We start from the raw sequence: 57157 nt of genomic DNA on the forward strand, positions 1-57157 counted from the left end.
AATAGGTGATGGGGCTGTCGGTTCATCATTTGCCTTTTCATTATTGCAGTCAACAAATGAGGTCGATGAATTGGTACTGGTGGATCGTACAAGGTCAAAAGCAGTTGGGGATGCGGCTGATCTTGCTGATATTACACCCCTGACAAACCCAGTAAAGATTTATGCGGGAACCTATGAAGATGCCGCTGATGCTGACGTGGTTGTTATTACAGCGGGGATTCCCCGTAAACCTGGTGAAACACGTTTAGACCTAGTTAATAAAAACACTACGATTCTTAAGTCAATTATTGAACCGATTGTCAAAAGTGGATTCACTGGTGTTTTCGTTATCTCAAGCAATCCTGTTGATATCCTTACAACAATTGCGCAGCGAATCAGCGGTTTTCCTAAAGAACGGGTTATCGGGACCGGAACTTCTCTTGATTCAATGCGGCTACGGGTCCTCTTAAGCAAGAAATTACACCTATCCGTCAATGTCATCGATGCCTTAATGCTTGGCGAACATGGTGATACTTCTTTTGCGGCCTTTAATGAAATCACAATCGGTGGAAAGGCCCTCAATACAATTACTGCCCTTTCAAATATTGATAAAAGTGAAATTGAAAAAGCAGTTCACGAAGCTGGCAGTCAAATAATTGCCAATAAAGGGGCTACTTTCTACGGAATTGCTAAATGCCTCTCGTATATTACACGGGCAATCATCGAAAACCGGAACCTTGTCCTACCGATTTCGGCTCCGCTTGATGGACAGTACGGAATTAAGGGCCTGTACTTAGGAACGCCTGCCATCATTAATAGTCAAGGAATCGGCCAGGTCGTTGAATATCCGTTAACATCAGATGAAGTTAAAAAGATGCAACAGTCTGCTGAAGCAATGCATCAAGTTTTAGCTAAGATTGAGATCTAAAAAAGCTGAAGCTAGGAGAAAACTTTCTCTTAGCCTCAGCTTTTTTATAAGAGCGGGTAACGAGAATCGAACTCGCGACGCAACCTTGGGAAGGTTGAGTTTTACCACTAAACTATACCCGCATTAACTAACTAAGTTCAACACTTAGTTAGTATATACCTCTTCTAATTATTTGTCATCTTTTTTTAAGATTTTTTTGAAGATTTAGTATCTTCTGCTGTTTCTTCGTCATCCTTTTCTTCTTCACGAGGAACAGCCTTTACCATCTTAGCTTCTTTTTGGCGAATAACAGCGCGGCCATTTAATTCGTTAACCCCGCTTTTATCAGACGGATCAAAATCTTGGATGGATACCATAATTGAATTAGTATAAACCTTTTCAACAACACCAGAAAATTCATGTTCGAGGGGACCGAATTTCTTTCCTTTTACAATATCGCCAATTTCAAAATCTGCCACTTGATTTCACCTCAAATATTATTTATTTTTACGCAAGCAATATACGTACCATACACTTTTTTTATTATATTTTCAAGTCAAAAGCATATAGTCAGTTTCTCTCATCAATGCTAAAATCAAAGCCGAAAGGAGTTTACCCATATGTTAAAAATAATAGTGGCGGTCTTAATCATTATTTTGATTCTCATCACTACCACTGGTCTACATGCAAAAATTGAACGGAAAGTGACTAACTGGCTTGAACTAAGCCGTTTATTCTTTTTCCTTTTATTGACCGCTTCGATTGTCCATACCTTTCTTCATTTCAAGACTCAGCTTCTGAGCAACCTAGTATGGATCATCTTTTTAATTCTAATCTATATCTTAATGGAAACTGCTTTCCGCCTTAAACGGGAAACATTTGGCAATCCCTATCTAACAGCCTTACTTTTTATTGCCCTTATTATTGCCTTTGGGATTGGCTGCTGGTGGATCTAAACCAATAACTGTTTTCAATAGTGTCAATCATTTTCACTAACTGACTAGTTTCCTCAACATCATGAACTCGTAAAACACGACCGCCTCGCAAATACATTGCTGTCTCAGCAATCAATGTTACGCCGAGACGGTCTTCTTTTGCTAGATTAAATAATTTTTGACCAAAACCTTTTCGGGAGATCGCAACCATAATCGGGCGCTGGAGGTAATTAAGCTGGTCAATGTTGCGCATCATCGCATAATCCTGGTAACCGTCAGCAACCTTTGCATACCCAATTCCTTGATCTAAAATCACTCGTTCAAGATCAATGCCAGCAGCCGCTATTGTCCCAAGATTGTGTTCAAAGAATTTCTGCATCGCTACGGTAAGGTTATCATAGTCATGGGTTCGGCTGCTATGCATCGTTACCATTCCAACATTTTCCTTAGCCATCAAAATTAGTTTTTGTTTTGAATTAAATGCCTGCACATCATTGATAATATCTACTCCGGCCTTAATTGCCGCTGCCATTACTGGGAGTTTATACGTATCAACTGCGATCGCAATCTGGGGATAGTTTTCACGAAGAAGCTGAATAGCCGGCATAATTCGCGCAATTTCTTCTTCCGGATCAACCTCTTTAAAGCCACCCGGTTTCGTAGTTTGCCCACCGACTTCAATTACGTTTGCCCCAGCTGCCACCATCTTAGCAATTTGACTAGCAATAGCGGAATGGGATTGAAATTTACCCCCATCATAAAATGAGTCAGGAGTTACATTTAAAATTCCATAAATCACCGGTTGCTCTGTCAGATCAAAAGTAAACCGGCCTGCACGCCAAATAATCTGGTGACGATGGTAAACCTGTTCAAGAGAAGCAATTAATTCTTGGTCGTTCTCCCACCGCTCTTTCACCCGTGCTATTAGTTCTTTTAGTGAAAGGAGCGGGAAAGAAAATTCTACGCGCTTTTCAACACAAGCGACAGGGGTATCAAAATGACGGATAAATCGCTCTACCATTCCAGCCGTCTCCACATCTGGACACTCCCACGTCAATAAAAGCTGCTGATGGCGATTAACTTGGTCGGCTAAGATCGCGGACACTAACTTCGAATAGTCTTTAGTAACTAAATTTTCAGTAACTTTCATTTCATTCTCCTAATTGATCTAATAAATTTTTAACAGCTCGTGCACGATGTAAATAAGAAATGCGGGTCGGCTGGTCCATTTCGGCGAGCGTTTGTGATTCACCAGCTGGAATAAAAATCCGATCAAACCCCGTCGCATTGACTCCGCGTTCGGCATGAGCAATTGTCCCCTTTAATTGACCATGACCAATTTTAACCACTTGATTATTTATCGCCAGGGCAATTGTTGTTTTCATTATAAATTGTCGGGATTTACCATCAACTAAATGGATCAAGTAATCATTTAAATCACCATTAGGAACTTCTTGTGCCAATTCCCGCGCTGTCTGCACCCCGTATCTTCCAGGAAAAGCCGGGAGTTCTAAGCCAGAATCATCGGCAATTATTTTTGCTGCCGGTAGTTGTTGACTGATAAAGAGGGCCTTTGCCTTTGCGTTTTCTTCATAGCTCACTGTTGATTCAGGAGGAAAGGTTTGTTGCGGTAACTTTTTTCGATACCCCTCACCGTGTTGGTGGTAAAAATTTAGAATGGTTTCAATTTCTTTAATTTTATGAATATTATGGGTTGCAATAATAAAATTATTTTTCATCTAAACTGGCCTCGATATCTTTAATCGTATAAAAAGAACCCGTTACAATAATTAAATCATTCGGCTCCGCAATCTTTTTTGCCACCACTAACCCTTTTCGGGGATTATCGGCAATAATCGCTTGAGGCAGAGCTGATTTCAACTCACTTACATCAAGGGCGCGAGTTGGATGGTCAGGAGTAGTAATTATTATCTTATCTGCCATTTGCTGATAAATTTTAACCATCTGACTAATATTTTTATCAGCAAGAAAACCAAGAACCATAATTACTTTATTACGGGGAAACTTAGAGATAGTTTCGGTAAGTTGTTTGGCTGCATCTGGATTATGAGCCCCGTCCAAAATAATAGAAGGATGATCAGCGATTTTCTGCATTCGACCAGCAATCTTCACTGTCGCAAGCGTTGATAGTAAAGGCTGCCAAGAAGTAACCAGTCTTCGTTGAAAAAGAAAATTAAATACACTGACAACGGTGCCCAAATTTTCACTTTGAAATGTCCCTAATAAATTAAAAGGAACTTTATAAATTTTATGATTAACTTTCAGGATTGCCTTTCCATCAACAATTGACTGGGCATCTGCTTGCGTTAATCCCACTCTTTGCTGATGAGCCTTTGCCTTAATAATTGTGAGAGTGTCTTTTTCTTGGTGCGGCGCTAAAAACACTTGCTTAGTCCCATTCTTGATAATCCCTGCTTTAGCTTGGGCAATTTGGGTAATCGTTGGGCCTAAGATCCGCGTATGGTCAAGGGCAACATGTGTTATCACACTAATAAAAGGCGCATTGATAATATTGGTTGCATCATCTTGACCGCCTAAACCGCATTCAATGACTGCCCAATCCACTTTTTGATCCGCAAAATATTGCAGCATTATTAAGGCCCACCACTCAAAAATGGTAATATCATCAGGCGAAAGATCAATTGGTAAGCGTTCGGTGATCTTTTGGTAAGTCATCGCAAAATCTTTTTTACTAATCAAATGGTCATTAACCTTAATTTGCTCCCGATCATCTACCAAAGCAGGACTGCTAAAATAACCGACCCGATATCCAGCATTTTGCAAACCCTGTTCTAACATTGTCCCAGTCGAGCCTTTTCCGTTTGTCCCCGCAATATGGATAATCTTAAATCGCTGGTCAGGATTTTTTAAACGAGTAAGAATTCGTCGTAAAAATTTTACCCGATCCTGTTGTCCTCCCAACATTTGGCGGTTAAAGCCCGCGTTAATTTGTTCATAGGTCTGCACGATAATTCCTCGTTTGATTTAGAAATTCTTGTTTCAAATTACTGTCAGTCTTAAATTGACCTGTAAACTTATCAGTATACGTAAATTGACCGGCCTTATTAACACCTCGCATTTCCATACAAAGGTGGCGGGCCGCAATGGTTACTGCAATCCCGGCTGGATCAAGGATTCGTTGCAACTCGGCTACTAAATCTGTTGTAACGCGTTCTTGCATCCCCGGTTTTTTCGTTACAAAATCTAACAACCGGGGAATCTTACTTAGGCCAATAACTTTCTTATCTTTAGGAACATAAGCCACATTCGCGTATCCGAAGAATGGCAGCAAATGGTGTTCACACATTGAATAAAAAGGAATGTGCTGCACTAATACCATTTCTGGCACATCATCAACATGAAAGACCTTATAGTTCGCCACTTCTTCTGGTTGATGGTTAAGAGAAGAAAAAACTTCTTGGTACATTTTGGCAACGCGCTGGGGTGTCTCTGCCAATCCTTCTCGTTCCGGATCTTCACCGATTGCAATTAATAAATCTTTAACAGCCTTTGCTATTTTTTGTTGGTCCATGAAAATACCTCTCGTCCATATATCTTTTTAAGCCAATTATGGTCTGGAGTCTTATTTAATAAATGATCCAATTGCTGATAATAAGGATCATTTTGATTAGTAATTTCGCGCATTGGTAATAAAACAAACTGCCGGTTAGCCATTTCTGGATGAGGAATTGTTAACGTTGAGGTTTTAATATGTTGATGACCAAAATCAATAATATCAAGGTCAATTGTCCGTGGTCCCCAATGAATGAGCCGGCGTCGATGTAACTCCTGTTCGATATTGTGAAGATGGTCAAGGAGTTGCTGAGCTGTTAACCCAGTTGCAACTTTAACCGCAATATTGTAAAAAGAATCTTGTTTGACACCTCCCACCGGTTCTGTTTCATACACTGAGGAGATCGCCGTAATATCAATTTTAGGCGGCACATTCAGCATCTGAATAGCTTTTTGAAGGTTTGCTAACCGGTTGCCCATATTACTGCCAATGCTTAGATAAACTTCAGTCATAATTACTTGCTCCCTGCTACTTCAATTTCGACATTATCAAAAATTCCGGCAATTGGCACACTATACTTACGAATACGAAGGCGAATACCATTAAGCATTGGGTATGTTTTGAAAAGCTCATGCAATAAATTATTAGCAAGGCTCTCAATCAAATTGTAATTATGGTGGGCAACAAACTCCGCAATTGTTTCATAAACATCAGCGTAACTGACAGTTTCCTCTAATTCATCGGTTTTAACCATCGTTTCAATTGGGTAGTCCATTTCACAGTCAATTTCAATTTTTTGACCAAGCTTTTTCTCTTCCGCAAATACACCATTGTAAGTATTAAATGCCATGTTGTTAATTCTAATCTTTCCGATAAGCTATTGCCCCTTCATTTTTTATTTTCTATCATAACGCATAAGTTAGTTGGTGAAAATATCTTAATAGATTAAGGGCGCAATCTTTTCCTGGTACCATTGTTCCCCAGCTTTTGAGAAAGGATTAGTAAACGGCGCAGGTTTAATCAAGCGGTCATCGACGTTAAACAATTTTAACTGTCCCTTAACTTTTAATGGTTCAATCCAATAAGAACCACCTTCCTCAAAGGGTGCAATCACCCATGCATAATATTTTTGTTCACCGTCATATTGTTCCTCAATTCCAGTAATCTTAGCAACACATAACGCATGACTAGCTACCGCCCCATGTGTCTTCTTCGCACTATTGCAAATTAGGAGGTCACCACGATATTTAGTTGTCCATGTCCGGTATTCCTCTGTTTTTGTATCATTTAAGATTTCCATTCCATATTCGGGATGAATTGATAAAACTTTCATTTTGGTCTTCCTTTGCAGTTTTATTTCAATATAAAGAAAAAAGCCCAGCAAATCAATGTTTACCGAGCTATGATGATGCCTCAGGCAGGAATACTAAACATTGATATAACGGGCTTTGAGCTTTATTTTGTCGTGAGTTTGTCGTGAACTCTATAATTCCGCCAATTTATCAATGATTAAGGTGTCGTTTTTAGCCTTGTACTCATCCACTAAATAAGAATAAGTATTCAAGGTTACAGTGATGTTTGAATGTCCTAAACGTTTGCTAATGGCGTATATATCGACACCTTGACTTAACAAATAGGCAACATGAACATGGCGCAAGGAATGAAAGTGAAACCCTTGCTTTTCAATACCACAGTCATTCATAATAGACCGTAAACACTTATTCAATGCGTTACTTGTTGGAATTGTCCCTAACACGTTTTGAAACACCATAACACTATTATTAGCTTTCAATTCAGCTAAACGATTTAACAGTTGACGGTTAACCTTAATCGTTCGCTTGCTAGATTCTGTTTTAGTTGGTTTGAAAGCTTTTTTCTTTTCGTCCCACGACTTAGAAATGCTAATTGTTGAATGTAAAAAATCTATATCTTTCCACGTGAGCGCCTGTATTTCGCTCTTTCTCATCCCTGTATAGATAGCCGTGAGTATCATGTAACGGCTTGTATTATAGTGATTGAGCTTCTTGTTGACCTCATTTTTCAGTGTCACTAACTCATCATGACTAAGGTATTCAACTTTGCGCTCTCGCTCTTTATTAGCTACCACCTTGACGTTATGCGTGAAGTCTTTGCTGATAATATCATCATCAATCGCATAGCCAACACATGAACGGATAGCATTATTGAGCTTGTTTACGCTGTCCCTAGCATGATTAGCACCGTACCAGTTAATAAATGCTTGATAATCAGAGCGCTTGATGTCCCGTAGTCGTGTATCTTTCCAGTAGTTTTCAATAGTTTTCCGTATGACCTTATAACGGTTTTTCGTAACATCAGTAATACCATTTTCCTCATAGAGTTCATACCACCGCCAATAATACTTAGCTAGTGTCATATCTTTTAAATCAAGGTTCACTTGGTCTAACTCTGCTTCTAGTTTATTGGCTGCTTGCAGTGCTTCACGCTTTAAATTAAAACAGCCGGCTGATTTTTGATGCCACTTCCCCTCGTTATCTTGGTAGCTTGCATAACCGTAGTATCCTTTTTTCGCTTTTCTTACATAACTCATAAAATTACCTCTTTCAATCGCACAGCTTGCCAACGTGGAATATTGGAGGTATGTATTTGAGTTTTCGTGGCGCAATTTTGCGCTGTCAAAAGGGGGATGGGCTGAGCGCAGTTTGCGTTAAACAATCATGCGTCCAATTTTGGACGGATGTACTGAGCCAACTTTTCGGCTGAGTGATATTCACTCCGTAATTTTGCCGGGCTCAATTTTGAGCTGAGTAAAGATGTGCGCAATTATGCGCAGATGTACTCACCTCAAAATTGGGGTGAGTAAGATGTCCTCGATTTTGAGGAGATGTAATCTGCTGAATTTTCAGCAGATTGAACATTGGCTCAATTCTCAGCAGATGTCCCCAAAACTGGGGAGAACTAAACGTTATTGATTTAAAGTACATCTAAAACTACTACATTAAAAGGCTATATATTAGCTATATCCAGCTATCTAACATACGTTTTCTAATGTCTTTTTAAACCGGTCGAATTCGACCGGTTTAAAATTAAGCGCTAATTTTTTCAGCGATCTCTAGCGACTTTCGATATTCCTCAGCTTCAGGGATTTCACGGAATTCAAACGTCCTATTGTAATACTTATCAAGAGCATCGTGAATTTGTTCGATAGTAATGTTAAAGAATTCTTTGCGATTATTAACTTTATTGACACGTTGCTTATCAAAGTAATTATGGAGATTCGCTTCAAGCTTATAGGCATCTTCGCTAAAGATTAAAGCGTGAACATCAAACTTAAATGGAACTGAGGCGCTACTTAATTCTCTGATGCGGTCTAATGGTTCTAATCGCCTTGTTACACCGATTTTGAATACATTTTGGCCAAATGAACCAATGTTAGAAATGATGTATACATATCCAGCTGTTGCATGATTTTCACGATAATCAAGGCTTTCAGACTTCTTGTCAAGCTCGCTAAGCTTAGATTTAAGTTTTGCAACTTCTTCTTGAAGTGACTTGTATTTTTCGTCATCTTCATTAACGTTTTCCATTTTTTCTTTAAGAAGCGCTTGAGCTTGTTCAAAGTGCTTTGCTTGTTTTGTGCGTTCCTTTTCAACGGCTTTTCTTTGTTTAGCTAACTCAGCTTGTACTTTTTTCTCTTCTCGCTCTTTTTCACGTTCTTCACGTAACTTTTCTTTTTCTTCTTCTTTCTTTTGCTCGTATTCAAAGGCTAGGTGAAGCTCATCTAGTTTCAAATTAAGATAATTTTGACTTAATTCCACACTATTTCCAGTGTTAAGCTTATTAAGTTGGTCAAAGGAACGATTAATTCGTTTTTCAATTCTAGGCATATTTGTATAAGTTGCCTTATTGATTGCAGCCTCACATTCAACGTTAAACGTTCTAATGAGTTGTTTTATATTTTTAAGTTGTACTCTGTGACCCTTTGAAGCAGAACCGTCCATTAGCATAGAGCTAATGATTACTCCAGCAGAGCCATTTTTTATTGCTTCTTTTTGCTTTTCTCTAATTTCAGATAATTTATCTTTATATTCAATGGAATTTTCAAATGAGTAGTGAGGGGTGTAAAGCCCGTATTCTTCGATACTAACTTGTTCGTCATATGAAATAATTTCATCTTTCACTTCATCTAATTCTTTTTGTTTTTTATCTAAGTCATTATTTAGATCATTCACTTTAGCGTTTAACTGCTGAATATTTCTTTCAATTTCAAGTTCGTTACTTAAATCAGCTGCTTGTTGATCAAGATTATCGATTTTTTCTTTAGTTTGTTTCAACTTTTCGTTTTGAATATTAAAGTTATTAGTTATTTTGTTTAATTCACTCTGCTTCTCTTTAATTAAATTATTTAATTCTTTCTCTTTGCTTTTGATTAGATTATCTAATTCTTCGGGTTTCATTTGAAGAATCGTCATCTTTTTGTCTAGTTTTTCTTTTTGATCCTTATTTTCAGCTTCTAACTTTGCGATTTGTGCAGCTTGATTTTTAATTTCCCTACGAAATTTATTGGGATTAATTACAGGCCAAAAGAATGATAATCCCCATCCTATTAACAATCCCACCAATGCGGCTAAAGGTGAGCCGTAAGTAAAAGCTGCTCCAATAGCAAATCCTAAAAATGAGACGGCTACAATAGCCGAAATTCTTTTAAATCTTTTCATAAAATCCCTCAAATTATAAATCTAATAGTTGCTTCTTCTTTGCTTCAAATTCTTCTTGCGTAATTATTTTGTCATCAAGCAAAGTTTTAAGTTCTCTTAATTCAGCAAATTCTTTACTAAATTGACTTCTACTTTCATCTTTATTAGAATTTGAAACTTTTTCCTCAGTGTGCATAGTTTCCTTTTCTTCAAGATGAGGTAATATATCATCTTCACTGAGCAATCTATCTAAATAAATATTGAATTTTTCTGCATCAGAGAATCCATCTAAAATCACTCTTTTACCAGCATTACTATATAAAGCAACCCCATCCCTGTATGGAGTAGCTCTTAAAAGTCTAGTAAATGGATAAGCTTTGCTTCCTTCTTTATTCACTAAGATAATCCGTTTGTTTGTTAGAAATAACGCACCAGTAAATAAAGTTACTATGTAGTTTTCTTTTTGAATATCAGTCTTAACACTCCCTAGTCTATAATTAAGACCTTTTGCTATATGGATTGAAGATGTTAAACCGCCGTAATTAACACGTCTTGTTTTAGATCTATCCTCTTTCCAATTAATTAATTCAGAAATTGCTAAGTAACAGTATTCATTCTTTTTAAGGACTAAGCCGTCAACTTTACCAGCACGTTTTGATAGGTCTTCAGTCTGCCATTCTTTTATTTGATCATTTCTTTGGGCTTGTCGTTCTTCTTCTGCTTTCTGCTTAGCCTTCTTTTTAGCTTGCTGCTTTTCAAGCATTGAATTACGGAGTTCTATACGTTTTTTCTTATAAGCAGCTCTTTCTTCAGGACTTTCTTTTATAAGAAAAAGGATTAAGTCAAATAAATATGCAAAGCAAAATCCAAAAAAGGCAAAGAATATTATTCCAATAGGGCCACCTGCTATTCCGATTACGGCAGCAATCCCGGTGATTATCCATATTCCGTGTTTGTACTTATTCCAAGCATCAATATACTCCATAAAATAAATCCCCCTAAATTTTAATGTCGATCATGTTTGCGAATTGGATTACGCATGATTAGTCCTTATATTTTTCTTTCAATTTTTTCAATTCTTGTTCATACTCACCCCAAAATTGAGGTGAGTAAGATGTGTCCGATTTTGGACGGATGTAATCAGCCGAGTTTTCGGCTAGTTAAACATAGGCTCATTTTTGAGCAGATGTCCCCAAAACTGGGGAGATATAGCAGTGGTGCTATTAGTGTGTATATTGGTTTCGCAGGATAGAACCTAGCAAAACCTAACATTAAACGGCTATATTGACGCCATAGCAACTGAAACAATGGTTATTTGTCTTTGCCGTCCTTATTGTCAAGCACCAAATCAGCTATAGAACTTTTTGACACATATTCAGCAAATTTTTCAATGCCTTTTATATAACATTTCATCACTTTTTGACGTTGCTTTTCATTACCAATTTTGACCGAATTTATGCTTGCACTCAAGAAAGAAACTACACCTATCAAACTCTTTAAATACTCTTGGTATGTATCGCTCTTGTAACGATTATCCATTTCCAAAAGTTGTATTATCGTTGACTTGAAAAGAATAACAGCTTCCGAAATTGCCTTACGTTTATCTTCACTTATGTTATTCGCAAATTCCGCATAATTGTCCAGTAGTCCATAATCATAAGCTATCTGTTCAAAGCTATCATTGCTGCCAAACTTGAAACCCTTAAAGGTTATACCTTGTAAATAAGGAACGGGAACATTAAAAAAATCAGCAAGTTTAACCCAAGTTTCTAGTTTTGGTTCTCTAGTTCCCTTTTCATATCTGCTAATCGTTCCGTTGCTAACACCAATTCCATCCGCCACCTGTTGGATTGTTAATCCTCGATCTTTCCTCAGCTCCGCAATTCTATTGTGGGGCTTTTTTTCTTTTTCTGATTCGTTCTTTTTCATAAAATTTCACCCAACTTCTTAATATAAAGATAACACATTTTTTCCTTTTCGGAAGAAAATAATTGACATTTCCAAAATGGAAGAATATTATTGTTTCCAGATTGGAAGAAAAAGAGGTGAACATCATGGATGTTTTTACAGACAATTTACAACGGCAATTATTAATGGCTAAAGGATTAGAGCGATTAACTCGCAATGATTTAGCTAACGAGATTGGCGTTTCGTTGCCTACAATGACACGCTTGATTAACAATAAAACGCCTTTTGCTATCCAAAACAATGTTTATAAGCGTTTGACTAATTGGCTATCTGAACATCGTGTCGTAGCAACACAAGACAAGTAAGGGGATGGATTGAATGAACGATTTAGTTTTCATGCACGGCTTGAATGAGGAGCCGTATACCACAGATAAGATCATTTCAGAATGCAGTAATAATCAATTGGATAATGTTAAGCACCTAATCCGTAATCATAAAAGAGACTTTGAAGAGTTCGGAGTTTTGGGATTTGAAATCCGTAAATTAAATGGACGTGGACGACCACAAAAGACCTACCACCTTAACGAGCAACAAGCTACTTTACTAATTACCTACTTGGATAACACACCAGAGGTCAATCAGTTTAAGAAAAATCTAGTCCGTGAGTTCTACCGTATGAGAAAAGAGCTCAATCAGCGACAGATTAACCGAGCTATTGAAAAGCCACAGCGTAAGTCTTTGATGGACGCTGTCAAGGATTGGCCACACGTTACTCAATGGAGTTATCGCAATATGACACAGCTTTTATTGAAGCGTGCTACTGGTGGACTTACTGCTCAGCAAATTAAGAAACAGCGACACGTCAAAGTTGCGTTAGATGGTCTAACACTCAAAGAGCAAGAACGGTATCAGCAATTAGAGAATATCGCTATTGGCCTTGTTGGCCTCAATAAGACGTGGGACGAAGTAAAAGGCGTTTTGCTATTAGCTTAATAATTGGAGTTGAGAACATGGAAAGTTTACAGGTGCAGTTGCCGAATGATTTACAGGAAGCAACTAAAACGATGATCGTGGAAGCCCTAAATGAAGCTATTAAAGATGTGCAAAACAAAAACAGTTTCCCGCCTTATCTGAACAAGGGGGAAGCTAGCGCATATTGTGGCGTATCACGGGGTGTCTTCAATACTTGGCTTAAAAAGTATGACATTCCCACAATCCAGATTGAGGGTGTTAGTCGTTTCAGACGGAAAGCCCTAGATGAGTTTATGCAACAACACGAAAAATAAATAATATCAGCTTGCCAGCGTGGATATTGGAGGATTTATTATCATGAAGCTTTTAACAACTATTGATAAACACATATTAAGCTACTGGGACACAGCACCAAGTGAACGGCTATGGGCTTACCTTGTTACCTTGCCCGTTGTACTTGTAGCAATGAATTTAATCGCTCAGTTAATCAAGTAAAGGAATAAAGCAGATGAAACAACTAGACAAAGAAGAACAACAACTATTGGACTTGTTGCCTAAAGGGATCGAACGCCCTCGACCACTCAAAGAATTAGTGAAACTTACTGGATGGAGCAATCGCAGAGTTAGAGGAATTATTAATCGTTTAATCGTAATTCACCATCAGCCAATTGGTGCTAAGTATGAACATCCTAACAACGGATATTTCATCATCACCAATGACAAAGAACGACAACAAGCCTTAGCTCCCCTCACCTCACAAATAACAATGATGAGTAAGCGAGCGCAGGCAATCAGTAACGCAGATTTAGAAAGTGAAGAATAATGTTTCGACAAAATAAAAAAGCCGTCAAATGCTACTCACCGACCAAAGTAGTTAGCATTTAACAGCAACAAAAGAATAAGCGCAACGGATAAAGCCCGTTGCTTGCTTATTCTAACATATTTCAGTATTTAAAACGGGGAATATCCCCAACAAATGGAGGAATAATCAATCATGAAGAAATTTAATATCGACCAAGTAGAGGACACTAACGTTACTTTAGATACTGTTAAAGGACTAGCACAAACAATAAACGACCTTTTAGAGGACAATGTTTCCTTATTCACTGAATATCCAAGTACACATAAGGGCGTGAAGTGGCAAGCTGATCGTTTAGTAACCAAACTACTAGCATTAGCAAAAGCAACAATTACAGCAACGACAAACGCTCAAAATCAAATTGAAACCGTTGCTGAAGACTTTTATAAAGGTGGTAACAAGTAATGACTGAAAAAATAGATGAGCTTATAGCAGACCACGAAACCATGAGCGGCTTAATTTCATCCCTAATTGATTATCAAGAAAGGCTTCACGACTATTTAGTTCCCTGCTTGAAAGATGATTACACACATAATGATTTAATTAGCCTAGTCTTAGCGGTCAATTATCAGCAAGATATTATCAGTGCTTTACATGAGTGCTTAGAGCGCCTAAATGATAATGATTTAGAAGCATTGCAACAATTAGCAACTCTTGAACTCAAAGGCGGTGATACAGAATGCAATTAGTTACTCTTACAGCACCAGACGGACACCGTGAACGTTGGGACATGAAAACTACTTACCTCGCCTTGTTGTCGTGGTATTCATATCTCAAAGACACTGACAACGCCAAAGAACCAACGGAACTCGCCACCCGTATTAGTAAGTTCGTTGGGAATGATATTAAGCAAGTTCACACCTTCTTAGTTTACTTAGACGGCTTCAATGGTGACTTATATTCTAAGTTGTCCTTGCTAACGAACAACGATGATAAAAACACCACTCGCCTTTATTTCATCATGAAGTCAATTAACAATCATGACTATTTATCACACAACAAAAAGAAAGAGCGAGAACGCCAAAAGATTGTTGAACGCATTGAACAAGTCACAAATAACGATGTTGAAATGCTTAAACGCCTTATCGCTTTAACAAAGCTATTTGTTGATGGTCAATTAAGCTATAAGAATATGGAGGGATGAGTAATGAAATTGCTTCAAGCAACTAATCAAGATGGAAATTTGATATTAAATGACTTTGCGACAGGAAATGAAATTAGCAAGCGGATATATTGGCGTGATAGTACCCCTTATTATCTAAGTAAAGATGATGACTTGCTAATTCCTTTTAAGGCTATCCGTGTAACTAATGTTTACCAAGAGGAGGATCAAAGTAATGGCACAAAGAAGAATGATTAGTAAGTCAATACACCAAGACGGACGCTTTTTGACTTTATCGCCTGTAAGTAAAATTCTTTACGATGATTTAGTGCTATATGCTGATGATGATGGCTTTTGTTCTGATGTTTCTTTAATTAATTTGATGGATAAAGCAACCGCTGAAAACTATAGCGAATTAGAACATGCGGGTCTTATTGTTAATGTTGAGGGAGTTTACTTGATTGTTGACTGGCTAAATACTCAATTATTAAATCACTATTCTAGAACTTCTTTTCTCGATTTATCCAGTAAGGTATTTATCAGAATTGATTTTAAATACACAATAAACGCAGAAGATAGAAATATTGCCTTGCCATTAGATGATTGGGTAGAGAGAAAAAATCGCAACAGACAGATAAATCTTAAAGCCTTGCAACAACAGCGTTTGAAAGGTGTGGTAACCCAAAAGGTAACGAACGGTAAATCTAACGTAAACAAAAAGATTACTAAAGGGTCACCTAGTATAGATAAGAATAGTATAGATAAGAGTAGACTAGAACAGTACAGTACAGCTCAGAACAGCAAAGAAAAGATCAATAAAGAAAATAACTACAAGTATATAAATAGTTCTTCTAATGGGGGTATGGGGGAAATTCTTCTTAACGACGACAGCTCTACTTCCTCTATAGAGAATAATGCTACTACAGAGAATGGAGGAAACAGTGCAGTAGATAGTGGAGCCAACCAAGATAACATTAACAGTCTATTCAACTACTTAAACGGTATATCAACTACTGATATCCCCAAAGATAATAAAAGACTTGCTGATGTTTTTGATATGTTGATCCATAACGGCTATGAAATCGAGGACATCCAATTAGGAATTGATAACATTATGAACGTTGCTAATCAAATGCCACAATATCAAAATGAACAATCATTAGCCAAGCTATTAATACAGCACCTACCCGAGTACACCAAACAAACATTGGAACAATCCTCTAGTAATGATTAAGACGCAGAGGTGATACATTCATGAACCTAAAAGAATTTGAGAGAAGTCTTTCTGATTTTAGTACTGGATATGAGACCTATACTAAATTGATGAGTGATATTAAACGATTAGACAGCCTAATCCAAGCCAACGAAAAACAATTAAACGATAGCTTAATCAAGATACCATTTACCCACTTGTATTTTGTTGATGGTCTAGGTATTTTCAAAAATCAAACGCCTACCCTGCTCAAACAAAACAGGCACTTAATAATTAAATACAATCGAAAGCTAATAAAAGCCAAGAAACTTTCTAGTTCGCTTCAAAAGCAATTAAAGACCATTAGAAGCGATTATCTAAGAAGCAATAGTGAGGAAAGCGAAGCAAAAGATAAATTAGCTAATAAATATTTGAAACAGTTTTGGCAGATTTGACACCCTTAAAAAGAAAGGGCAGATTAGTCGGACTATAAAAAGAGGTAATTACTATGAACCGTGAAGAAATTGAAGATCATCTGTCTAGCGTTGTACTGGGGCTTGATACTAACAACATCAAGCTGACCCAGATTAAGGAACTAGACAAACAAATTGCAGAGAATGAAGCACAATTGAATAAGAGCCTAATCAAAATACCGTTCGCTCATAAAAAGATACTGGACGACATGGGTATAATTAAACACCATGTCCCTACCCTGCTAGAGCAAAACAAGCAGCTTGTTACCAAGTACAATAAAAAGCTCAAAGAGGCACAACAACTTGAGGGGCAGATAGTTAATCACCTTAAAGCCGTTATTGATGATTACTCACATAGTACAGGCAAGAATAGGGAAACTAAGAAGAAGTTAATTGATAGCTATTTCAGTAACTACTCAATTAATGAAAAATTGGACGAATACGATCAACTAGAGCGATGAAAATAAACATCCCCCAATTACTGTTATATCAACGATAATCGGGGGATATTTTTATTTACTCGTAGAAAAAGCAAGCAAAAAGCGTGCAATGCTTTACTAGCCCAAATACTGATATATCAATAGCTCAACTATAATTTTTATTATTAATTGCACGGAAAAGGAACTTGTATAAAGTTTGACTGCTGAAAATTCAGCCACGAAAACTCATTGTCGAAAACTCGACAGTGAAAAATATATAACGTATTAAATTAGAACCCCGCTTATTTAAAAATAATCAGCAGTTTTAAAGCTGATAGCGTCCGTTTAATATAATTATTCATTTGCAAGTTAAAACGGCTTAGACGGCTTTAAAATGGAAATTAGAGTATAGAGAAATGGAGTTGATTTAAATGTTCGCTGTATCGTGTTTATTGATTGTTGCTATTGCTTGTGGCTTAGCTAGTCTTATCGCTGATATTGCAGTTATATGGCTATTCACCCACTACATGAAAGACCAGTACAAAGGGGATGGTTCTAAATGAGTTGGTATCGTGGGCGTTATGTATTTAATAAGCGATCATTAGCGCAGTGGATGGCTGAAAGTGAGAAAGATTATCATTTTAGAGTTAGAAATAAAGACAAAGCAGACCCAACCGTCGTTAATTTTGTATTTTCTGAGAACGTCAATAAAGACAGGCGTTTATATACCGCTTGCCGTACGGCTTACAATTGCTATTTAGATTATTGCCAACAGCAAGCATTAACGCCGTTGAATAATCGTTATTTTAAGAAGAACATGGAACTGCTAGGGTTCGTATATCAAAAGCACCGCCGATTTTATGTTGGCTATTACGGTAACAAGGTAACAACCGCATACAAAAATATCGGAATTGTTAAACAGTAAATGTTCCATGTAATGTGCAATTTATCAATTCATCTAAAAGGTTGATATAACAGCAATCTTAATTAGAAACCATTGCCCAAAATTGGACATTATCGGGGATGTTTGTAGTTAGAAGAATGCTGACAAATGCTGACAATGTTATACAAAATAGCCTAATTGTAGTTTGCGTAATGTTCCATACAATGGGAACTATGTGTAAAGTTCCTTAATCATTGATATAACAGCACTTTATTAAAATAACGATTGCCCAATATTTCCTTCTATGAGGGTATTTGTAGTTAAAAGAATATCGGAAAAACTTATACTCGTTAGCTAATTCGTAGTTAATTGTTATTGCTTATGAGTGATTAGCTGTAATCGTTGATATAATCACGTTTAACGTCAAAACAAGAAGCAAGAAAGAGCAATATTCGCACCTCTTTTGCTATCAAAATAGGACATACTAAAAAGCCCCCGTTCTCTTTCAACGGGGGTTAATTTATTGATACTTTGGGAACGCACATCGACTTTTTTGTACGACAAATTCCAACAAAAAAGACGCTCTACTGTGAGAGCGCCCTTGAGATATATGTATAACAAAATAATTATATCACATGATTTTATTTACCCTAAAAAGGCATGAATTTATTCTATCAGTTAGCATTCAATATTAGAAGCTCACCTGTTATTGAATATGCTTATGATAGTTATATATAATATAAGCATGATAAGTAATAGGAGTAATTAACCTAGCACTTATCAAGGCGGAAAAGAAGCTAGACACCAACCAGCCTTTTACAAGCACAGCAAGAAACGGAAGTGTTGGTTATGTGTTTGTTTCTTGACTGCTAGGGAGGTTCCGGCGGTGAGCATAACATTAACATTTACAAGCTATAAAATGCTTGTATTTGTAGTTGTTATTGCAATCAGCCTACTAAAAAAGCATTAATAGCTACTAACTACTAATGCTTTGAAGTAAACCTGTCTAGCAAGAAAACGTCGGGCGTTAGGTTCTAGCACAACCTAGCGCCTTTTTACATAAACAATTATAACATGTGCATATAACTATACAAGATATAACTTTACGCTATAAGACACTATATTACACTATATGCAATTTAAGGGGATGTTTTCATGGTTACACTTGCACAGGCAGAAGCTACTAAACGATACAAGAAACGACACCCAGAGAAAAACAAACTATATCAATATCGTTCAAATGCTAAAACGTTTATTAAACACTATGCAGATAAAGACGACCTAGACAAATTAATATCACTAGCACAAGAGCAAAAAGCCAAGCGATTAAGTGACGAGGGCGCAAAATTGCGCTTACCCGTAAAAAAACAAGTTAACTAACTAAAGGACGACCTAGACACCTAGACCGCCCTTTTATTTTGCACCACTCAATAATCTAATATTATCACTTTGGATATACTGAATGTTAACCAATGCTAACCTCAAAAAATCGCTTAACCCAGTTTAAAAATGATGGCAAATGATGGCACGATGGTAGGAAATGGTAGGATAAAAAAGAGTAGCCCTCACAAGCTACCCTTGATATTGTCGAAAAATTAACAACTTTACTTTTCACGCCCCATAGGTATTTTAGCATATTATCTTGAGTATAATTTAGTGCGCACCCTCATTAAAAAGTATGCGTACTTTCCAAAAAAGTGTGCATACAAAAACGAGAAAGGTTGCACCCTATTTTGATAGCCCTTGAAAGCCTCTAGCTTTACTGTTAAAACCTAGTAAATCCTAGGATTTTATTAGTGTTAAAATGCTCAGAAATGCTAGGAAATGCTAGGAATTTATAAAAGCATGATGCTAGCAAATGCTAACATTTTCTACTAGCAGATGTTGGGAAATGTTGGAGTTAAATTGCGCTTAAAAGTAAATAAAAAGCCTAGCAAAATAAAGATTAGATTAAAGCTCAAAATCTTTATATCGCTAGACTTAAAACTTGAAATCAAGTGGTGATTAATCACCGCCCTAAGAGTTGCAAGTTGGTAGCTCAACTCTTAGGGGCTTTTCATATGTGTATTATAGCATTTAAAAGCGTTAAATTGCGTTAAAAAAGACGCTCTGCTGTGAGAGCGACCTTGAGATATAAATAAAACCAAAATAATTATAACATCCCCCGCCCCGTCTTTAATTCAGAAAGAGCGCACACATTTCAATCGTCTTGCGTGCAAACGATAATTTTTAAAATTTTAGGGTAGGGGGGCTGTCCTTCCCTAGCCTTTGATATATCAACAATCATAAAAATTAAATTATCTAAAACATCCCCTTTTTAGCAATTAATCAGAGATACTTTATCAATAATTCCGACAATTCAGACACCCTAAAAGGAAAATGGCTGAATTTTCCGCAGATATTTCCACAAGCAAAATAAAAAACCACCTAAAAACAGGTGGCTCACGTTGGCAAGAAGATATATTATTTTGTCGTGAAATTGTCGTGGATTTGATTAAAAATAGCGTTCTATAGTGTAAACCCAAAATTAAAAATGCTGATATATCAACGATTTAGGCACTATCGAAAAGTATTTAAAATACAAAAAATGCCTCAGGCAGGATTCGAACCTGTACATGGATAACCATACAACGACCTGAACGTTGCGCGTCTGCCAGTTCCGCCACTGAGGCACTAACTATTTTGTAACATTATTAAGTATACCGAACTCATCAAAAATTACAAGTATTTTTATTTACAATCCTCAATTTGCCCTTATTTAACAAATTGAATCATTGTTCCATATGCGGTTAGGACCAAGAATTTGGGTGCAACCTGCATATTGGCAACATCCGTAGTAAAACGAACCCCAACAACACCATCTGCACCTTTTTCACTGGCCCGCCGCTTTAATTTTTCTTGAACATCACTAAATAATTGGTCCATGGACTCAAATGAATCAATTGCTTCAGTAGGCATCGCTAAATGACTGGTGGCATTGACAATCCCTAAAATGCGGTGGGCTTGAGGAAATCCCTCAGTTGATAAAAACATCTATTATCCTCCCTAAATTCTTTACCATTTAAAAATAACAAAGAGGCCGGAACATTTCCAGCCTCTTTTGTTTATTGCGGAAAGAATCTGCTACTTTGCTAGGGAACTAATTATTAATTCATTTTGATTCTAACTTCCGCAAAGTCGCATTTATATCATCAACCTAGTGCACCTTGGTGACCTTATTACATAAATATTCAGTCTAAAATTTCATGTCACACTTATGTTGCTTCTAGCCTACTATTAATTTCTTTGGTGCTAGATTGATATAGGAGATCTTACCATTCTAATCTTTCCACACTTATAATGTACCACCAATTGTAAGCGATTTCAAGAAGCGACTTTAGATAACTTGAACCAAGAGAACATACATCGCAATCGCATTATTAATCATATGAATTGCAATCGAATTTCGAATGTCATCCATTCGCAAATAAACATATGCTAAGACCATCCCCATATAAGCATAGATCAAAAAGCTAATGGGGTTGGTACTCATATGACCGGTAGAAAAGATTACCCCCGAGAAGATAACTTTCGGCCAGATGTTGCCACGCTTAAAGAACATATTTGTCAATGTACCACGAAAAATAAATTCTTCAGCAATTGGACTTAGAACAACTGCCGAAAAACAAAATACGATCGTAATTACTTCATTATGACCAAGCATGCTTCCTAGTGCTGCATTGTTCGCTGTTTCAGTTTGATGATAGATAAGTTGATTAAGGTAGCTAAGGACATCCATTCCCAAAATAATCGCTAGATAACCACCGATAATCCAGCCAACCTTTATTCCCGCCGGCTGTCCTAATTGGTTATAAGTTTCATATGTCCGGTGTGCCCACCAAATAATCGCTAGCATTAAACAGATGAATAAGACCATGAACCCGTCCACGATAAGCTGGTTGGTCTTTGAATAACGTAGAGCAAAATTAACTGCAATCGGGGGAATCTCAATTGCAATTAACATCAGCGCAATTAAAATCACCCTAAATATCCACGATTGTTTAATTACTTTTATCATTATTTTTCTCTTCCTTTGCCCGTTTCTCACGCATTCGTTGAATACTCCACCGGGTAGAAATTTTTGTCACAATGATGTTTGCAACCACGAAACCAATTACCCAGAGAAGGTACATCACCCAGCCAGAGATATAATGTTCGGCAGTTAGCCATACGAGGATCGCAAAGATGATAAATGGCGGAATAACCACCTTAAGAATAAATTCTGCTTTCACAAAGAAAACCTCCATTATTATTTGTTCAACAGTTTACTAAATTGGTACGTTAAGCGCAAGGTTACTGAAAAAAATAGGAGGGCTGAGAAAAGTTTTCGCTTTCCTCAGCCTCCCCATTGTTAATTTGTATTTAAGTAAATCTAGTTATTCTTTGATGCAGCAACTACTTCGTCATAAGTAGGAATTGATGGTAATGCACCAAGCTTTTGAACAGCTAATGAACTTGCACGTTGAGCGTAGACAATTGCCTTTTCAATGTTACTCATATCAGGCTTTAATTGGGATGAAAGCGCACCGATGAAGGTATCACCAGCGGCAGTGGTATCAACAGCATTAACCTTAAAAGCAGGAATAAAGTTGTAGCCATCTTGAGTACAGTAGAAGGCACCCTTTGCACCAACAGTAATAATTAAGTTACGGACACCCATTTGAGCAAACTTTGCAGCTGACATAAGCATTGAAGTTTCGTCTGTAACAATAATTCCTGTTAAAGCAGCACTCTCTGTTTCATTTGGAATGATTAAGTCTGTTAACTTCAATAAATCAGGGTTAATTTCATGAGCAGGAGCAGGATTTAAGATTGTCTTTACACCATTTTCCTTTGCAATTTGGAATGCCCGTAGAGTAGCTTCTTGTGGAGTTTCAAATTGAGCAATCACGAAATCAGCAGCGGCAATTTGATCACGAGCATCTTCTACTCCCTTAACGCTTAATTGTTGGTTAGCTCCTCCGTACACTAAGATACTGTTTTGACCACTTTCATCAAGCAAGATGGCTGCAGATCCAGTACCTGCTTGATCGTCAACGTGGATCCCTGTTGTGTCGACGTTGTTGTTCTTGAGGTCATTGATCATCATCTTACCACCAGCGTCATCACCAACTTGACCAACAAAAGCTGTTTCAGCGCCTGAACGAGCAGCAGCAACGGCTTGGTTTGCTCCCTTTCCCCCAGCAGCATTAGTCTTGCTTAAAGCGGCAATTGTTTCCCCAGGTAATGGCATCCGCTTAACTTTCATTGTTGTATCAACATTTAAACTGCCTACAATTGTTACATGATTTGTCATTTGTTTATTTCCTCCTTAAACAATTGGCATCTAATTGATAATATCATCATACCATATTATTTTGGACGATAGGAACTTGTACTATCTCGTTTAATTAATTTTACTGGAAAGTTTTGAACGCGGGCTTCCGCACTACTATGACTAATCTGTTCAATGAGCATTTTAGTAGCTCCAGCGCCAAGGTCAAAAATTGGTTGTTGTACTGTAGTTAATCGTGGATAAACATAGTCGTCCCAGTAGATATTATCGTAACCAATTACAGAAATATCTTCGGGAACTTTAACGTCTAATTCATGCAATCCTCGCAATAATCCAATTGCCATCTCATCGTTCGCCGCAAAAACAGCAGAAGCACCAGTTGCTAAAACATCTTTTGCTGCTTTATATCCGCCATCCTTCGTCAAGGGTGCCCGAATAACATCGTGAATAGGATCTAAACTTAGATTATTTTCTTGAATAATATTTTTGAACCCATTCATTCGGTGATTTAAATTTTCAGTAGGGTTGTCAGAGGTAAGAACGGCAATATGTTTGTGACCAAGTTCAATGAGGTGTTTAGCCGCGATTTGGCCACCAAGGTAATCATTCGTTTGAACTCGATCACCCTCCTGCGTATGATTTTGATCAAACAAGATGTAAGGAATCTCATTAAAGGAGATAACTTCTTTAATTGTCTCTGTAGTCATCGTTGCACTAGCAATCACTAATCCACTAATTGATCGTTCAATCATCTGGGAAAGGTAATATTTTTCCAATTTTGGGTCACGGTTGGCACTAAAGACAAGTGGAATAAATTCTGCTTCACGGGCAATACTCTGCACTCCCTCGACAAAAGTACCAAAAAATGGGTTAGCAATATTAGGAACTAATACCCCAATTGTCTTGGCACTCTTTAAAATTAAATTCCGAGCATTAAAGTCAGGAACGTATTTATATTTGTCCCGTAATGCTAAAACTCGTTCCTGAGTTGCTGTGCTGAATCGATCGCCTTTATTATTTAAAATTTGCGAAACAGTGGTTACAGAAACACCAGCTTCTTTTGCTAAATCACGAATTGTTATTTTCTTTTTCATGGCTGTTCAACCTCTTTAGTAAACAGTTTTATCTAGTTAATAATATTTAATTAATTTAAACTATCTCAACTCATATTGCAATCACATTTCGTTAAAAATATCATTAAAAATCTGTTTCCCGGTTGCCATCTGAGTACCACGAACACGGAGATAGTCAATCTTTGCTCGCAAAATATCATATTCCCACAATGATGACAGGTCATGGTCATTATAGTAATGAATTGTTACTTTAATGGGTGTGAGATCAGTAATTATCCCTGTAAAATCATCACTCCCCTTATACTTTTCAGTGCCAATCACAACTGGAAGACGGTTCTCATAGGAATCATTGAGAAGATTTGATAATAAGTTCCCCTGAGTAATTTCTGGATGGTTATCAATAAACTTTTGCACTTGCCAAATATCAAAATAGTTGTGATCATGGGCAACTTTAGTCTTTTCAGAAACCGTCATTAAGTAGTCACTATGGCGTTCTGTATAAAGAATACTCTTAATCCGAATAGCAATTAATCCGTTGATTTTACCATCCCAGTCAATACTGATCATCAAACAAAATACTGGATCGAGGGCAACCACAAATCCGACATTAAAATAATCATCATTTGGCAAGTTATGAACCTCAATCAATGTTCCTTGCTGCTTGGCCATTGTTAATTGAACGCGATTCTCACTTTCACTTTCTTTTCTCATCTTTACTTCCTTAATATTAATTTTTCACATGATTAGATTTTTAAAATTTAATCATATCTCTACTTTTATTATAATCGCTAACAATGTAGATGTGATAACTTTTACCACGATAAGTTAAATCTGGTAACCACCAAATATTGTAAAATTAGGTGTGTCATTCCACAATATTTTGTAGTAAGATATTTTTTGTGACAAAAAAGTAAAGAGGGGCCATTATGGTGATTATTACAGCAGGGATGATTGGTGTCGGTAAAACAACTTTAACTGGGAAGATTGCCGAACACTTACATACAAAAGCATTTTTTGAACCAGTCGGAGAAAATCCAGTTTTACCACTGTATTATAAAAATCCAAAACAGTACGGCTTTTTACTCCAAATTTATTTTTTAAACAAGCGTTTCTCAATGATTAAACAAGCACTTACTGATGATAACAACGTGCTTGACCGTTCTATTTACGAAGATGCCTTGTTTACGCGAGAAAATAACGCTGAGGGTAACATCACTGATACTGAATTAGAAGTATACTTAAAGCTTCTCGACAATATGATGAGTGACCTCCAACAGTTACCTAAGCGCGCACCAGACTTAATGGTTTATTCTGAAACTGATTTTGAAACAATCTTATACCGGATTAAAAAGCGCGGGCGGGATTACGAGCAAATTGATACTAATCCAGAGTTAAAGGATTACTATTACAAGATGTGGAGTGCCTACAAGCAATGGTACAAGGATTACGATGCTAGTCCAAAAATGAAAATTGATTTAGAGCGTTATGACCTTGAAGATCCTAAGAACGTTGATGCGGTCTTAGCAATGATTGATGAACGGTTGAAGTCATTACGCTAAATAATTGATAAGAGCATGATTAGAGGTTTGCCTTTTAATCATGCTCTTTCCTTTTCTTCAACAAACGACGAAACATTTCAATCATTCCTGCCGTCCCTACTCCACCAAGCAAAGGAACATATTGAGGGATATTAACATCGTTCTTTCTCGCTTGAACGGGATGTTTGGCAACAATTGGCATCGCCTCACTCTCCTCTTTCCTGTCAGTCATTGGAACAGGATTAGCCCGTTCATTGCTGGTGTTAACTCGATCATCATATTTAGTAAGTTGATAAGTATCAATCAGCTGGTTTAGCTTCCGATCATACTCAGGATCTGTTGCATATCGTCCGCGAAGTGCCCGTGTAGCTTCACGATAATTTTTGGTATTTTGACGGTGAACTCCTTGATAAAGTGGGTCTTCTAATGTTTGCGCATAATCCCTTAACGCTTCGTATTCACTTGTATACTGTCGAAAATTACTAATAACCTGAAACTTATGGCCTTGCTTATCATATTCAGTCGTGGGTTGAGCAACTGTTTGCCGGGCAAAATACCCCTTAACCCCAAAAAGATTATTATTAGGCGCCTTTCCCAACGTACTGCATCCCCAATCACTCTCTAAGGCCGCTTGCGCAATAATAATTGATGGATATAAATCATGCTCCCGACCAATTTGTTGAGCAGCTGGGGCTATTCGATTAATAAATTGTGCTTGGACTGCGGATGGTTGTTGAGGTTGATAAACCTGCTCATCTTTTTTATCTTCTTCTAGCAGCTGCCTTTGTTCAGCAGAGTTTTCAGTTGAAGATTGAATAGTTTCATGCTCTGGCGCTTCCTCTGTACCTGTCAAAGCATTATTTTGCTCACTTGCCTTTGCTTGAGCAGCATTTTCATATTCTGTTAAATAAGCATCAATATATTCTTCATCATGATTAACTAAGGCCTCTTCGTCAATCGGCTTTGCACGTTTTACATCTTCATTTGCATCAAATTGTGCTTGTTGGATAACGTCCGCTTTAACCGGTTGCCCGCTAAGGCTTGTTAAAACAATTAATGCACTAGTAATAACACGGCGGTTTAACACAATAAAACACTCCTTCATAATGTCCTATAGTATATATACGTGAAAATTATGAATTTGCATTTTTAAAACTAAAAAAGACTAGAAGAAAATTCCACTAGTCTTTATGTTTTACATTTCAGGATATGTCGTTTCCTTGATATCCAATTTTTGATTCTTTAAGTTTGTCTTAACAACGGTAACGTCACATGGTGCTTCACGAATAGTATAAGCAGCAGTTGAACCGACAAGTAGCCGTCCGACAACATTTAATCCGGTTGCGCCAATAATGATTAAATCAATATCATTTTCTTTAGGATAACGTTCCGCAAGTTCAACCTTAGCGTTACCAACCTTTACATCAGTTTTAACATCTTTTATTCCAGCGGCTTCTGCTTTTTTCTTGTAGTCAGCTAACTTCTTTTGCATCGTTTCGATTGCTGAATCATAAATACTATGACTAACAAAGCCGTATCCACCAGGACCAGTACTTGGATAACGTTCACCGTTGATAATACTTAGTAAATACAACTTGGCATCATTGGTCTTAGCAGTGTCAACCGCTTTTTCAAAAGCCATATCAGCTTGCTTGGAACCATCGACACCAACAAGAATATTTTGATAACTCATTCTTGACACCTCCATCTTCTGCCTTTATTTTAGCACAAAATTAATCAGTAACGAGATTATTAATTGCTTCCATGTAAATTGCCATCGATGTAATTAAATCATTCACAGGTTGATATTCATTAGCCTGATGCATTGTATTTGGCGTATGTGGCATTAAAGCACCAAATGCAACCCCCCGCTTCATCAAACGACCATAAGTTCCTCCACCAACAACTTCTGGTTTTGCGTCTGTATCTCCAGTTTGATCAATATAAGCTTGCATTAATGTCTTAACAATTGGATCATCTGGATCAACATAATGTGGAGCTTGAGATGGGCCTTGCGTAACTTTAATTTGTAATTTATCGGCAATCGCCTTTACAGTATCCTCTAACTTATCTGGTGTTATGCCTTTAGGGAAGCGGAAGTTCATATCAATGTGACCACCCTTGTCCGCATCGAAGTTTAAGATTCCGGCATTCATAGTTAATTCACCCATTACTGGATCAGTGTAAGCACCATTAAAACCATCCATTCGCGTATCTAAATGAAGATAGTCAGCTAAGAATTCAATGAAACTCTTTGCGCCCCCACCAAAGTCATATCGATTTAAGAACTTTGCAAGGTATGTTGCTGCATTGATTCCCTTTTCTGGTTCCATTCCATGGGCAGCTTTTCCGATGACAGTAATCTTAAGACCTTTATCTGTTGATTCAATATTACCTTCAACCGGATTTTCTTCAATAAAGTGACCAAAATCATTAGTAACTTCTTGAGGGTTATCTGTCCGAATAAGGGCAACTGCTTCCCGCGGTACCATGTTGAAACGCAAACCAGATTCAAAACTAACTAGTTGTATTGAAGCATCCCCATTGCCAGCAGGGACATCAAGTAAGAGTGATACTTGACCCTTTTCACCATTAATTACTGGAAATTCCGCATCTGGTGAAAAACCAAGTGTAGGGGCTGGTTCGACTTCAAAGTAACGGTGCATTCCAGTCCAGTTACTTTCTTCATCAGTTCCAACGATAAAACGAACTTTCTTGTTAAACTTTACGCCTTGATCTTTCAAATATTTCAAGGCATAGTAAGCAGCCATTCCAGGTCCCTTATCATCAGAAGCACCACGACCATATAAGTTGCCATCCTTGATAACTGGGTCAAATGGATCCGTATCCCAACCCTTACCAGCAGGCATTACATCAAGATGGGCTAAAATGGCAAGTGTCTCATCACCTTCACCCCATTCAGCATATCCAACAAGGTTATCGATGTTCTTTACTTTAAAACCGTCTTGTTCTGCCATCTCTAAAAATGCTTTTAGCGCTTGAGCAGGACGAGGACCAAGCGGGTATTCATCTGTTGCCGCTGAATCATCACGGACACTGGGGATCTTCATTAATGCTACGAGATCATTTAAATAGTTTTCTTTTTGTGCCTCTGCGGCTTTCATCCAATCAGTCAAGATTAATCCCTCCAAAATATTCTACTTTGACTAATTTTAATGATACCATTAAATTGTCTATTAAATAAAATAATAAGGAGTCTTAACTGTGAAAAAACTTACTGACCAAATCTTAAAGGATGTTATTACTCCCCGTCCTGAAAACAGTTTTAAGGGTACTTTTGGTAAAGTTACCCTTATCGGCGGCAATCGTAATTTTGGTGGCGCAATTATCATGGCATCAACCGCGGCCGTCTGTGCTGGAGCTGGGCTTGTAACAACTGCCACTGATGAAATCAACGCTAGTGCCCTCCATGCGCAGTTGCCAGAAGCGATGTTCGCTGATTTTACTGATGATGCCCTAGTTGCTGACCTTACTAAAGCTGCTACCAGTGTGGTCGTTGGGCCAGGCCTCGGAAATGATGAAACAAGTTTACGAATTTTGAAGAATGTTTTTGCTCATACAACCGAGAAACAAAATGTGATCATTGATGGGTCGGCAATTACCCTGATGGCGATGGAAAAGCTTGAACAGCCACAAGGAAATATCATTTACACTCCACATGAAATGGAATGGCAACGACTCTCTGAAATTAAAATTGGCGATCAAACTGAAGATAAGAACAAGGAAGCCCAAGAAAAACTTAGTGCTACCGTTGTCTTAAAGAAGCACCACACAGAAATTTATACTGATGACCAAGTATATCAACTGCCAATCGGTACCCCCGCCCAAGCAGTTGGTGGAATGGGTGATACTCTTGCTGGAATGGTTGGAGGTTTCACTGCTGAATTTAACGAGAAGGCAGATAAAGCCGTCCTCGCTGCCGTTTATGCGCACAGTGCGATTGCGGAAAAGATCGCCGAAAGCCAATACATCGTCCTTCCCCACCAAATTAGCCGTGCTCTCCCAGCCTTCATGAAAAAGATGGAGGGGATGAATGAAGATTACCATATTGGATTTTTGAATTAAGAATTTAAGGATATTAAAAAGGTTCAGAGCAAATTCTCACTCTGAACCTTTTTGTATGCATTGTTATTTAATGTGTAAAATTATTCGTAATCTTGCTACTCGTGGTCCCAATAGCTGGTCGGCTAATCGTGACTTTAAGCAGAGATAGAGATAAATTCCTGCTCCGACTATTACCCCCGGAATCAAGGAGAAGAAAGCAGTGTAACGCCCATACGGACTAACAAAATGGCCAATGATTAACATTACAATCTTTGCCCCGGCAAACATCACTAAGGAGTAAGCCAAAATCTGGTTAGTTGGCAGGGCCATCTTATCAAAACGTAGGTGGAATTCCATGTTAAAGGAATGCAAGATTAAATAGTTAATCACAAACATTGAAATCCCGGTTGAAACCAGTGGTCCTAATCCTTCAAAAATCCAAATACAAGGGAACTGGAGGATAAACTTAATTACGATTCCAATGGCTAAGAACATCATCATCTTCTTATTCTCAGAAATCCCCTGCATCATTGCTGCGGCTACAGTATACAAGCCTAACATAATCGAAATGTAAGCCGCAAATTGCAGTACTACGACCCCTGCCGCATCATAACGGTAAAAGACGGTGTAGATTTGCTGAGCAACCGCGGATAATCCAAGGGCTGCCGGAATCATCACGAAATAGAATAACAAGAGAACATTTTGAATCTGTTTTCGCATATCCTCTTGATCATTCTGAGCCCGGGCTGTCGCAAGCAAAGGAATAACTGTTGCGGCTAATGCAGAAGCCAATGAAATAACAATCATGTAAAGCTTATTGGCATTAAACGCAAACAATGCATAAGTAACATCCATCTGATACTTAGTAAAGTGACCGACTAATGGCATCATCCGTTTAAAAGTATATTGATCAATTAATTGGAAAATCGTTACCCCTGATTCAATAATGATGAACGGAATTGACTGATAAATAATCTTAAAAATTAATGTTTGGGTTGAAACTTCAGTATTTACTTCACCTTGTGCCACTAAGTCATTCATTTCGCGTTGGTGACGCATCCAGGCAATCCCTAAGACGATCACTGCACCGATTGCCCCAATAAAGGCCGCAAATGTTGATTGGGAAACGGCACTAACCCAATTGCCATTTTGAATCTTCATAATGAAATACGTTGCAGCCAACATATAAATAACCCGGAAAAGCTGTTCAACAAATTGTGAAATTGCTGATGGTGCCATCCAGTTATAGCCTTGTAAAAATCCTCGGGTAATCGACATCCCCGGAATAATCAAAATAGCCCAAGCTAATGAGCGAATAACCGGAATCATATTTGGATCCCCATTATCCATTAAACGAGCCCCAAACATCATCACCGTTGTACAAATTACACCCATTGCCATTGCAACGTACATTCCAGAATGATACAGTCGGCGACTAACCCCATACTGATTTATTCCGTTATAATGCGCGACCATTTTAGAAATTGCAGAAGGAATTCCCGCCGTTGCAATCACTAAAAACATATTATAAATATTGTACCCCTGAGCATATAAGGCATTCGCTTCGTTGCTGTAAGCTCCTAACCATGTAACCCACGGAATAATGTACAGCGCCCCTAAGATCCGCGAAGTAATACTACCAGCTGTCATCCAAGCTGATCCTGTAATCATTTTTGTTCGCGAATCTTTTTTAACTGCGGTGCTGCTCAAATCATTTGCTTTATTTTCTTCCATGATTTGTTGCAATCCTACCTTTTTTATTTTAATCGAGTTTACACAATCTTAATCATTTTATCGTGAATAAAAAGCTGGTGCAATTCGATTTATCGTTTTTAATATTTCTTTAACCTAGTATTGTTCCAAATCGACAGTTACCATTTTAATGATTTGATCTGGATGTTGTTGCTTTAACACCTCTAATGAGCTTACGGAAGGGGCTTCTTCAAAGTGGCCGAGTTTATCATTAAGGGTAATTGCTAAGCCCAATTTAGCAAAATCCATCGCCTCATCCATTGTTTTCCCCTGGGTAAATGCTTCCGGCAAATCTGGAAAATCAACTTGAATTTCATTATCTTTCGGGGTAAAAATTGCTGGATAACTCACTATTTCCATAATTTATATCTCCTCAAATAAAAAGAAGCAGGAAAACATAGATTCCCTGCCCTTTATTAATTTACTATTTTGCAACAATGTTAACGATCTTGTTAGGGACAACAATGACTTTCTTAATATCCTTGCCGTCAGTAAACTTCTTAACATGTTCGTTTGCTAAAGCAAGTTGTTGTGCTTCATCGCGGTCAGTATCCTTGGCCATCTTAATCTTAGCCCGTACCTTACCGTTAACCTGGACGATCATTTCAACTTCATCTTCAACTAAAGCTTTTGGATCGTAAGTTGGCCATGATTGGTAAGTGATTGTATCACTCTCACCGAATTGACTCCAGAGTTCTTCAGCCATGTGAGGCATGATTGGTGCAATCATCTTTACAAAGCCTTTCATGTATTCAACTGGTAAATCATCAACCTTGTAGGCTTCGTTTACAAAGACCATCAATTGAGAAATAGCCGTGTTGAAGTGCATCCGTTCGTAGTCTTCGGTAACCTTCTTAACAGTTTGATTGTAAACCTTGGTAAGCTTACCATCATTGAAAGTGGATACCCGGTCACGGAGGTGGTTATTATCATCCATCAACAACCGCCATACACGTTGAACCCACTTATTAGCACCATGAAGTCCTTTTTCATCCCAAGGTACCGATTCTTCAAGTGGTCCCATGAACATTTCGTAAAGACGTAAAGTATCAGCCCCATATTGGTCAACAATGTCATCAGGGTTAACAACATTACCTTTGGACTTCGACATCTTTTCATGGTTTGAACCAAGAATCATCCCCTGGTTAACAAGCTTCATGAATGGTTCTTTAGTTGGTACGAGACCGAGGTCATAAAGAACCTTATGCCAGAATCGAGCATAGAGCAAGTGAAGAACAGCGTGTTCAGCTCCACCAACATAGAGATCAACTGGTGACCAGTAATCAAGAGCTTCTTTTGAGGCAAATTCCTTGTCATTATGAGGATCAGTGTACCGGAGCCAGTACCATGATGAACCGGCCCATTGTGGCATGGTGTTAGTCTCACGAAGACCATGACGACCATTTTCGTCATAAACGTTAACCCAATCTTCAACATTTGCTAATGGACTTTCACCAGTTCCTGATGGTTCGATGTTATCAGTCTTTGGTAATTCAAGTGGAAGTTCATCTTCTGGAACTAATGAGGTTGTCCCATCATCCCAGTGGATAACTGGAATTGGTTCACCCCAGTAACGTTGCCGACTGAAGATCCAATCACGAAGACGGTAGTTAACTTTCTTATGACCAGCATCGTGTTCTTCAAGCCAATCGATCATCTTTTGCTTTGCATCAGCAATGTTCAAGCCATCAAGGAAACCAGAATTAATGTGCTTACCGTCACCATCAAAAGCACCTTCTGACACATCTGTTCCTTCAATAACAGGCTTGATTGGCAAGTCAAACTTAGTAGCAAAGTCATAATCACGTTGATCTCCGGAAGGAACAGCCATTACTGCTCCAGTTCCATATGAAGCAAGCACGTAATCACTAATCCAAATTGGTAGTTTTTCACCGTTAACTGGATTAATAACGTAAGAACCAGTAAATACACCAGTCTTGTCCTTGTTTAAGTCAGTCCGCTCAAGATCAGACCGCCGTGACGCTTCTTCCTTGTACTTTTCAACTTCCGCCTTGTGTTCTGATGTTGTCAATTGGTCAACTAATTCTTGCTCGGGAGCAAGAACAACATAAGAAGCACCAAAGAGCGTATCTGCCCGCGTCGTAAATACTTCAATCTTAGTATCTTCATCCCCCACAACTGGGAAAAATACTGAAGCACCTTCTGAACGACCGATCCAGTTACGTTGCATTTCTTTAACGCTTTCTGGCCAGTCAACAAGATCAAGATCGTCAATCAAACGGTCCGCATAAGCAGTAATTTTCAAAACCCATTGACGCATTGGCTTACGGTAAACGGGATAGCCGCCACGTTTAGTCTTGCCATCTTCAACTTCTTCGTTGGCAACAACTGTTCCACCCATAAAATCAGGGGCCCAGTTAACCATAATTTCACTTTCGTAAGCAAGCCCCTTCTTGTAGAGCTGTTCAAAAATCCATTGAGTCCACTTGTAGAACTTAGGATCAGTCGTATTTACTTCACGGTCCCAGTCATATGAGAACCCGAGTGATTGGATTTGGTCACGGAAATGATCAATATTTTTGTTCGTAAAGTCCTTGGGGTTATGACCAGTCTTTAACGCATATTGTTCAGCTGGCAAACCGAATGCATCCCACCCCATTGGATGTAAAACATTAAAGCCTTGCATCCGCTTCATCCGTGACATTACATCCGTAGCTGTATAACCTTCTGGGTGACCAACGTGGAGTCCTTGACCAGATGGATACGGGAACATGTCTAATGCATAATACTTCTTTTGGTCCTTATTAAGGTCTGCTTTAAAAGTTTCATTCTTCTTCCAAAACTTTTGCCACTTTTTTTCAATCGTCTTATGATTGTAAGCCATATTTTCTACTCCTTATTCTGATTTTAATAATCGTAATAAAAAAGTCCCGTAGAAATTAATCTACGAGACGAAATAACTCCGCGGTACCACCCGTTTTCCATGGAAGCCATGGCGCTTAGGACCTTAACGCGGTAAACGTCATTACCTACTAAAATTCAGTAATAATCACATTTAGATGAGTTCGTAAATGACCAGTCTCCTGTTCACACCACCACAGGATCTCTGCTGACCTCGTCAAAAACTACTATTTCTATTACGATCAAATATTTAACGCCTATTTTAACAACCACCGTTAATGATTGCAAGCGTGTAACTAAATTATTAGCCTAAAATTTCTTTTAATTCATCAACTTTATCAAGGTGTTCCCATGGTAAGTCCACATCAGTTCGACCAAAGTGACCATAAGCAGCAGTTTGCTTGTAAATTGGCCGCTTCAAGTCGAGCATTTCAATAATTCCAGCTGGACGTAAATCAAATACTTTTCGAACAGCGGCAATTAATTCTTCTTCTGAACGGGTACCGGTACCATAAGTATTAATCATGATCGATACTGGTTCTGCTACACCAATAGCATAAGCAACTTGAATTTCGGCCTTCTTAGCATAACCAGCTGCGACAATGTTTTTAGCAATATAGCGCGCAGCATAACTAGCAGAACGGTCAACCTTAGTAGCATCCTTTCCAGAAAAGGCTCCACCACCGTGATGGGCAGCCCCACCATAAGTATCAACAATAATCTTCCGTCCTGTTAAGCCGGCATCCCCTTGCGGTCCACCGATTACAAAGCGACCTGTTGGATTAATGAAGTACTTAGTTTGGTCATCAAGGTACTCAGCCGGAATGACTGCTTCAATCACTTGTTCTTTAATATCCTTTTTAATTTGATCAAGTGAAACCTCTGGATCATGCTGGGTACTTAAAACAACGGTGTCAACACGTAATGGCTTGTCATTCTCATCGTATTCTACAGTTACTTCGGCCTTTGCATCTGGACGAAGGTAAGAGATAACGCCATCCTTACGTAGTTGAGCAATCTTACGCATTAATTTATGGCTTAAAACCAATGTTAATGGCATATATTCAGGTGTTTCGTCAGTAGCGTAACCAAACATCAATCCTTGGTCACCGGCACCAATCTTATCAAGCGGATCAGCTTCACCTTCACGCGTTTCTAAGGAGTCATCAACCCCTTGCGCAATGTCTGGTGATTGTTCATCGATCGCAGTGATAACAGCACAGTTATCAGCATCGAAACCGTACTTGCCATCTGTATAACCGATCTTACGAATTGTGTCCCGCACAATCTGTTGGATATTAACGTAGGCCTTAGTAGAAACTTCACCAAAGACTAATACTAGTCCAGTAGTAACTGAGGTTTCAACTGCAACCCGTGAATCAGGATCCTTCTTAAGCAATTCATCTAAGATCGCGTCACTGATTTGGTCAGCAATCTTATCTGGATGTCCTTCTGATACTGATTCGGATGTAAATAAATGTCGTTCTGCCATTTTCTAATTCCCCCATATTCTATTGAAACTTTCAAATAGTTTGTAGTTGCGGTTACAAGGCATCTTCACGTTCAGACGTGAATCCTATCGGGAATTGCTTTATAACGATAATAATCTTAGCATAATTGTCAACCAACAATCAATGTTAATCCTTACATTCTTACTTCAAACGGGCATTGACCATCCCTACTGCCGTCATGAAAGAGTAAATAATTGTCGGACCAACAAATTTAAATCCATCCTTCCGCATTTGCTTGGCTATTTCTTCCGAAGCCGGCGTTTTAGGAGCTAATTCAACATCGGTAGTTAACCCCAAGTCTTGAGGCTGATCATCAACAAAGCGCCACACATAATTATCAAACGTCTTTCCCGTTTTCCGTAATTTTAAAATCACTTGTGCATTATTAATTACCGCTAATATTTTAAGACGATTACGAATAATAGTTTCATCCTCGCATAATCGATTAATATCTTCATCGGTAAATGATGCCACTTTTTCAATATTAAAGTTATCGAATGCCTGATTAAATGCTTCCCGTCGCCGCCAGATTGTCTGCCAAGTTAAACCAGCCTGAAATAATTCTAAAGATAACATTGCAAATAACTGCTGGTCATTATGAACTGGAAATCCCCAGTAGTGATCATAATAGTCTTGCATTTCTGGTGTCGCATTTGCCCATTGTGGTCGTTTAAGTGTCATTATCAGTACCTCTTTTTTGTTTTTAAAATAAATAGGGAGCAGAAATTTTCTCCTCCCTATTTATATACGAATTTTTGGTTATTTTGTACTTTTTTCCTTATTAGTATTTTTTAGCATAAATGCTAGTATGAGACCAATCAATTCAGTGATGATCATGCCAATAAATACTAAATGATAGCCGTGAAGGGAAGCGACTTGCGCCGAACTCCCCCGCTGAAGCGCATTTGTAGTAGCAACTGTTAAGATCAGTGTTGAAATAGTAACACCCGCGGACCCGAGAACTTGCCGGACTGTTGTAATTACAGCTGTTCCGTGGGGCACTAATTTATCAGGTAAGGCATTTGCTCCCAGTGTGACGGCCGGCATCATTACAAAGGCATTTCCACCTTCAATCACCATTGCGCAAAGGATCATTCCCAACAAGCTGAGGTGATTAAGGACGATTAATCCAGCAACCCAGCCAATGATAATCATAAACATTCCTACCAGCATTGTCGGTTTAAACCCAATTTTATCAGCTAACTTTCCTGACAAAGGATTCAGGATACTAAGAAAAGCAGCGCCAGGCACTAGGGCCATTCCAGAAACAAATGGACTAACTTTTAATAATCCCTGATAATAAAGGGGGAAAATAATTGTCGTTACAATTAAGGCAATATATGAAATCGACGTTAAAAGAATTGCTAAATCATAATTAAAAGTCTTCAATACCCGTAATTCCAATAGCGGGTGCTTGAGGTGAAGCTGCCGAATGCAGAACCAGGTAACCGCAATAAGACTAATGATAAAGATCCCTGCATTTATTCCCCATGCAGGATTCTTTTTTCCGGTTTGGTCAACAACGTACATAATCCCAATTAACCCAATTAGTAAGATTACTGATAGCCAATCAAGGTTCGTTTCATGTCGTTCCATTACATCTTGGATCAGTCCGCTAGCAGCCATTAAAATAATTGCCGAAATAACAAGCATAAAGAGGATAAAAAGGCTCTTCCAGCTAAAAAACTTTAGAACAATTCCTGAAACAATCGGTCCACAGGCAAGGGCGGATCCCATTACCAAACCAGCAATTCCCATTGTTGATCCCCGCTCTTCTTTAGGCGTAATCTCAAGCAAAACAGTTTGGTATGATGGGAATAAAACTCCGACAGCAAATGCTTCCATGGCTCGTCCAATCATCATAAACCAGAAGCCATTAATTCCCCAAGACGCGGGGGTTAAAACAATCATCAAGGATCCAATATCAAATAGTCCCAGTGCTCCAATGAACATTGTCTTAAAACTCATATTATTGAGCATCCACGGGCTAATTGGCATGCTGACACACATTACGAGCATAAAACCAGTCGTCAGCCATTGAACGGTTGATGCTGAAATCCCAAAAGCGTTCATTAAAGTTGGATAGGCAGTTGACAACGATGATTGACTAATCGACATCGTAAAGGTACCAACTAGTAAAGTAAAAATAAACCAAAAGCGACTATAACTTTTTCCATTGCGTGCGATACTTTGATCCATATCATTCTCTCCTTCTTTAGAATAATTATTATCTGACCGTTAATTATTATATGTTTTGAATTAGTGAATGTAAATGTTATAATGTCAATAGATTATAATTATTTTAAGAAAGGGGACGACATTATGGCAGAAGCAGAATTTGATCGAGCTCTTGACCATCTCCGTGAAAACAAGGTTCGTCTTACTCCCCAACGGAAAACTATCTTAAATTACTTAATCAATCATCATACTCATCCAAGTGTCGAAATGATTTATGATGACCTTAAAGACACAGTTGACAATATCAGTATGGCAACTGTTTACAATACTCTAAAACTCTTCGTTGATTATAATCTCGTAATTGAGCTAAAAAATGGAGACGGCAGTACCCACTTTGATTATTTCGGCCACCCGCATTATCATGTCGTCTGCGATAATTGTGGTAAGATTTCTGATGTTTTTGATGAACATTTTACTGCAATCACGAAAGAATTAACGGTTATGACTCATGAAAAGACTGGCTATCTAGTTACAGGAAATAACATCGAAGTCCATGGCATTTGTCCCGAGTGTCAACGTAAATTACATTTGAATCGTTAGTAAAAAGAGGCTGAGAAAAAACTTTTGTTTTTTCAACAGCCTTTTTTATACGAATCTTGTTACGATATCGTGGAAATTAACTTTTTATGCTTTCTTTTGTGTTAACGAAGCAACGGCAAGAATTGCAAACCAAGCTAAAGTTAGTATAAGCGCAATTAAAGTTTGTTTCTCCATACATAAAACAATTAGCACAATAAAAAGAAAAACTAAAATAACATAGTCAGTAAAAGGTGCGCCTGGCATCTTAAAAGTCCTTGATTGCGGATGCTGACGAATATATTTTAAATGTGCCAAGATGATAGCAGCCCATACAAAGAGAAAACTCGTGGTAGCAATACTGGAAACAAAAGTAAAAACTCCTTCTGGCATTACTAAGTTTAAGATAGCGGCAATTCCAATAACGACTGCAGAAATAATAACCGCTGTTGCAGGCACCGACCGCTTAGATAAGCGACTAATCTTACGGATAACAGGCCGATGAGCAGTAGAGGTTAACTCAGCTAGCATCCGACCAGTTGTATATAGAGAACTATTACAAGCAGAAGCCGCAGCAGTAATTACTACAAAATTAACGATACTAGCAGCCCCCGGAAGACCGATGTCGCGAAAAACAAGGACAAACGGACTATTGCTTGGTGAAAGTTTACTCCACGGATAAATGCACATAATGACAGCCAAAGCACCGATATAAAAGAGCATAATTCGAACAGGAATACCATTAATTGCCTTAGGAATAACAACTTTAGGATTCTCTGCCTCAGCCGCTGTCACCCCTACCATTTCAATTCCAACAAAGGCAAATACAACCATTTGAAAAGAAAGCATGAAGCCCTTTGTCCCGGTAGCAAAAAAGCCCCCATCATTAACTAAATTAGCAGGAGTAGCGAGATAGCCGCTTACCGAATGAAAATGAAGTAAAACTAAAATGACACCAACGGCAATTAAAATAACAATTGCCAAAATTTTAATAAGGGCAAACCAAAATTCGAGTTCACCAAACGTACTAACAGTCATTAGATTTAATCCCAATAAAATTAGGAGAGTTATTAATCCAGGTAACCATTGGGGAACTTGAGGAAACCATAGTTGAAAATATAAGCCAATGGCGGTAACTTCGGCCATTGCCAATGCTAGCCAACACACCCAATAAGCCCAGCCCATTACAAAACTCACGCGATTACCAAGATAATCACGAATCGCATCCATAAACGAATGATAATGTAAGTCGGAAAGAAGCAACTCTCCCAGGGCCCGCATAATTCCAAAACAAATAATCCCAGTAATTAAATATGCTAAAAGGATTGCTGGACCAGCAGCGTGAATTGCCTTCCCCGATCCAAGAAATAATCCTGTCCCAATCGTTCCGCCAAGCGCCATTAATTGAATATGACGGCTTTTAAGCTTACGTGTAAATTCTTGTTTTTCTGCCATGATCCTCTCTCTTTCTCAATAATTGAAGTTTTATTAATCCTAGTTAGGTTTACTAGTCATTACTAAAAAAATCAACTATGATATATAACATTGAAAACCTATTGTATACCATTTTTCGTAGAAGGAGAAATTACATTGTACGCATTAGTTCACTGGATCCCATTTTTTATTTATTTTTTTGCAGGATCTGTCCTCGTTACCCATAATCACCTTTGGAAAAAATTTCCTAACTTCAGCCAGCATATTACAATTGCAACCTTTTTTATCTATTTAACTGCTATCGACTGGCTTTGTCTAACCCCTTCAATATTTAATTTTAGTTCTGCTAACAAACTTTTATTTTATTTTCACGGCGTACCATTTAATATCATCCCCCTCCAAGGACTCAGCCAAGAATTTTTCTTAAATATTGTGATGACCTTACCACTAGGAGTTTATCTTTATTTAATTAATCACCAAATGCCCTTCAGTCGTGCTATTCTCTACGGCTTTTTCTTCAGCTTATTTATCGAGTGTAACCAATTTGTTTGCGACCTTCTTTTCCATATTGGAAGGGTTGCCGATGTCGATGATTTGATTAGCAATACCATCGGAACTACAATTGGTTTTGCAGTAATGATCATACTTGATCAAACGATTTTTCATCAAGTTATTAAACAATTTATGCTAGTAGTTGGAAAATCTGATAAACTGAATAACTGAGGTGGTAAAAGATGATTACAAATGAACAAAGAGCGCATGATATTGCTCTTACCTTACTACAATCCCGAGCAAAAGATCTAAAGCCAATCGAAGCATATCATGAATATGTCAATTCATTATTACCAATCTTAAAGGAGATTGATAAGGATTTTCCCAACGGTATTAAAGAGCACCTTTAATTTCCCGGGAAATTACGACAAAAGGAGCTGTGACATAAGTTAGGTCACTTCCACAAAATACGAACAGCGCAGTACAACAATGGCCTTCAGCGTTCGACTTTGCCGGACGCTGAAGGCCTATTGTTGCTTGCGGGGGCTCCCAGAGGCTAGCTTCGCATCGAAAAACGAAGTCACAAGTGACTTCTGTCTCGCTCCCTTTTCCTACGATTAGTCAAGAAAAATATTTAGAAAAGAAGAGTATACTAAACCAACCCGGTTCTTCTTCAAAAATCGAGAATTAGTGGTATATTAAAATTGTGAGGTGGTTATGCCTTCACAGGGACTATTGAGTCCGTATACCGATAGTGGTATTTTTCATGGTGCTTAATCATGGATAAGAGACATTTCAGAGTTTTATTCATACAAGCTACCATGGCGACCTTGTTCAGTTTTGGATGAGGTCGTTTTTCTTTTAAACGATAGTAATAGTCAACGATATGATTAGAATTAGCGTGTTGTTGGCGGATCATATTACCTACAGTAAAATATAAGAGCTTACGGGCAATCGGGTTTCCACGCTTATTAATGTGGTCTTGACCTAAATAGGTTCCAGATTGGTAACGACGAATATCAATTCCGACAAAGGCATTAAGCTGATTGGCATTGTCAAAGCGACTAATGTCGCCCAATTCTCCCATTAACTGAGCCGCAGTTTGTTTCCCAATTCCCGGAAAAGAGCAGTATAGGATATACTCTGGTAAGTGCTGGGCAATAGATTCCATCCGCTTGATAACCTCTTCCCTTTTACGGGTTAAGGCAATTAATTGGCGAGCATAGTAGCGAACTTCATCAACCTGAATGGCATCACCAGAAACAGCCGGATATGATTTTTGGGCGAGATCGATTAATCGATCGGCATACTTATAAGCTTTCATCTTAGATATTCGTTTATCTGTAGATGCCATTAGAATATTCTTTAATTTAACTCTCGAATAAGGCCTAACTAGTGCTGGATGAGAAAAAAGCTCCACGATATTCAACGCTAATTTAGATGTTCTATTTACAAATAATTGCTTAAGTTCTGGAAAAACTTGTTCAAGTGCAGTATGAAGATGATTTAGACGATAGTTCCAATCAGCATTGAGCTGATTATAGAACCGACTAAGCTCATGTAACTGAAGATGGTCTTTTTTCCAAGGAACTGTTAATCGAAAAGCATTTTCCTGGACAGTGAGCGCAATCCGATGAGCGTCTTTCTGATCGGTCTTAACTCGTCGTAGACTCTTGGACTTTAAATGAAGTTCTAGTGGATTAAGACGGCAAAAGCGGAGACCATTGGTCTCACAGAAATGTTCAATTACTCGCGAATAAATTCCAGTCGCTTCAAAGTAGATAATTGACTTCTGAGCTTTCTTAATCATATCTCGTAGAGCATTAAACCCCACTTTCGTTTGTACTAAAGAAAACTCCTTTAAACAGTGTTTCCCTCGATACCAGACACAGTAGCTTTTCCCCATTGAAACATCCAAGGCAAATATATCAGCCATAAAAAAACTTCCTTTCTATAAATAGAGCTAGACATAACCGCTATCCTAGATTTGTACTTTATTTCCTAAATACTTGAACTCGTAGTTCCACAACCTAAAAGCAAAATATCAAATCAAAGATAGCGGAGATCATTTTATAATACGGACTCGAAGTCCCTGGGAGCATGATCGATCTTAGCTCTATCTTCAGAATAACAAAAAAGTCCAGGACAATAATTATTTTTATCCTGAACTAATCTTAGGTTGTTTACTATTTCATCCTATATGTATTATACTACCTTGTTGAGATTTCCTTTCTTCTTGTTTTATTAACCCATTTGAACTATGATATTAATAATTTTATTTTTAGGGAGGTTTTTCAATGTTTGAAGAAACTAAAAAGGGCTTTGACTGGTTTAGCCTAATTGTTGGGGTCTTATTTATCATTGCCGGAATTGCATCATTCACGCGGCCAGATAAAACCCTTCACTTCTTAGCCATTGTTGCCGGAATTACTTTTATTTTCCGCGGAATTTATGAATTATGGTTCCGTCAACGAATCGGTCGAATCTTAGGAGAATCCTCAGGTTGGTTAATTTTTTCTGCAATTTTAGATATCATTTTAGGAATTATTTTTCTTTTCCAACCAAGCTTTGGGGTACTCTTCATTGCTATCATCTTCGCTATCTGGTTTATCCTTGATTCTATCACTGAGTTGATCAGTGCGAAGTTTTTCAAGGAATTTCATCGTGGATACTACTGGTTCATTGTAATTCTAGCAATTTTGAGTTTGGTATTAGGAGTTATTCTTTTATTTAGCCCATTACTTTCCGCTATTACAGTGGTATGGTTAGTTTCAACATTCTTGATTGTGTTCGGAATCATGAAACTTATTCAAGCATTTTAACGTATACCTTATATTAAAAGAGATCAGCAAAACTGATCTCTTTTAATTTTACGAATATTTTGAATTATAAGCCTTGTTCCGTCATCAAATATTAGGTGATGAGCATGGTAATCAATTCGTTTTAATTTTCCCGTGTATTCTTCATAAAAACCTGTCTTACCATTAAAGAATTCAACTTTTATTAACGGATGTGATCGGCCCCGTTCAATCATGGCAAGTTGGACTCTAATTCGATGCCTCATCTCAGCTGTGGGATAAGTCTTATGACCATACTTTTCCCCTACCTTTGCTAATAATTGATGGTAGCCGGTCAAGGCCGCAAAAGGAGAAAACTGAGCAGCGCGATCTTCGGTGGTCATTGGCGTATGAGCTTGAGAAACATGCCGAGGGGTGTTGATAATATCACGATACTTTGAGGTATCACTAAACAAGCTTTTTTCTATTTTCAGCAAATCTTCATTTTCCATTATGCTTGGTGCCCTCCAATCTGATTATTTCTTTCCAAAAGAGTAGCACCTTTTTTCAAATCCGCTGCTCGAATAATGGCGTTTTTACCGTACTCATTTTGCAAATCAAGGACAAGTCTTTGTAGTTTTTGATCCTTTTCTTGAACTTCGGAACGATTCTTATGTTTTTTCATTGAGTCCGTAAATAAATCTAACTGCTCATTATAATTCGCCAATCTGGCAAGCCGTGGTGAGAGAAGGTGGTTCGCTATTACCGTAATTTTACGAGCTGTCAATCGCCGGTCAAGGCCAGAATCACATAACTTCATAAATGCCTCCATCAATTCTGTACCAGATGAAGTCGGTAAGGAAAGATTAGCTTTTCCATGCATTGGCTTTGGCGCCTGGCGTCCATAGAAGTCTGTCACTAATGGTCCTTGGTAATCCTCCGATATATTAGAAACATCATAGGCGACCCTTAAAGCTACTTGATCAGTTACTAAGTTTTGCTTGGTTAACTGGAGAGCCAATGAATTAACCATCTCTTGAATCACTAACCGGATTTCTGTAAAGTTATAAGGTCGAGGCAACACCTGCCCAGAATACACCCCATGATCTGATGAATGATAATTTTTGATATCTTTAATGGTGGCTGACTCATATCCCCACGCATGGTCAATAATGATTTCCGCATTTTTTCCAAATTCGCGGTATAATACTTCTTCATTCATTGGATCAGATAACTTTCCCAAAGAACAACGAGCAATATCTCCCATTGTATGAAGACCTAGCTTTTTTAGTCGTCGCGCATACCCAGGACCAATTCGCCAAAAGTCTGTTAGTGGCTGGTGCGCCCAAAGGTAACGGCGAAAAGTATGTTCATTCATCTGTGCAATCCGGACCCCGTCTTCATCCCCTGGAATCCGTTTAGCTACTATATCCATCGCTACTTTCGCTAAGAAAAGATTGGTCCCAATTCCTGCAGTTGCAGTAATTTGTGTCTCTGCTTTAATTGTTTGGATGATTTCCTTAGCTAAAGAACGGGCGCTAACATGGTACTTATTAAGATAATCGGTAATATCCATCATTACCTCATCAATAGAATAAACGTGGATCTTTTCTGGTGGTAAATAGCGTAAATAAATTTCATAGATGGCGGCACTTTTTTCAAGATAAAAATTCATTCGTGGGCGCGCAATCCTATAACCAATTTTAAGTTCCGGTGATTTTAATAGTTCATCCCGGTAAATTGAAACAACTGGTGATAATCGCTGGTGAGACATTTCTCTGGCACGACGATTATTCAAGTATGCTACTCGTTGTTCCACCTCATACAATCGCGGGCGACCAGAAACACCAAAATTTTTCAAAGCTGGTGAAACGGCGAGACAAATAGTCTTACTAGTTCGCGATTCATCGGCAACTACGAGGTTAGCGTTTAAGGGATCTAGCCCACACTCAGTACATTCGACCGAGGCATAGAATGATTTTAAATCGATTGCCATATATGTTCGCCCCATCATGAGAATACCTCCAGCACTTCAGTAAATATTATTATATCTTCAATCAAACATATGTTCAAGAAACAGTTAAAAATAAGGAGGCTAGAAAAACTCAGCCTCCTTATTTAACTTAATTTAATTATTCAATATCAATATGATTTTCATCGTCATCAGTCTCATCCTTCTTAGGAAGAGTAATTGTCAAAACACCATTCTTGTATTGAGCTTTGATATCCTTCTTATTTACATCTGGTAAACGATATTGCCGACTCATTTGGCCATACCGACGTTCAGAATGCAGAACATTGCCATCCTTATCACCATCATCATCAAAGGTATCCCGATGACCAGTAACTGTCAAAATATCATTGGCATAATTAATGTGAATATCCTTCTTATCAAATCCAGGCATGTCAATCTTTACGGTATAATTTTTGTCATCTTCTGTAACATCTGTCTTCATGTGATCAGCAACCGGAGTTAGGTTAGAGAAGAAATCATCGTTCATCCAGTTACGCATGTTCATCAAACTATCGAATAAATTATTACGGTTTTGTAATTCATTAGCCATAAAGAATGCTTCCTTTCCTTCTTATTCATTGTCTATGTTAAACGCTTTCAGCTAAAATGCAACTAATATGCTAGGGACCATTGACTAAAAAGAATATAATAGAAGTAGGAAAATAGAAAGGAGCCGCGCAAGATGAAAAAAGTCACAATCAATGATGTTTCAATGCCCGCAATTGGAATCGGAACATGGAATATGGGAAATTCTCTCGTCAATCGGTCCACAGAAATTAAAGCCATTCAAACTGCAATTGACGTTGGCGCACAAGCTATTGATACTGCGGAAATGTATGGCGATGGTCGTTCTGAAGCACTTGTCGCTGAGGCCATCAAACCATATAGTCGGGAAAAGCTATTCTTAATTGATAAAGTTCTTCCTTCAAGTGCCAGCAAGACAAAACTTGAGCATAGTTTAGACCAAAGTTTAGCTGCCGTAGGAACAGACTATTTTGACCTTTACCTTTTACACTGGCGGGGTGGGATTCCGTTAGCAGAAACAGTCAACGAATTAGAGAGAGTTAAAAAGGCAGGAAAGATTAAAGCATGGGGAGTCTCAAACTTCGATGTCAGTGATCTTGAAGAATTATGGCGCCTTAAAAATGGCACTGATTGCGTTGCCAACGAAGATCTCTATAATCTCGATAGTCGCGGAATTGAATTTGACCTCCTTCCCTTAATGAAACAGCATCAGCTTCCATTAATAGCCTACTCTCCCCTTGCACAGGGTGACAGTCTATCTGGAAAGTTAACCGAGAATCCGCTACTAAAAGAAATTGCCGCAAACCACCATATGACCGTTAGTCAGATCATGCTTGCATGGGTCTTAAGAATTGGAAATATCCTTGCTATTCCAAAGAGCAGCAGCCCAAAACATGCTGAAGAAAATGTTGCAGCTGGTAACATTGAACTAAGTGATGATGAGTTACTTGCTTTACAAAAAGAGTTCCCATCACCAAATAAAAAAGTACCCCTCGCAGTAATTTAAGAGTTACAATGTGACATAATAAAGCTAAAAATCGAACTACAATTTTGCATTTCACAAAGTTGCAGTTCGATTTTTCATATATGAGGAAAACTAATAATTAATTTTCTTGATTAGCCTTTACCGGGTGATAGCGATGAAGACGTTGAGATCCTACATCGATTTCTGCTGGATTACCTTTGTGGCCCGGCTTAATCTCAACAAGGCCTAACTTAATAGCCCCCACAGGACAAACAAGTGCACACAGTTGACAACCGACACACTTACTCTTATCAAAAACTGGTTGCCGTTTTTCATCATCCCAAGTTAATGCTTGGTGAGCACCATCTTGACATGAGATAAAGCAACGTCCACAACCGATACACTTATCCCAATCAATCTTAGGGTAAACCTTGTAATTTCGGTCAAGCTGATTAGTAGGAATAATATTCTTATTAGCTAAGCCGACAAGATCTTGAAGGTGGTCTACATGCTGTTCTTCCATGTAATGCATTAAACCATTAGTAAGGTCATCAATGATCCGATAACCATATTCCATGATCGCAGTTGTAACTTGGAGAGTAGTAGCACCCAAAAGAATAAATTCAGCAGCATCTTCCCAGGTTTCAATTCCCCCAATTCCAGAAATCGGTAGTTGTTCAAGGCCGGCTGCTGACCGTAATTGTTGTAAGAAACGTAAAGCAATTGGCTTAACAGCTTTCCCAGATAATCCAGAAACAGAAGATTTACCATCAATATTTGGTAAACCAACTTTCTTCTTCAGATCAACATCAACAATTGATTTAACAGTATTGATTGCGGAGAAGCCATCTGCCCCTCCTTCTAGACATGCCTTAACAATCGGAACCATCGTCGTAATATTTGGTGTCATCTTCGCAAGAACTGGAAGGCTAGTCCCGCGTTTAACGGCTTCACAATTCTTCTTACATAATTCTGGATTAGTTCCCACATCTGAACCCATGGTATGAGAAGTCATCTGTGGACAAGAGAAGTTTAATTCAATCATATCAGCCCCTGCCTCAGTTACTAACTTAGCCAGGTTGGTCCAATCTTCCAATGTCTCACCCATAATTGAAGCAATCAAGACTTTATTGGGATATTCCTCTTTTAACCGTCGCATATCAGCCAAGTCCTGCTCCAAGGGGTGTTCTGATAATTGTTCCATATTCTTAAAGGCAACAAAATGCATGTCTTCCTTGGCTAATTCGTCGAACCGAGGAGAAACTTCATCAATCTTAAAGTGTGTTGGTGATAAAGTCTTATATACGATACCGCCCCAACCAGCGTCATATGCATTCTTACACATTTCGTAACAGTTCCCAACAGGTGAGGACGACAAGCAAAATGGATTTTCAAAATGAACGCCTAAAAAGTCTACAGATAAATTTTTTTTAATCATTTTCTTGTCCTCCTAACAACCGGTCTATTTCTTCTGCTACTTCTTTTCCTTTCTGTACTGCTACCACAACGGTTTTATCTCCGGCAACAATATCACCAGTCGCAAAAACTTTGGGATCTTTTGTCCGGAATCGTGGTTCACGGAATGGAATTTCATTATGCTGTAAGTCAATGTCTAGTCCTTCTGCATTCGCTTTTTGACCAACTGCTAAAATAATCTTATCAGCAGTAATAGTTAATTCACTCTTAATCTTCCGGTGAGTAAAGGTAGCACGATTCTGATGAACTTCTTTTGGAACGTAACCATCAACAATTGTTACACCAGCTTCTTGAGCACCGGCAAGTTCCTTTTTAGAAGCTTTGAATTCATCAAACTGCTCATAAACAACATCGGTAACATAAGGAACATTAAGCTTCTTTAAGGTTGTTACAACATCCATTGCAACATCCCCACCACCAATAACAAGGACATTTTGCGGAAGATCTTCTAAATTACCCTTACTTTCTTTTGCCCGGGCTAGGAATGAGATTGCTGATTCAGTACAGATATTGTGTTCAAACATTGGAAGCATCTTTGCTTCACTTGTCCCAATAGCAACAATTACTGCATTGTAACGAGCTTTAAGGTCATCCATTGAAATATCTTTTCCGACAGTTGTGTTATAGATAATGTGCGCACCAAGGTCGACAATTCGTTGAACTTCATAATCCACAATTTCTTCCGGCAACCGATACTCAGGAATGCCGTAGGTCAAGTAACCGCCAGCCTTAGCAGCTTTTTCATAGATATCAACTGCATAGCCCTTTTCACGAAGAGTCGTGGCTGCCTGTAAACCTGATGGGCCACTACCAATGATGGCAATACTCATTCCGTTTGGCTTACCAGCTTTAAGAATCTTCATATTCATCTTTCGCTCCATATCAGTGACATACCGTTGAATCCCACCGATATCAATTGGTCCGTCGATTTTAGCCCGGGTACATGCCTTTTCACAGTAACGCTCAGTTGGACAAACACGCGCACAGATTGATCCTAACGCATTGTTTTCCCGAATCGTTTCAGCTGCCCCTTTAACATTACGAAAAAGAACACTTCGAATAAATTTTGCTGGATTAGTATGTGCTGGGCAAGCTTGTGAACATGGTGCATCATGACATAATAAACATCGTGCAGCTTCCTGCATTACGGTTGTCATCGTGTAACCTTTCGACTCTGTTTCATACTTTGAAGTCATTAGACACCCTCCTCTAAGTTGTGACTCTTTGACAATTTTGTGATAAACGTAACTTTATATATAAATAATATTATATAAACGCTTTCGATATAAGTAGGCGATCCCCTTAATATATTGCATCGTTTATTCTTAAAGTTGATATCTTCGTATATACAATATGAATATTTTTATTTAACATCTACAACAGTTTTTGTATCAAAAATCACAAAAAGAGTCTTATTACTTAATGAAAAATCAAATTCCTTGTACAATTATTACAGAGACATGGTTTGGTTAAATTGAAAGAAGGATTAACATGAAATTTATTTCTTGGAGTGTCAATGGCTTGAAGTCAGCCATTAATCATGGATTTGTCGAAGATTTTAAACGCCAAGATGCTGACTTCTTCTGTCTACAATGCACACGATTGGATAAAGGCGAAGAACCGATTCAAATTCCTGATTATTACCAATACTGGAATTATGCAGAAAAGAAGGGTTATTCTGGTACCGCCATTTTCACTAAATATAAGCCAGAAAACGTTATATATGGAATGAATAATTCAATTTTTGATAAAGGACTAATCACGCTCGAATATCCAAACTTCTATTTGATTGATGTATACGTCCCAGTTTCAGGTGAAAAGCTGCAACATCTTGATTATCGTCTCGACTGGGATCGCGCTTTCCTTGATTATGTTACTAATTTGCAAAGTAGTAAGCCAGTAATCATTGGCGGTGATATGAGCGTTGCCTATCAACCAATTGACCTAGCAGAGCCAACAGAAGATCATCATAAAGCCGGCTTTACAAAACAAGAACGAGCTGATTTTGGTAAATTACTTAATGCTGGCTTGACGGATACTTTCCGTTATCTCCACCCTAATTTGCATGGTGCATATACCTGATGGAATTATCGTTATGACGCACGGGAACGAAATGTAGGTTGGCGTCTCAACTACTTCTTAGTTTCTGATGTATGGAAAGGACGAATTGAAGAAGCCAAGATTCTTTCAGATGTCAAAGGTTCAAGTCACTGTCCAATTGAACTTGTTGCTAATGTTGAAGTATAAGAAAAACGAGCTAAATTTTATAATAGTTAAACGAAAAGAGGTTGGAAAAACTAAAATTTTTCTAACCTCTTTTATCGTATGTTTGAAATTTGTTGATTATCTATTTTATTAAATCTTGTTTTAGTACCAACCGTGTGATTGCCAGAATGATTGAGCAGCACTCCATGAACCGTAACGGCTAGCTACATATTGATCAGCTACTCGTTCTTGGTTAGCTTCTGAGTAGTCACCATTTAAGTATGATGCTGACAATTGGTACTTACCAATATATTGACCATTCCGTGCACTGTAGCTACCACCTGATTCGCGAGCTGCGATCCAAGCCTTAGCAGCAGCATCATTTCCAGCTACATTTGAGTTATAGCCAGTTGATGCTTGAGCACTAGATTGTTGTACATTTTGTGTTTGTGGAGTTTGTACTTGTTGTTGAGCAACTGGTGCTTCTTGGTTTGATTGTACTTGTTGGTTTTGTTGTGCTTGATTTTCATCAGGTGTAGCTTGTGGTGCAACATTTGCGGCTGGTAAAGTAGCAACTTCTTCTTGAGTAGCTGGTGCAACTTCACCATCATCCTTGATCACTAATTGTTGACCAACGTAAATCAAGTCCTTATCAACAATATTATTGTTGTTTGCTAATGTATCTACAAAAGTTAGATCGTGACCTAATTTGTAAGAAATCCCAGAAAGGGTGTCACCTGCTTGCACCGTGTAAATACTGTCGGCGTTTGCAGTCGTTGCAGTAGCTACTGTTCCTAATGCAACTGCACCAGTAATCGCTGCTGTAATCTTGGCTACTTTCTTAGATAACTTCATTATAAATTCAATCCGTCCTTTTCTCTTAATTAATCAAATAACTCATTTCAACGATAACTACTATACAGGATTAGGGTTACGAGCGGGTTACTAGGACTTATCAAATTTCGTTATTTCTGTAATTTTTTGTAACAAACGTTCGCTGATTTTTTTATAGTCGCTTAAACGTTGATTTAATCGCTTTTAAGTAACTTGTAAAATTATAACTAGAATTATCTCATGTAAAAATTATTCAAAAAAACTGCTCATTTTTTCTTGACGACACAAAAATCGCCCTGTAACGGACTGTTTGTTACAGGGCGATGACAAAATTGTCTTAATCGTAATCTTAATTATTCATCAAAACATCAAGCAATTCTTGAGCTGATTCTTTCAAAGCATCCTTTGACTTGTCATTACCAAGGTGAGTAAAGATTTCTCCAACGTATACATCTTGGTCAAATAGCTTTGTAAAGACCTTGTCAATAATCGGCTTAGTTAATTCTGGTTCTTGAACTGGGCCAAATGGGTTAGCAAAGAATGTCTTGCTCATTCCAACTTCATCAGTTGTTCCAAGGGCCTTCCGTTGTCCAGCAATAAATACTTTTTCGGCCTCTTCCTCTGTATCAAAACGATGAATACCAACTTCATCACTGTAATTGTTAGCGTATAGCCACATATCAATATGGTGATGTTTGATTACATTTTCGTAAGTATCAGCAGGAATAATAACCCGGGCATTCTTCTGTTCAGGATTAAGGTAAACACCACGGTCCATGTTATTGAAGGCCACGGCACTACTCAAATCATCAAGACGAACAAAGGCACCAGTTTCTGTTCCTTGAGCATATACCCCTGGTTCACCATCAGTAAGGGTAAAGCTTCCCATGTCATCAAAGATTGTCTCCATGCTGACAATCTTATCGTCAGCTAATTCTTGTAATGCTTCAATTGATTCTGACTTTCCGGCACCTGAATCACCGAAGAAAACAACATTCTTTTCTTTACCATTAGTAAATTTAATCTTCAACATGGACCCGTGAATTGGCAGGCGACCATTGTAAATTTGATGAAGGTTATGGAGCGTCAAGCACATCTTCTTCATGTAACCAAAGTAAGTAGTCTTATCTGTGTAAGGTACTTCACCAACCCACAAATCATTCTTTTCGTCACGATAGTAATGAGAAACCATGCCTTCTGTTTCTTTTAGACCGAAAAGAAGAATCATATCAGGTTTTTGCCCCTTAATCTCATCAGGGGATGCAATTTCAAATAAGTTTGAAAGAGCGATTCCGTTTACCAAGTAATCAACATTGAAGTAAATAAAGGCTAAACTTTCACCAATCTTTGCTGGGTAACAATACCACTTACCACGTTCACCACGAAAACGTTCGATTGGGTTATCTTTTACTTCAGAAAAGACCCCTTCCCGTTTGTTACTCTTAGTATGCATCATCATTGGTGGACGAAGCATCACGGTATTAATAAAATCAATATCCTTTAATTCTTCATAACCAGCTGGAATTTTCCAATCTTGTTGTTGAACTAAAATTGTTGCGTTAGTTGCCGCATTAACTTGTCGATAAGTCCGGTTTTCAAAACCTTGGAGCTTTTCTTCGAGGATCCGGTATGCTTTACGCACTAAGTCGTTGAATTGGGTATCAATAGTCCGGAACTCGTTACCGATAATCTTATTATCACTAAGATTAATTACCGATACCCGTAATAGTGAACGATAGTATGAGTATAATTCTTCAACACTCTCAAGAATATCTTTAGGGTCATATTCATCAAATGCACTATCATCCTCAAAAAGAACTTTCTTTAAGATATCAACAAACTTGTTAACAGTGGCATTATCAAAAGCATCATCATCATTATCAGGGTTACGTGAAGCTAAATATAAACGGACAATTTCCTTTACTTCATCACTATTAATTAATGAAGTAATATCAGTAAAGTAATTTTGACTATAGTTTAACGTTGCAACACCGCGGTCAGGATTTACATATAATGATTTTGTATCAATAATCTTACTCTCTTTTGACATGGATCTCATCCTTTCATCACTTGAATAACTCTATTATAATATATTTTTTAAGATTAGGATGAAAATAATATTAACTTTTTTTCATTTTACAAAAAAATAGGAAACCATCCCCTTATTGAGACAATTTCCTACTTTAACAATTAATTATTAAATTTTAGTACCAACCGTGTGATTGCCAGAATGATTGAGCAGCACTCCATGAACCGTAACGGTTAGCTACGTATTGATCAGCTACTCGTTCTTGGTTAGCTTCTGAGTAGTCACCATTTAAGTATGATGCTGATAATTGGTACTTACCAACGTATTGACCGTTACGAGCACTGTAGCTACCACCAGATTCACGAGCTGCGATCCAAGCCTTAGCAGCCGCATCATTACCACTAACATTTGAGCTGTAGTTTGAACTAGTAGCTTGTGCTTGTACTGGTGCACTGTAGCTTTGTTGTGCAGCAGCTGAAACAGTTGATTGTTGTGGAGATACTGATTGTACTGGAGCCTGTGATTGAGCAGGAGCAGAAACCGGTGCAGCTGATGATTGTACTTGGCTTGTTGCTACAGGAGCCTGACTAGCAACCACCGGAGCTTGGCTAGGTTGTTGACTTTCAACACTAGCTGATGCTGGAGCTTGAGATGCTTCAGGTAAAGTAGCAGCTTGTTGAGCAGTTGCTTGGGTTACTTCACCGTCATCTTTAATTACTAACTTTTGACCAACATAAATTAAGTTCTTATTGGCAATTTGATTAGTTGAAGCTAAAGAGTCAACATAAGTTAAGTCATGGCCTAACTTATAGGAAATACTTGATAAGGTATCACCACTTTGCACCGTGTAAACAGAATCAGCATTAGCAGTAGTTGCAGTAGCGAATGTTCCCAAGGCAACAGCACCTGCAACGGCAGCAGTGATTTTCGCGATGTTTTTAGTTAACTTCATAAAGAAAAATCCCATCCTTTTCATAAAATACTTTTTTATTAATTAGTTATTTATTAGTTTAATTTAGTTTAAGTTGTTGAGTCCTCATATCTCTCAACACCTATTACTATACTCCCCCAAAATTACATGCGGATTACTCCGAAATATCAATTCAGTTGATTTTCGTAATACTTTGTAATAAAAATTTTAATAGTCTGTCAAGCAAATCAACCTCGGCCACGTCCTGATAGTAACTTAGGTTTGGCTAACTTTTCCCCAGAATTAGCCAAAATTTGTAACATAATAATAAATAAGTCGCTGAATTTTTCTTATAAAGAAGAATTTCAACGACTTATTTTTCGTTATTAATGTTTAATTGTAACATTGCTGTAATTAACTTTAGCCCTATTCAGCAGTCATTATTTGTTTTAGCCAACGCTCACTACTAGCTAATTCTTTTAATGGATGGATATCTTCGCTAATTGGGAGTGGTTCGCCGGCTTTTACTTTAAAAGGTGCTCCAGTGACCATTTCTGAATCCCGATATTGGGTAAGAGTGGCAGAAGTTTCCTTACCAAAACCATCAACCATTGCGGTTAACTGCTGCGTTCCGCTTAAAGCAATTGTGGGGGTCCACTGAGTATTTTGACCATCCAGAAAACTATAAAGATCGACAGTAGCTTTAGTTTGAACTTGACTCGCTACTTCAAACTGCAGCGTTGAACCATGGGCTTGGTATGCATGGATTGTCCGATAGATATTTTTACTAGTTGAGCGATTTGCCTGCCGGTACGTAACGTGCGCGTTAGCTCCAACTAAAATCTCCGTTCCTTCATATGATGGTAATAACGTATCATTAACCATCCGTTCTTCAATTACCGCATTCACCTCCGCACTGATGACAATAATATTATGGGTGTTTGCAGAGTTAAGATGGGGACTAAAGACAATTGGACGCTCCTGAGTAATTTGTGGACGCAAATATATAAACTGTCCACAGTCAATATTTGCAAGATGCATGGCCGCTAACTGGTTATCCTGCCAAAAGATGGCCTTCTCCATTAAATTTTCTTGTAATAGTGTTGAGTATTCATTAACCGCTTGTTCAAGAGGCATCGCAGTTAGGCTATCTTCCTGTAAAGAAAGCCAACCCCTACTTACACCAGTTGTTCTCTTTTGCCAGTGATCTATCCATTCTTCTTGACCAGGTAAAGTCGGAAACCGTGATTGCAGTATAACTGCTAGTTGACGTTTTTTCTCTAACCATGCTGGCTCTTTCTTCCAAATTTTTGCCATCATTTTCTCCTCTAATGAACAAGCTTATCCCAAATAACCACTTTCCCCGTTTGAAGAGATTGCGGAACATCAATAATTCGTTGGTTAGAACTCCCTCTAAACTGAAGGGTAAGATCCTTTTTAGCCAGCAAGAATCGACCATCGACTAGAATATCGAGGTAGTGTAGAAGTTCAAGTTTATCGCTCGACTCCTTCATTAATTCTTCCCAAGTATAACCAGACCAAGACCAAATATCCTTTTCGTGACCGAATTCTTTCCGAACCCGTTTAACTAACTTCAGACAAACCTGAGTATTAAGGAATGGTTCGCCACCCAATAAAGTCAATCCTTGAACATAACTCTGCGAAAGGTCTTCGATAATCTGGTCTTCTAAATCCTGGGTATATGGCTGTCCATAATGAAAATTCTGCGCCGCCTTGTTATAGCATTCGGGGCAGTTAAAAAGGCATCCACTAACATATAAACTACACCGGACCCCTTCCCCGTCAACAAAATTGAAGGGCTTATAGTCTGCAATATATTGTAATGAATGATCTTTTGCTAACCACTCTTGCAACTTAGGATTGCGGGGTAATCGTGTTTCTGCCATTTCTTTTTCCTCCTATATAATAAAAGGCCGGTAGCTTTACGGGCAACTGGCCTTTTGATAATTAATTAAATTTGATCACCAATAATATGAGCATGAGCCTTATTATCCATTTGCCGCTGTTGTTCAAATTCAGCTGCATTCTTGATCATTCCAGCATTCATATGTTTAACTCGGTGAATAATTTCCTCATGCCGTCCATGAACCATTGGCCGCTGCTGAGGGTTACCAAGATAACCACATGTCCGCTTAACAACGTCACAGGTTGCTGGGTCATGGTTCCCGCACTGCGGACACTTAAAGCCGCGAGCAGTTGCTTCAAATTCACCTTTGAAGCCACACTTAAAGCACTGATCAATTGAAGTATTTGTTCCCAGATAACCGACATGATCATATGCCCAGTCCCAAACTGCTTCTAAAGCTTTTGGATTTTGGCGTAAGTTGGGATATTCGCAATAATGAATAAAACCACCAGCCGCATACTTAGGAAAAGCCTCTTCAAATGATAGCTTTTCAAATGGTGTCGGATGTTTACGAACATCATAGTGGAAACTATTTGTGTAGTATTCCTTATCCGTTACATCTTCAACCCGACCAAACTTCTTCAAATCATCTTGGCAGAATGTATCTGTTAACGATTCAGCAGGGGTGGAATAAAGACTAAAGTGATATCCTTCTTCTTTTTCCCATTCAGCGCATAAATCATGCATTGCCTTAGTAATTGCAATTGCAAAGTCATGTGCTTCTTTATTATGCTCCCAATTTGACCCATAGAAAGTCGTACATACTTCATATAAACCAATATAACCTAGTGAAACGGTCGCCCGACTATTCTTAAAGACTTCATCGACACTATCAGTCTTCTTTAGCCGTTTACCAAATGC

The 57157-nt window shown here is 38.2% G+C and carries 64 protein-coding genes, 2 tRNA genes, 1 pseudogene, 1 riboswitch and 1 other annotated feature (2 of these 69 only partly in view); of the genes and pseudogenes, 25 read left to right on the forward strand and 42 right to left on the reverse strand.

The annotated features are described in order from the left end of the window. Positions 1-907 carry the 3' portion of an L-lactate dehydrogenase gene (locus tag QOS06_RS02945; RefSeq protein WP_085719674.1) on the forward strand. It extends 32 nt beyond the left edge of the window, so 907 of the gene's 939 nt are visible here — the last part of the coding sequence; the start codon falls outside the window, past its left edge; the stop codon is at positions 905-907. Positions 908-958: 51 nt separating this feature from the next. Here the strand turns inward: QOS06_RS02945 and QOS06_RS02950 are convergent. Further along, positions 959-1029: transfer RNA gene (locus QOS06_RS02950), tRNA-Gly, on the reverse strand. A 63-nt stretch (positions 1030-1092) separates the two neighbouring features. Further along, complete coding sequence (locus tag QOS06_RS02955) at positions 1093-1365, reverse strand: hypothetical protein (protein WP_078009450.1); 273 nt, start codon at positions 1363-1365, stop codon at positions 1093-1095. A 141-nt stretch (positions 1366-1506) separates the two neighbouring features. On the opposite strand from QOS06_RS02955, the gene QOS06_RS02960 reads away from it, so the two are divergent. After that, positions 1507-1842 carry a hypothetical protein gene (locus QOS06_RS02960; protein ID WP_078009451.1) on the forward strand — a complete coding sequence of 112 codons (336 nt, stop codon included), beginning with the start codon at positions 1507-1509 and terminating at the stop codon, positions 1840-1842. On the opposite strand, the gene folP is transcribed toward QOS06_RS02960, so the two are convergent. The 11 genes from folP to QOS06_RS03015 form a co-directional block, all read right to left on the reverse strand. After that, positions 1808-2971: a dihydropteroate synthase gene (gene folP / locus QOS06_RS02965; RefSeq protein WP_139561359.1), complete on the reverse strand. Its 1164-nt coding sequence runs from the start codon at positions 2969-2971 to the stop codon at positions 1808-1810. The two genes, QOS06_RS02960 and folP, sit on opposite strands and share 35 nt — an antisense overlap. A 1-nt stretch (position 2972) precedes the next feature. Then, positions 2973-3560: a dihydroneopterin triphosphate diphosphatase FolQ3 gene (gene folQ3, locus QOS06_RS02970; RefSeq protein ID WP_085649771.1), complete on the reverse strand. Its 588-nt coding sequence runs from the start codon at positions 3558-3560 to the stop codon at positions 2973-2975. Continuing rightward, positions 3550-4809, reverse strand: coding sequence for a bifunctional folylpolyglutamate synthase/dihydrofolate synthase (locus QOS06_RS02975; protein WP_191338804.1), 1260 nt, complete (start codon positions 4807-4809; stop codon positions 3550-3552). The genes folQ3 and QOS06_RS02975 overlap by 11 nt, the downstream gene beginning before the upstream one ends. After that, entirely contained in the window at positions 4796-5374 is a 579-nt protein-coding gene (folE, locus tag QOS06_RS02980; RefSeq protein ID WP_139561361.1) for a GTP cyclohydrolase I FolE, read from the reverse strand. Before folE ends, QOS06_RS02975 begins: the two co-directional genes overlap by 14 nt. Next, on the reverse strand, positions 5356-5868 hold the full coding sequence (folK, locus tag QOS06_RS02985) for a 2-amino-4-hydroxy-6-hydroxymethyldihydropteridine diphosphokinase (protein ID WP_003670812.1): 513 nt from the start codon (positions 5866-5868) through the stop codon (positions 5356-5358). The genes folE and folK overlap by 19 nt, the downstream gene beginning before the upstream one ends. A 2-nt stretch (positions 5869-5870) precedes the next feature. Further along, positions 5871-6230 carry a dihydroneopterin aldolase gene (gene folB, locus QOS06_RS02990; protein ID WP_078009455.1) on the reverse strand — a complete coding sequence of 120 codons (360 nt, stop codon included), beginning with the start codon at positions 6228-6230 and terminating at the stop codon, positions 5871-5873. A 63-nt stretch (positions 6231-6293) separates the two neighbouring features. After that, positions 6294-6689, reverse strand: a complete 396-nt coding sequence (locus QOS06_RS02995) for an ASCH domain-containing protein (RefSeq protein ID WP_085680593.1) — start codon at positions 6687-6689, stop codon at positions 6294-6296. 150 nt (positions 6690-6839) lie between these two features. After that, positions 6840-7925, reverse strand: coding sequence for a tyrosine-type recombinase/integrase (locus QOS06_RS03000; RefSeq protein ID WP_283595466.1), 1086 nt, complete (start codon positions 7923-7925; stop codon positions 6840-6842). Positions 7926-8421: 496 nt separating this feature from the next. After that, on the reverse strand, positions 8422-10053 hold the full coding sequence (locus tag QOS06_RS03005) for an SNIPE associated domain-containing protein (RefSeq protein WP_225431927.1): 1632 nt from the start codon (positions 10051-10053) through the stop codon (positions 8422-8424). A gap of 13 nt (positions 10054-10066) precedes the next feature. Next, complete coding sequence (locus QOS06_RS03010) at positions 10067-11017, reverse strand: SHOCT domain-containing protein (protein WP_283595467.1); 951 nt, start codon at positions 11015-11017, stop codon at positions 10067-10069. Positions 11018-11343: 326 nt separating this feature from the next. Continuing rightward, positions 11344-11961, reverse strand: coding sequence for a helix-turn-helix domain-containing protein (locus QOS06_RS03015; protein WP_283595468.1), 618 nt, complete (start codon positions 11959-11961; stop codon positions 11344-11346). A gap of 125 nt (positions 11962-12086) precedes the next feature. On the opposite strand from QOS06_RS03015, the gene QOS06_RS03020 reads away from it, so the two are divergent. The 15 genes from QOS06_RS03020 to QOS06_RS03090 all read left to right on the forward strand — a co-directional run bounded on the left by QOS06_RS03020 (position 12087) and on the right by QOS06_RS03090 (position 19220). Next, the gene (locus tag QOS06_RS03020) at positions 12087-12305 is read left to right on the forward strand and encodes a hypothetical protein (protein WP_283595469.1); all 219 of its coding nucleotides are present in this window, start codon (positions 12087-12089) and stop codon (positions 12303-12305) included. 13 nt (positions 12306-12318) lie between these two features. Beyond that, the gene (locus QOS06_RS03025) at positions 12319-12933 is read left to right on the forward strand and encodes a Rha family transcriptional regulator (RefSeq protein WP_283595470.1); all 615 of its coding nucleotides are present in this window, start codon (positions 12319-12321) and stop codon (positions 12931-12933) included. A 17-nt stretch (positions 12934-12950) separates the two neighbouring features. Continuing rightward, complete coding sequence (locus tag QOS06_RS03030; RefSeq protein ID WP_283595471.1) at positions 12951-13226, forward strand: helix-turn-helix domain-containing protein; 276 nt, start codon at positions 12951-12953, stop codon at positions 13224-13226. Between the two features lie 43 nt (positions 13227-13269). Continuing rightward, entirely contained in the window at positions 13270-13407 is a 138-nt protein-coding gene (locus QOS06_RS03035; RefSeq protein WP_180874766.1) for a hypothetical protein, read from the forward strand. Between the two features lie 13 nt (positions 13408-13420). After that, the gene (locus QOS06_RS03040) at positions 13421-13735 is read left to right on the forward strand and encodes a hypothetical protein (RefSeq protein ID WP_229412043.1); all 315 of its coding nucleotides are present in this window, start codon (positions 13421-13423) and stop codon (positions 13733-13735) included. Positions 13736-13906: 171 nt separating this feature from the next. Continuing rightward, positions 13907-14176, forward strand: a complete 270-nt coding sequence (locus QOS06_RS03045) for a hypothetical protein (RefSeq protein WP_099979699.1) — start codon at positions 13907-13909, stop codon at positions 14174-14176. Further along, entirely contained in the window at positions 14176-14460 is a 285-nt protein-coding gene (locus QOS06_RS03050) for a hypothetical protein (RefSeq protein ID WP_283595472.1), read from the forward strand. The genes QOS06_RS03045 and QOS06_RS03050 overlap by 1 nt, the downstream gene beginning before the upstream one ends. Then, positions 14451-14915 carry a hypothetical protein gene (locus tag QOS06_RS03055; RefSeq protein ID WP_283595473.1) on the forward strand — a complete coding sequence of 155 codons (465 nt, stop codon included), beginning with the start codon at positions 14451-14453 and terminating at the stop codon, positions 14913-14915. The genes QOS06_RS03050 and QOS06_RS03055 overlap by 10 nt, the downstream gene beginning before the upstream one ends. Positions 14916-14918: 3 nt before the next feature. Further along, complete coding sequence (locus QOS06_RS03060; protein ID WP_180874947.1) at positions 14919-15131, forward strand: hypothetical protein; 213 nt, start codon at positions 14919-14921, stop codon at positions 15129-15131. Then, positions 15109-16107: a hypothetical protein gene (locus QOS06_RS03065; protein WP_283595474.1), complete on the forward strand. Its 999-nt coding sequence runs from the start codon at positions 15109-15111 to the stop codon at positions 16105-16107. Before QOS06_RS03060 ends, QOS06_RS03065 begins: the two co-directional genes overlap by 23 nt. A 20-nt stretch (positions 16108-16127) precedes the next feature. Next, positions 16128-16520 carry a hypothetical protein gene (locus QOS06_RS03070; protein ID WP_283595475.1) on the forward strand — a complete coding sequence of 131 codons (393 nt, stop codon included), beginning with the start codon at positions 16128-16130 and terminating at the stop codon, positions 16518-16520. Between the two features lie 53 nt (positions 16521-16573). Continuing rightward, complete coding sequence (locus QOS06_RS03075; protein WP_099979704.1) at positions 16574-16999, forward strand: hypothetical protein; 426 nt, start codon at positions 16574-16576, stop codon at positions 16997-16999. A 389-nt stretch (positions 17000-17388) separates the two neighbouring features. Further along, entirely contained in the window at positions 17389-17520 is a 132-nt protein-coding gene (locus QOS06_RS03080; protein WP_003667529.1) for a hypothetical protein, read from the forward strand. Next, positions 17517-17882 carry a hypothetical protein gene (locus QOS06_RS03085; protein ID WP_283595476.1) on the forward strand — a complete coding sequence of 122 codons (366 nt, stop codon included), beginning with the start codon at positions 17517-17519 and terminating at the stop codon, positions 17880-17882. The genes QOS06_RS03080 and QOS06_RS03085 overlap by 4 nt, the downstream gene beginning before the upstream one ends. A gap of 1113 nt (positions 17883-18995) precedes the next feature. After that, positions 18996-19220, forward strand: a complete 225-nt coding sequence (locus QOS06_RS03090; protein WP_180874772.1) for a hypothetical protein — start codon at positions 18996-18998, stop codon at positions 19218-19220. Positions 19221-20428: 1208 nt separating this feature from the next. Here QOS06_RS03090 and QOS06_RS03095 read toward each other — a convergent pair. The 7 genes from QOS06_RS03095 to QOS06_RS03125 form a co-directional block, all read right to left on the reverse strand. Continuing rightward, positions 20429-20512: transfer RNA gene (locus QOS06_RS03095), tRNA-Leu, on the reverse strand. Positions 20513-20594: 82 nt separating this feature from the next. Next, positions 20595-20873 (reverse strand): heavy metal-binding domain-containing protein, encoded by a 279-nt coding sequence (locus QOS06_RS03100; RefSeq protein ID WP_003664194.1) that lies wholly within the window; start codon positions 20871-20873, stop codon positions 20595-20597. A 343-nt stretch (positions 20874-21216) separates the two neighbouring features. Continuing rightward, positions 21217-21897 carry a CPBP family intramembrane glutamic endopeptidase gene (locus QOS06_RS03105; protein WP_283595477.1) on the reverse strand — a complete coding sequence of 227 codons (681 nt, stop codon included), beginning with the start codon at positions 21895-21897 and terminating at the stop codon, positions 21217-21219. Beyond that, complete coding sequence (locus QOS06_RS03110; protein WP_003670806.1) at positions 21881-22126, reverse strand: hypothetical protein; 246 nt, start codon at positions 22124-22126, stop codon at positions 21881-21883. The genes QOS06_RS03105 and QOS06_RS03110 overlap by 17 nt, the downstream gene beginning before the upstream one ends. Positions 22127-22251: 125 nt before the next feature. Further along, a complete protein-coding gene (rbsK, locus tag QOS06_RS03115; RefSeq protein WP_085680957.1) occupies positions 22252-23175 on the reverse strand; it encodes a ribokinase in 924 nt (307 codons plus the stop codon). 56 nt (positions 23176-23231) lie between these two features. Continuing rightward, on the reverse strand, positions 23232-24248 hold the full coding sequence (gene rbsR / locus QOS06_RS03120; protein WP_003670804.1) for a ribose utilization transcriptional repressor RbsR: 1017 nt from the start codon (positions 24246-24248) through the stop codon (positions 23232-23234). An 81-nt stretch (positions 24249-24329) separates the two neighbouring features. Beyond that, positions 24330-24938: a hypothetical protein gene (locus QOS06_RS03125; protein WP_019251768.1), complete on the reverse strand. Its 609-nt coding sequence runs from the start codon at positions 24936-24938 to the stop codon at positions 24330-24332. 215 nt (positions 24939-25153) lie between these two features. Here QOS06_RS03125 and QOS06_RS03130 point away from each other — a divergent pair, with 215 nt between their 5' ends. Then, positions 25154-25786, forward strand: coding sequence for a deoxynucleoside kinase (locus tag QOS06_RS03130; RefSeq protein WP_003664204.1), 633 nt, complete (start codon positions 25154-25156; stop codon positions 25784-25786). 34 nt (positions 25787-25820) lie between these two features. Here QOS06_RS03130 and QOS06_RS03135 read toward each other — a convergent pair whose 3' ends face one another. The 3 genes from QOS06_RS03135 to pepV all read right to left on the reverse strand — a co-directional run bounded on the left by QOS06_RS03135 (position 25821) and on the right by pepV (position 28902). Then, the gene (locus QOS06_RS03135; protein WP_085680955.1) at positions 25821-26870 is read right to left on the reverse strand and encodes a glycoside hydrolase family 73 protein; all 1050 of its coding nucleotides are present in this window, start codon (positions 26868-26870) and stop codon (positions 25821-25823) included. Positions 26871-26960: 90 nt separating this feature from the next. After that, entirely contained in the window at positions 26961-27473 is a 513-nt protein-coding gene (locus QOS06_RS03140) for a universal stress protein (RefSeq protein WP_003670800.1), read from the reverse strand. Between the two features lie 25 nt (positions 27474-27498). Next, the gene (gene pepV / locus QOS06_RS03145; protein WP_013923795.1) at positions 27499-28902 is read right to left on the reverse strand and encodes a dipeptidase PepV; all 1404 of its coding nucleotides are present in this window, start codon (positions 28900-28902) and stop codon (positions 27499-27501) included. A gap of 88 nt (positions 28903-28990) precedes the next feature. Here pepV and QOS06_RS03150 point away from each other — a divergent pair, with 88 nt between their 5' ends. Beyond that, the gene (locus tag QOS06_RS03150; protein WP_283595478.1) at positions 28991-29851 is read left to right on the forward strand and encodes an NAD(P)H-hydrate dehydratase; all 861 of its coding nucleotides are present in this window, start codon (positions 28991-28993) and stop codon (positions 29849-29851) included. Between the two features lie 63 nt (positions 29852-29914). On the opposite strand, the gene QOS06_RS03155 is transcribed toward QOS06_RS03150, so the two are convergent. From QOS06_RS03155 to QOS06_RS03180, 6 genes are all read right to left on the reverse strand, one after another. After that, the gene (locus QOS06_RS03155; RefSeq protein ID WP_003670797.1) at positions 29915-31564 is read right to left on the reverse strand and encodes a putative polysaccharide biosynthesis protein; all 1650 of its coding nucleotides are present in this window, start codon (positions 31562-31564) and stop codon (positions 29915-29917) included. Positions 31565-31678: 114 nt separating this feature from the next. Continuing rightward, a complete protein-coding gene (locus QOS06_RS03160) occupies positions 31679-31942 on the reverse strand; it encodes a type II toxin-antitoxin system HicB family antitoxin (protein ID WP_003664210.1) in 264 nt (87 codons plus the stop codon). 64 nt (positions 31943-32006) lie between these two features. Further along, positions 32007-34427 carry a leucine--tRNA ligase gene (gene leuS / locus QOS06_RS03165; protein ID WP_139561363.1) on the reverse strand — a complete coding sequence of 807 codons (2421 nt, stop codon included), beginning with the start codon at positions 34425-34427 and terminating at the stop codon, positions 32007-32009. Positions 34428-34487: 60 nt separating this feature from the next. Then, positions 34488-34696 (reverse strand) — a binding site (T-box leader). A 52-nt stretch (positions 34697-34748) separates the two neighbouring features. Further along, positions 34749-35936 carry a methionine adenosyltransferase gene (gene metK, locus QOS06_RS03170; protein WP_003664212.1) on the reverse strand — a complete coding sequence of 396 codons (1188 nt, stop codon included), beginning with the start codon at positions 35934-35936 and terminating at the stop codon, positions 34749-34751. After that, positions 35934-36046, reverse strand: a riboswitch (SMK box riboswitch). (Overlaps the previous gene by 3 nt.) Positions 36047-36096: 50 nt before the next feature. Continuing rightward, complete coding sequence (locus QOS06_RS03175) at positions 36097-36636, reverse strand: DNA-3-methyladenine glycosylase I (RefSeq protein ID WP_139561364.1); 540 nt, start codon at positions 36634-36636, stop codon at positions 36097-36099. 78 nt (positions 36637-36714) lie between these two features. Continuing rightward, positions 36715-38154, reverse strand: coding sequence for an MFS transporter (locus QOS06_RS03180; RefSeq protein WP_191338783.1), 1440 nt, complete (start codon positions 38152-38154; stop codon positions 36715-36717). Positions 38155-38277: 123 nt separating this feature from the next. Between QOS06_RS03180 and QOS06_RS03185 the strand changes: the two genes are divergently transcribed. Beyond that, positions 38278-38733, forward strand: a complete 456-nt coding sequence (locus QOS06_RS03185) for a Fur family transcriptional regulator (RefSeq protein ID WP_035159873.1) — start codon at positions 38278-38280, stop codon at positions 38731-38733. A gap of 84 nt (positions 38734-38817) precedes the next feature. Here the strand turns inward: QOS06_RS03185 and QOS06_RS03190 are convergent, their stop codons facing one another. Continuing rightward, positions 38818-40164 carry an amino acid permease gene (locus tag QOS06_RS03190; RefSeq protein WP_191338784.1) on the reverse strand — a complete coding sequence of 449 codons (1347 nt, stop codon included), beginning with the start codon at positions 40162-40164 and terminating at the stop codon, positions 38818-38820. 90 nt (positions 40165-40254) lie between these two features. On the opposite strand from QOS06_RS03190, the gene QOS06_RS03195 reads away from it, so the two are divergent. Both QOS06_RS03195 and QOS06_RS03200 read left to right on the forward strand, forming a co-directional pair. After that, positions 40255-40866 (forward strand): VanZ family protein, encoded by a 612-nt coding sequence (locus QOS06_RS03195; protein WP_191338785.1) that lies wholly within the window; start codon positions 40255-40257, stop codon positions 40864-40866. 11 nt (positions 40867-40877) lie between these two features. Then, entirely contained in the window at positions 40878-41045 is a 168-nt protein-coding gene (locus QOS06_RS03200) for a hypothetical protein (protein ID WP_003664220.1), read from the forward strand. Between the two features lie 305 nt (positions 41046-41350). Here the strand turns inward: QOS06_RS03200 and QOS06_RS03205 are convergent, their stop codons facing one another. Next, on the reverse strand, positions 41351-42571 hold the full coding sequence (locus QOS06_RS03205) for an IS110 family RNA-guided transposase (RefSeq protein ID WP_283595481.1): 1221 nt from the start codon (positions 42569-42571) through the stop codon (positions 41351-41353). A 361-nt stretch (positions 42572-42932) separates the two neighbouring features. On the opposite strand from QOS06_RS03205, the gene QOS06_RS03210 reads away from it, so the two are divergent. Beyond that, positions 42933-43457, forward strand: coding sequence for an HdeD family acid-resistance protein (locus tag QOS06_RS03210; RefSeq protein ID WP_191338890.1), 525 nt, complete (start codon positions 42933-42935; stop codon positions 43455-43457). Positions 43458-43480: 23 nt separating this feature from the next. Here the strand turns inward: QOS06_RS03210 and QOS06_RS03215 are convergent, their stop codons facing one another. The 3 genes from QOS06_RS03215 to QOS06_RS03225 all read right to left on the reverse strand — a co-directional run bounded on the left by QOS06_RS03215 (position 43481) and on the right by QOS06_RS03225 (position 45976). Further along, on the reverse strand, positions 43481-43924 hold the full coding sequence (locus tag QOS06_RS03215) for a hypothetical protein (RefSeq protein ID WP_003670786.1): 444 nt from the start codon (positions 43922-43924) through the stop codon (positions 43481-43483). Next, entirely contained in the window at positions 43924-45426 is a 1503-nt protein-coding gene (locus tag QOS06_RS03220; RefSeq protein WP_191338891.1) for a Y-family DNA polymerase, read from the reverse strand. Before QOS06_RS03220 ends, QOS06_RS03215 begins: the two co-directional genes overlap by 1 nt. A 118-nt stretch (positions 45427-45544) precedes the next feature. Further along, on the reverse strand, positions 45545-45976 hold the full coding sequence (locus tag QOS06_RS03225) for an Hsp20/alpha crystallin family protein (RefSeq protein ID WP_003670784.1): 432 nt from the start codon (positions 45974-45976) through the stop codon (positions 45545-45547). Between the two features lie 132 nt (positions 45977-46108). On the opposite strand from QOS06_RS03225, the gene QOS06_RS03230 reads away from it, so the two are divergent. Then, complete coding sequence (locus QOS06_RS03230; RefSeq protein WP_098035549.1) at positions 46109-46957, forward strand: aldo/keto reductase; 849 nt, start codon at positions 46109-46111, stop codon at positions 46955-46957. Positions 46958-47054: 97 nt separating this feature from the next. Here QOS06_RS03230 and preA read toward each other — a convergent pair whose 3' ends face one another. After that, positions 47055-48353, reverse strand: a complete 1299-nt coding sequence (gene preA / locus QOS06_RS03235) for an NAD-dependent dihydropyrimidine dehydrogenase subunit PreA (protein ID WP_283595484.1) — start codon at positions 48351-48353, stop codon at positions 47055-47057. Further along, a complete protein-coding gene (locus QOS06_RS03240) occupies positions 48346-49587 on the reverse strand; it encodes an NAD(P)-dependent oxidoreductase (RefSeq protein WP_003664228.1) in 1242 nt (413 codons plus the stop codon). Before QOS06_RS03240 ends, preA begins: the two co-directional genes overlap by 8 nt. Positions 49588-49882: 295 nt before the next feature. On the opposite strand from QOS06_RS03240, the pseudogene QOS06_RS03245 reads away from it, so the two are divergent. Then, a pseudogene (locus QOS06_RS03245) lies at positions 49883-50638 on the forward strand (exodeoxyribonuclease III). A gap of 120 nt (positions 50639-50758) precedes the next feature. Here QOS06_RS03245 and apf (QOS06_RS03250) read toward each other — a convergent pair. The 6 genes from apf (QOS06_RS03250) to nrdD form a co-directional block, all read right to left on the reverse strand. Beyond that, positions 50759-51451 carry an aggregation-promoting factor gene (apf, locus tag QOS06_RS03250; protein ID WP_191338860.1) on the reverse strand — a complete coding sequence of 231 codons (693 nt, stop codon included), beginning with the start codon at positions 51449-51451 and terminating at the stop codon, positions 50759-50761. A gap of 328 nt (positions 51452-51779) precedes the next feature. Beyond that, the gene (locus QOS06_RS03255) at positions 51780-53480 is read right to left on the reverse strand and encodes a phosphoenolpyruvate carboxykinase (ATP) (protein ID WP_152697792.1); all 1701 of its coding nucleotides are present in this window, start codon (positions 53478-53480) and stop codon (positions 51780-51782) included. A 154-nt stretch (positions 53481-53634) separates the two neighbouring features. Continuing rightward, positions 53635-54411 carry an aggregation-promoting factor gene (apf, locus tag QOS06_RS03260; RefSeq protein WP_098043631.1) on the reverse strand — a complete coding sequence of 259 codons (777 nt, stop codon included), beginning with the start codon at positions 54409-54411 and terminating at the stop codon, positions 53635-53637. Positions 54412-54795: 384 nt separating this feature from the next. Beyond that, entirely contained in the window at positions 54796-55689 is an 894-nt protein-coding gene (locus QOS06_RS03265) for a SufD family Fe-S cluster assembly protein (RefSeq protein WP_085650294.1), read from the reverse strand. A gap of 8 nt (positions 55690-55697) precedes the next feature. After that, a complete protein-coding gene (nrdG, locus tag QOS06_RS03270) occupies positions 55698-56276 on the reverse strand; it encodes an anaerobic ribonucleoside-triphosphate reductase activating protein (protein ID WP_098035544.1) in 579 nt (192 codons plus the stop codon). Positions 56277-56341: 65 nt separating this feature from the next. Next, positions 56342-57157, reverse strand: the 3' end of a protein-coding gene (nrdD, locus tag QOS06_RS03275; RefSeq protein WP_191338862.1) for an anaerobic ribonucleoside-triphosphate reductase. The gene runs 1419 nt beyond the window's last position; the window shows 816 of its 2235 coding nt (coding positions 1420-2235); its start codon lies off the right edge, out of view; it ends in the stop codon at positions 56342-56344.

Origin of the sequence: Limosilactobacillus sp. DJ3M12, assembly GCF_947381695.1 — a bacterium.
Taxonomy (GTDB): domain Bacteria; phylum Bacillota; class Bacilli; order Lactobacillales; family Lactobacillaceae; genus Limosilactobacillus; species Limosilactobacillus kinnaridis.

Excerpts from the sequence above, each read along its gene's own strand:
- QOS06_RS03030 (WP_283595471.1), top strand. The coding sequence starts at position 12,951 with ATGGAAAGTTTACAGGTGCAGTTGCCGAATGATTTACAGGAAGCAACT.
- QOS06_RS03045 (WP_099979699.1), top strand. The coding sequence starts at position 13,907 with ATGAAGAAATTTAATATCGACCAAGTAGAGGACACTAACGTTACTTTA.
- QOS06_RS03075 (WP_099979704.1), top strand. The coding sequence starts at position 16,574 with ATGAACCGTGAAGAAATTGAAGATCATCTGTCTAGCGTTGTACTGGGG.
- rbsR (WP_003670804.1), bottom strand. The coding sequence starts at position 24,248 with ATGAAAAAGAAAATAACAATTCGTGATTTAGCAAAAGAAGCTGGTGTT.
- QOS06_RS03210 (WP_191338890.1), top strand. The coding sequence starts at position 42,933 with ATGTTTGAAGAAACTAAAAAGGGCTTTGACTGGTTTAGCCTAATTGTT.
- QOS06_RS03085 (WP_283595476.1), top strand. The coding sequence starts at position 17,517 with ATGAGTTGGTATCGTGGGCGTTATGTATTTAATAAGCGATCATTAGCG.
- apf (WP_098043631.1), bottom strand. The coding sequence starts at position 54,411 with ATGAAGTTAACTAAAAACATCGCGAAAATCACTGCTGCCGTTGCAGGT.
- QOS06_RS03220 (WP_191338891.1), bottom strand. The coding sequence starts at position 45,426 with ATGATGGGGCGAACATATATGGCAATCGATTTAAAATCATTCTATGCC.
- QOS06_RS03175 (WP_139561364.1), bottom strand. The coding sequence starts at position 36,636 with ATGACACTTAAACGACCACAATGGGCAAATGCGACACCAGAAATGCAA.
- QOS06_RS03140 (WP_003670800.1), bottom strand. The coding sequence starts at position 27,473 with ATGGAGGTGTCAAGAATGAGTTATCAAAATATTCTTGTTGGTGTCGAT.
- QOS06_RS03035 (WP_180874766.1), top strand. The coding sequence starts at position 13,270 with ATGAAGCTTTTAACAACTATTGATAAACACATATTAAGCTACTGGGAC.
- QOS06_RS03265 (WP_085650294.1), bottom strand. The coding sequence starts at position 55,689 with ATGATGGCAAAAATTTGGAAGAAAGAGCCAGCATGGTTAGAGAAAAAA.
- nrdG (WP_098035544.1), bottom strand. The coding sequence starts at position 56,276 with ATGGCAGAAACACGATTACCCCGCAATCCTAAGTTGCAAGAGTGGTTA.
- QOS06_RS03010 (WP_283595467.1), bottom strand. The coding sequence starts at position 11,017 with ATGGAGTATATTGATGCTTGGAATAAGTACAAACACGGAATATGGATA.
- QOS06_RS03020 (WP_283595469.1), top strand. The coding sequence starts at position 12,087 with ATGGATGTTTTTACAGACAATTTACAACGGCAATTATTAATGGCTAAA.
- folQ3 (WP_085649771.1), bottom strand. The coding sequence starts at position 3,560 with ATGAAAAATAATTTTATTATTGCAACCCATAATATTCATAAAATTAAA.
- QOS06_RS03025 (WP_283595470.1), top strand. The coding sequence starts at position 12,319 with ATGAACGATTTAGTTTTCATGCACGGCTTGAATGAGGAGCCGTATACC.
- QOS06_RS03160 (WP_003664210.1), bottom strand. The coding sequence starts at position 31,942 with ATGGAAATAGTGAGTTATCCAGCAATTTTTACCCCGAAAGATAATGAA.
- QOS06_RS03105 (WP_283595477.1), bottom strand. The coding sequence starts at position 21,897 with ATGATAAAAGTAATTAAACAATCGTGGATATTTAGGGTGATTTTAATT.
- QOS06_RS03200 (WP_003664220.1), top strand. The coding sequence starts at position 40,878 with ATGATTACAAATGAACAAAGAGCGCATGATATTGCTCTTACCTTACTA.
- QOS06_RS03230 (WP_098035549.1), top strand. The coding sequence starts at position 46,109 with ATGAAAAAAGTCACAATCAATGATGTTTCAATGCCCGCAATTGGAATC.
- metK (WP_003664212.1), bottom strand. The coding sequence starts at position 35,936 with ATGGCAGAACGACATTTATTTACATCCGAATCAGTATCAGAAGGACAT.
- QOS06_RS03125 (WP_019251768.1), bottom strand. The coding sequence starts at position 24,938 with ATGAGAAAAGAAAGTGAAAGTGAGAATCGCGTTCAATTAACAATGGCC.
- QOS06_RS02995 (WP_085680593.1), bottom strand. The coding sequence starts at position 6,689 with ATGAAAGTTTTATCAATTCATCCCGAATATGGAATGGAAATCTTAAAT.
- rbsK (WP_085680957.1), bottom strand. The coding sequence starts at position 23,175 with ATGACAAATCATGTAACAATTGTAGGCAGTTTAAATGTTGATACAACA.
- QOS06_RS03050 (WP_283595472.1), top strand. The coding sequence starts at position 14,176 with ATGACTGAAAAAATAGATGAGCTTATAGCAGACCACGAAACCATGAGC.
- QOS06_RS03000 (WP_283595466.1), bottom strand. The coding sequence starts at position 7,925 with ATGAGTTATGTAAGAAAAGCGAAAAAAGGATACTACGGTTATGCAAGC.
- QOS06_RS03040 (WP_229412043.1), top strand. The coding sequence starts at position 13,421 with ATGAAACAACTAGACAAAGAAGAACAACAACTATTGGACTTGTTGCCT.
- QOS06_RS03215 (WP_003670786.1), bottom strand. The coding sequence starts at position 43,924 with ATGGAAAATGAAGATTTGCTGAAAATAGAAAAAAGCTTGTTTAGTGAT.
- QOS06_RS02960 (WP_078009451.1), top strand. The coding sequence starts at position 1,507 with ATGTTAAAAATAATAGTGGCGGTCTTAATCATTATTTTGATTCTCATC.
- apf (WP_191338860.1), bottom strand. The coding sequence starts at position 51,451 with ATGAAGTTATCTAAGAAAGTAGCCAAGATTACAGCAGCGATTACTGGT.
- QOS06_RS03090 (WP_180874772.1), top strand. The coding sequence starts at position 18,996 with ATGGTTACACTTGCACAGGCAGAAGCTACTAAACGATACAAGAAACGA.
- QOS06_RS03185 (WP_035159873.1), top strand. The coding sequence starts at position 38,278 with ATGGCAGAAGCAGAATTTGATCGAGCTCTTGACCATCTCCGTGAAAAC.
- folE (WP_139561361.1), bottom strand. The coding sequence starts at position 5,374 with ATGGACCAACAAAAAATAGCAAAGGCTGTTAAAGATTTATTAATTGCA.
- QOS06_RS03005 (WP_225431927.1), bottom strand. The coding sequence starts at position 10,053 with ATGAAAAGATTTAAAAGAATTTCGGCTATTGTAGCCGTCTCATTTTTA.
- preA (WP_283595484.1), bottom strand. The coding sequence starts at position 48,353 with ATGATTAAAAAAAATTTATCTGTAGACTTTTTAGGCGTTCATTTTGAA.
- QOS06_RS03080 (WP_003667529.1), top strand. The coding sequence starts at position 17,389 with ATGTTCGCTGTATCGTGTTTATTGATTGTTGCTATTGCTTGTGGCTTA.
- QOS06_RS03110 (WP_003670806.1), bottom strand. The coding sequence starts at position 22,126 with ATGGAGGTTTTCTTTGTGAAAGCAGAATTTATTCTTAAGGTGGTTATT.
- QOS06_RS03190 (WP_191338784.1), bottom strand. The coding sequence starts at position 40,164 with ATGGCAGAAAAACAAGAATTTACACGTAAGCTTAAAAGCCGTCATATT.
- QOS06_RS03055 (WP_283595473.1), top strand. The coding sequence starts at position 14,451 with ATGCAATTAGTTACTCTTACAGCACCAGACGGACACCGTGAACGTTGG.
- QOS06_RS03100 (WP_003664194.1), bottom strand. The coding sequence starts at position 20,873 with ATGTTTTTATCAACTGAGGGATTTCCTCAAGCCCACCGCATTTTAGGG.
- QOS06_RS03060 (WP_180874947.1), top strand. The coding sequence starts at position 14,919 with ATGAAATTGCTTCAAGCAACTAATCAAGATGGAAATTTGATATTAAAT.
- QOS06_RS03065 (WP_283595474.1), top strand. The coding sequence starts at position 15,109 with ATGGCACAAAGAAGAATGATTAGTAAGTCAATACACCAAGACGGACGC.
- folP (WP_139561359.1), bottom strand. The coding sequence starts at position 2,971 with ATGAAAGTTACTGAAAATTTAGTTACTAAAGACTATTCGAAGTTAGTG.
- QOS06_RS03255 (WP_152697792.1), bottom strand. The coding sequence starts at position 53,480 with ATGTCAAAAGAGAGTAAGATTATTGATACAAAATCATTATATGTAAAT.
- QOS06_RS03135 (WP_085680955.1), bottom strand. The coding sequence starts at position 26,870 with ATGAAGGAGTGTTTTATTGTGTTAAACCGCCGTGTTATTACTAGTGCA.
- QOS06_RS03205 (WP_283595481.1), bottom strand. The coding sequence starts at position 42,571 with ATGGCTGATATATTTGCCTTGGATGTTTCAATGGGGAAAAGCTACTGT.
- QOS06_RS03225 (WP_003670784.1), bottom strand. The coding sequence starts at position 45,976 with ATGGCTAATGAATTACAAAACCGTAATAATTTATTCGATAGTTTGATG.
- QOS06_RS03070 (WP_283595475.1), top strand. The coding sequence starts at position 16,128 with ATGAACCTAAAAGAATTTGAGAGAAGTCTTTCTGATTTTAGTACTGGA.
- QOS06_RS03015 (WP_283595468.1), bottom strand. The coding sequence starts at position 11,961 with ATGAAAAAGAACGAATCAGAAAAAGAAAAAAAGCCCCACAATAGAATT.
- leuS (WP_139561363.1), bottom strand. The coding sequence starts at position 34,427 with ATGGCTTACAATCATAAGACGATTGAAAAAAAGTGGCAAAAGTTTTGG.
- QOS06_RS03155 (WP_003670797.1), bottom strand. The coding sequence starts at position 31,564 with ATGGAAGAAAATAAAGCAAATGATTTGAGCAGCACCGCAGTTAAAAAA.
- folK (WP_003670812.1), bottom strand. The coding sequence starts at position 5,868 with ATGACTGAAGTTTATCTAAGCATTGGCAGTAATATGGGCAACCGGTTA.
- QOS06_RS03240 (WP_003664228.1), bottom strand. The coding sequence starts at position 49,587 with ATGACTTCAAAGTATGAAACAGAGTCGAAAGGTTACACGATGACAACC.
- QOS06_RS03180 (WP_191338783.1), bottom strand. The coding sequence starts at position 38,154 with ATGGATCAAAGTATCGCACGCAATGGAAAAAGTTATAGTCGCTTTTGG.
- QOS06_RS03130 (WP_003664204.1), top strand. The coding sequence starts at position 25,154 with ATGGTGATTATTACAGCAGGGATGATTGGTGTCGGTAAAACAACTTTA.